General features: G+C 71.8%; 55 protein-coding genes (2 of these 55 cut by a window edge). 32 read left to right on the forward strand and 23 right to left on the reverse strand.

Annotated features, from left to right (window positions below; genetic code table 11):
* The 8 genes from AC0666_RS28270 to katG form a co-directional block, all read left to right on the forward strand.
* A protein-coding gene (locus tag AC0666_RS28270; RefSeq protein WP_478708580.1) for an ABC transporter permease crosses the window boundary here: on the forward strand, window positions 1-56 show its 3' end. Its footprint begins 1,012 nt before the window's first position; 56 of the gene's 1,068 nt are visible here — the last part of the coding sequence; the start codon falls outside the window, past its left edge; its stop codon occupies window positions 54-56.
* An 11-nt stretch (window positions 57-67) separates the two neighbouring features.
* Entirely contained in the window at window positions 68-1,222 is a 1,155-nt protein-coding gene (locus tag AC0666_RS28275) for a substrate-binding domain-containing protein (protein ID WP_478708581.1), read from the forward strand.
* Between the two features lie 215 nt (window positions 1,223-1,437).
* Window positions 1,438-1,872, forward strand: coding sequence for a hypothetical protein (locus tag AC0666_RS28280; RefSeq protein WP_468963958.1), 435 nt, complete (start codon window positions 1,438-1,440; stop codon window positions 1,870-1,872).
* Between the two features lie 232 nt (window positions 1,873-2,104).
* Entirely contained in the window at window positions 2,105-2,308 is a 204-nt protein-coding gene (locus tag AC0666_RS28285) for a hypothetical protein (RefSeq protein ID WP_478708582.1), read from the forward strand.
* A 38-nt stretch (window positions 2,309-2,346) separates the two neighbouring features.
* On the forward strand, window positions 2,347-2,544 hold the full coding sequence (locus AC0666_RS28290) for a hypothetical protein (protein WP_468963956.1): 198 nt from the start codon (window positions 2,347-2,349) through the stop codon (window positions 2,542-2,544).
* A gap of 117 nt (window positions 2,545-2,661) precedes the next feature.
* Window positions 2,662-3,048 (forward strand): hypothetical protein, encoded by a 387-nt coding sequence (locus tag AC0666_RS28295; RefSeq protein ID WP_478708583.1) that lies wholly within the window; start codon window positions 2,662-2,664, stop codon window positions 3,046-3,048.
* Window positions 3,049-3,188: 140 nt separating this feature from the next.
* Window positions 3,189-3,623, forward strand: a complete 435-nt coding sequence (locus AC0666_RS28300; RefSeq protein WP_468963954.1) for a hypothetical protein — start codon at window positions 3,189-3,191, stop codon at window positions 3,621-3,623.
* A gap of 274 nt (window positions 3,624-3,897) precedes the next feature.
* Window positions 3,898-6,087 (forward strand): catalase/peroxidase HPI, encoded by a 2,190-nt coding sequence (gene katG / locus AC0666_RS28305; RefSeq protein ID WP_468963952.1) that lies wholly within the window; start codon window positions 3,898-3,900, stop codon window positions 6,085-6,087.
* Between the two features lie 66 nt (window positions 6,088-6,153).
* Here katG and AC0666_RS28310 read toward each other — a convergent pair whose 3' ends face one another.
* A complete protein-coding gene (locus tag AC0666_RS28310; RefSeq protein ID WP_468963951.1) occupies window positions 6,154-7,707 on the reverse strand; it encodes a hypothetical protein in 1,554 nt (517 codons plus the stop codon).
* Window positions 7,708-7,911: 204 nt separating this feature from the next.
* Between AC0666_RS28310 and AC0666_RS28315 the strand changes: the two genes are divergently transcribed.
* Window positions 7,912-8,421: a DUF3887 domain-containing protein gene (locus tag AC0666_RS28315; RefSeq protein WP_468963950.1), complete on the forward strand. Its 510-nt coding sequence runs from the start codon at window positions 7,912-7,914 to the stop codon at window positions 8,419-8,421.
* A 19-nt stretch (window positions 8,422-8,440) separates the two neighbouring features.
* A complete protein-coding gene (locus tag AC0666_RS28320) occupies window positions 8,441-9,304 on the forward strand; it encodes a class I SAM-dependent methyltransferase (protein WP_478708584.1) in 864 nt (287 codons plus the stop codon).
* 22 nt (window positions 9,305-9,326) lie between these two features.
* Here AC0666_RS28320 and AC0666_RS28325 read toward each other — a convergent pair whose 3' ends face one another.
* Together AC0666_RS28325 and AC0666_RS28330 are read right to left on the reverse strand one after the other, a co-directional pair.
* Window positions 9,327-10,436, reverse strand: coding sequence for a DUF5954 family protein (locus AC0666_RS28325; RefSeq protein ID WP_468963947.1), 1,110 nt, complete (start codon window positions 10,434-10,436; stop codon window positions 9,327-9,329).
* A 76-nt stretch (window positions 10,437-10,512) separates the two neighbouring features.
* Window positions 10,513-11,463 (reverse strand): alpha/beta fold hydrolase, encoded by a 951-nt coding sequence (locus AC0666_RS28330; protein WP_468963946.1) that lies wholly within the window; start codon window positions 11,461-11,463, stop codon window positions 10,513-10,515.
* Window positions 11,464-11,588: 125 nt separating this feature from the next.
* Here AC0666_RS28330 and AC0666_RS28335 point away from each other — a divergent pair, with 125 nt between their 5' ends.
* From AC0666_RS28335 to AC0666_RS28350, 4 genes are all read left to right on the forward strand, one after another.
* The gene (locus tag AC0666_RS28335; protein ID WP_478708585.1) at window positions 11,589-12,242 is read left to right on the forward strand and encodes a TetR/AcrR family transcriptional regulator; all 654 of its coding nucleotides are present in this window, start codon (window positions 11,589-11,591) and stop codon (window positions 12,240-12,242) included.
* Window positions 12,243-12,476: 234 nt separating this feature from the next.
* Window positions 12,477-12,734 (forward strand): hypothetical protein, encoded by a 258-nt coding sequence (locus tag AC0666_RS28340; protein WP_468578873.1) that lies wholly within the window; start codon window positions 12,477-12,479, stop codon window positions 12,732-12,734.
* Between the two features lie 370 nt (window positions 12,735-13,104).
* Window positions 13,105-14,244, forward strand: a complete 1,140-nt coding sequence (locus AC0666_RS28345; RefSeq protein ID WP_478708586.1) for an amidase domain-containing protein — start codon at window positions 13,105-13,107, stop codon at window positions 14,242-14,244.
* Between the two features lie 42 nt (window positions 14,245-14,286).
* On the forward strand, window positions 14,287-14,736 hold the full coding sequence (locus AC0666_RS28350; protein WP_478708587.1) for a hypothetical protein: 450 nt from the start codon (window positions 14,287-14,289) through the stop codon (window positions 14,734-14,736).
* A 386-nt stretch (window positions 14,737-15,122) separates the two neighbouring features.
* Here AC0666_RS28350 and AC0666_RS28355 read toward each other — a convergent pair whose 3' ends face one another.
* Together AC0666_RS28355 and AC0666_RS28360 are read right to left on the reverse strand one after the other, a co-directional pair.
* Window positions 15,123-15,434, reverse strand: a complete 312-nt coding sequence (locus AC0666_RS28355) for a VOC family protein (protein WP_478708588.1) — start codon at window positions 15,432-15,434, stop codon at window positions 15,123-15,125.
* A 220-nt stretch (window positions 15,435-15,654) separates the two neighbouring features.
* Window positions 15,655-16,047, reverse strand: coding sequence for a nuclear transport factor 2 family protein (locus AC0666_RS28360; protein ID WP_468578877.1), 393 nt, complete (start codon window positions 16,045-16,047; stop codon window positions 15,655-15,657).
* 132 nt (window positions 16,048-16,179) lie between these two features.
* Here AC0666_RS28360 and AC0666_RS28365 point away from each other — a divergent pair, with 132 nt between their 5' ends.
* The 3 genes from AC0666_RS28365 (at window position 16,180) to AC0666_RS28375 (ending at window position 18,132) form a co-directional block, all read left to right on the forward strand.
* A complete protein-coding gene (locus AC0666_RS28365) occupies window positions 16,180-16,623 on the forward strand; it encodes a MarR family winged helix-turn-helix transcriptional regulator (protein WP_478708589.1) in 444 nt (147 codons plus the stop codon).
* 221 nt (window positions 16,624-16,844) lie between these two features.
* Complete coding sequence (locus AC0666_RS28370; RefSeq protein ID WP_361715395.1) at window positions 16,845-17,279, forward strand: hypothetical protein; 435 nt, start codon at window positions 16,845-16,847, stop codon at window positions 17,277-17,279.
* A gap of 511 nt (window positions 17,280-17,790) precedes the next feature.
* The gene (locus AC0666_RS28375; RefSeq protein WP_468963936.1) at window positions 17,791-18,132 is read left to right on the forward strand and encodes a hypothetical protein; all 342 of its coding nucleotides are present in this window, start codon (window positions 17,791-17,793) and stop codon (window positions 18,130-18,132) included.
* A 165-nt stretch (window positions 18,133-18,297) separates the two neighbouring features.
* On the opposite strand, the gene AC0666_RS28380 is transcribed toward AC0666_RS28375, so the two are convergent.
* Window positions 18,298-18,771 carry a MarR family winged helix-turn-helix transcriptional regulator gene (locus tag AC0666_RS28380; RefSeq protein ID WP_468963935.1) on the reverse strand — a complete coding sequence of 158 codons (474 nt, stop codon included), beginning with the start codon at window positions 18,769-18,771 and terminating at the stop codon, window positions 18,298-18,300.
* Between the two features lie 124 nt (window positions 18,772-18,895).
* Between AC0666_RS28380 and AC0666_RS28385 the strand changes: the two genes are divergently transcribed.
* The 4 genes from AC0666_RS28385 to AC0666_RS28400 all read left to right on the forward strand — a co-directional run bounded on the left by AC0666_RS28385 (window position 18,896) and on the right by AC0666_RS28400 (window position 22,104).
* Complete coding sequence (locus AC0666_RS28385) at window positions 18,896-19,495, forward strand: SgcJ/EcaC family oxidoreductase (protein ID WP_468578883.1); 600 nt, start codon at window positions 18,896-18,898, stop codon at window positions 19,493-19,495.
* A 213-nt stretch (window positions 19,496-19,708) separates the two neighbouring features.
* Window positions 19,709-20,482 carry a class II aldolase/adducin family protein gene (locus tag AC0666_RS28390; protein ID WP_468579581.1) on the forward strand — a complete coding sequence of 258 codons (774 nt, stop codon included), beginning with the start codon at window positions 19,709-19,711 and terminating at the stop codon, window positions 20,480-20,482.
* 12 nt (window positions 20,483-20,494) lie between these two features.
* Complete coding sequence (locus AC0666_RS28395; RefSeq protein WP_468963933.1) at window positions 20,495-21,232, forward strand: TetR/AcrR family transcriptional regulator; 738 nt, start codon at window positions 20,495-20,497, stop codon at window positions 21,230-21,232.
* Entirely contained in the window at window positions 21,229-22,104 is an 876-nt protein-coding gene (locus AC0666_RS28400) for an alpha/beta fold hydrolase (protein ID WP_478708590.1), read from the forward strand. Before AC0666_RS28395 ends, AC0666_RS28400 begins: the two co-directional genes overlap by 4 nt.
* A gap of 62 nt (window positions 22,105-22,166) precedes the next feature.
* Here the strand turns inward: AC0666_RS28400 and AC0666_RS28405 are convergent, their stop codons facing one another.
* Window positions 22,167-22,541 carry a helix-turn-helix transcriptional regulator gene (locus AC0666_RS28405; protein ID WP_468963931.1) on the reverse strand — a complete coding sequence of 125 codons (375 nt, stop codon included), beginning with the start codon at window positions 22,539-22,541 and terminating at the stop codon, window positions 22,167-22,169.
* 54 nt (window positions 22,542-22,595) lie between these two features.
* Entirely contained in the window at window positions 22,596-23,006 is a 411-nt protein-coding gene (locus tag AC0666_RS28410; RefSeq protein WP_478708591.1) for a VOC family protein, read from the reverse strand.
* Between the two features lie 110 nt (window positions 23,007-23,116).
* Here AC0666_RS28410 and thpR point away from each other — a divergent pair, with 110 nt between their 5' ends.
* On the forward strand, window positions 23,117-23,701 hold the full coding sequence (gene thpR / locus AC0666_RS28415) for an RNA 2',3'-cyclic phosphodiesterase (protein ID WP_478708592.1): 585 nt from the start codon (window positions 23,117-23,119) through the stop codon (window positions 23,699-23,701).
* Between the two features lie 13 nt (window positions 23,702-23,714).
* Here the strand turns inward: thpR and AC0666_RS28420 are convergent, their stop codons facing one another.
* From AC0666_RS28420 to AC0666_RS28445, 6 genes are all read right to left on the reverse strand, one after another.
* On the reverse strand, window positions 23,715-24,170 hold the full coding sequence (locus AC0666_RS28420; protein WP_468963928.1) for a YbhB/YbcL family Raf kinase inhibitor-like protein: 456 nt from the start codon (window positions 24,168-24,170) through the stop codon (window positions 23,715-23,717).
* A 78-nt stretch (window positions 24,171-24,248) separates the two neighbouring features.
* Window positions 24,249-25,187, reverse strand: a complete 939-nt coding sequence (locus tag AC0666_RS28425) for a carbohydrate ABC transporter permease (protein ID WP_468963927.1) — start codon at window positions 25,185-25,187, stop codon at window positions 24,249-24,251.
* Window positions 25,184-26,515: an ABC transporter permease gene (locus tag AC0666_RS28430; RefSeq protein ID WP_478708593.1), complete on the reverse strand. Its 1,332-nt coding sequence runs from the start codon at window positions 26,513-26,515 to the stop codon at window positions 25,184-25,186. Before AC0666_RS28430 ends, AC0666_RS28425 begins: the two co-directional genes overlap by 4 nt.
* A gap of 9 nt (window positions 26,516-26,524) precedes the next feature.
* Window positions 26,525-27,859, reverse strand: a complete 1,335-nt coding sequence (locus AC0666_RS28435; protein ID WP_468963925.1) for an ABC transporter substrate-binding protein — start codon at window positions 27,857-27,859, stop codon at window positions 26,525-26,527.
* 67 nt (window positions 27,860-27,926) lie between these two features.
* A complete protein-coding gene (locus tag AC0666_RS28440; RefSeq protein ID WP_468578897.1) occupies window positions 27,927-29,609 on the reverse strand; it encodes a glycoside hydrolase family 13 protein in 1,683 nt (560 codons plus the stop codon).
* Between the two features lie 213 nt (window positions 29,610-29,822).
* Window positions 29,823-31,097: an ABC transporter substrate-binding protein gene (locus tag AC0666_RS28445; RefSeq protein WP_478708594.1), complete on the reverse strand. Its 1,275-nt coding sequence runs from the start codon at window positions 31,095-31,097 to the stop codon at window positions 29,823-29,825.
* A gap of 168 nt (window positions 31,098-31,265) precedes the next feature.
* Here AC0666_RS28445 and AC0666_RS28450 point away from each other — a divergent pair, with 168 nt between their 5' ends.
* The 3 genes from AC0666_RS28450 to AC0666_RS28460 are packed head-to-tail and all read left to right on the forward strand — an operon-like array spanning window position 31,266 to window position 34,863.
* Window positions 31,266-31,772: a PadR family transcriptional regulator gene (locus AC0666_RS28450; RefSeq protein ID WP_356849982.1), complete on the forward strand. Its 507-nt coding sequence runs from the start codon at window positions 31,266-31,268 to the stop codon at window positions 31,770-31,772.
* A complete protein-coding gene (locus AC0666_RS28455; protein WP_468963922.1) occupies window positions 31,769-32,536 on the forward strand; it encodes an ABC transporter ATP-binding protein in 768 nt (255 codons plus the stop codon). The genes AC0666_RS28450 and AC0666_RS28455 overlap by 4 nt, the downstream gene beginning before the upstream one ends.
* Window positions 32,537-32,538: 2 nt before the next feature.
* Complete coding sequence (locus AC0666_RS28460; RefSeq protein ID WP_478708595.1) at window positions 32,539-34,863, forward strand: FtsX-like permease family protein; 2,325 nt, start codon at window positions 32,539-32,541, stop codon at window positions 34,861-34,863.
* Window positions 34,864-35,003: 140 nt separating this feature from the next.
* Here AC0666_RS28460 and AC0666_RS28465 read toward each other — a convergent pair whose 3' ends face one another.
* Window positions 35,004-36,947 carry a S41 family peptidase gene (locus tag AC0666_RS28465; RefSeq protein ID WP_468963920.1) on the reverse strand — a complete coding sequence of 648 codons (1,944 nt, stop codon included), beginning with the start codon at window positions 36,945-36,947 and terminating at the stop codon, window positions 35,004-35,006.
* Window positions 36,948-37,170: 223 nt separating this feature from the next.
* Between AC0666_RS28465 and AC0666_RS28470 the strand changes: the two genes are divergently transcribed.
* Window positions 37,171-39,486 carry an immune inhibitor A domain-containing protein gene (locus tag AC0666_RS28470; protein ID WP_478708596.1) on the forward strand — a complete coding sequence of 772 codons (2,316 nt, stop codon included), beginning with the start codon at window positions 37,171-37,173 and terminating at the stop codon, window positions 39,484-39,486.
* A gap of 133 nt (window positions 39,487-39,619) precedes the next feature.
* On the opposite strand, the gene AC0666_RS28475 is transcribed toward AC0666_RS28470, so the two are convergent.
* Window positions 39,620-40,201 carry a TetR/AcrR family transcriptional regulator gene (locus tag AC0666_RS28475; protein ID WP_478708597.1) on the reverse strand — a complete coding sequence of 194 codons (582 nt, stop codon included), beginning with the start codon at window positions 40,199-40,201 and terminating at the stop codon, window positions 39,620-39,622.
* 284 nt (window positions 40,202-40,485) lie between these two features.
* On the opposite strand from AC0666_RS28475, the gene AC0666_RS28480 reads away from it, so the two are divergent.
* From AC0666_RS28480 to AC0666_RS28490, 3 genes are read left to right on the forward strand one after another with little or no spacing between them, the layout of a single operon-like run.
* Window positions 40,486-41,085: a 2Fe-2S iron-sulfur cluster-binding protein gene (locus AC0666_RS28480; RefSeq protein WP_468963916.1), complete on the forward strand. Its 600-nt coding sequence runs from the start codon at window positions 40,486-40,488 to the stop codon at window positions 41,083-41,085.
* Window positions 41,082-42,074, forward strand: a complete 993-nt coding sequence (locus AC0666_RS28485) for an FAD binding domain-containing protein (protein WP_478708598.1) — start codon at window positions 41,082-41,084, stop codon at window positions 42,072-42,074. Before AC0666_RS28480 ends, AC0666_RS28485 begins: the two co-directional genes overlap by 4 nt.
* Entirely contained in the window at window positions 42,071-44,263 is a 2,193-nt protein-coding gene (locus AC0666_RS28490) for a xanthine dehydrogenase family protein molybdopterin-binding subunit (RefSeq protein ID WP_478708599.1), read from the forward strand. Before AC0666_RS28485 ends, AC0666_RS28490 begins: the two co-directional genes overlap by 4 nt.
* Here the strand turns inward: AC0666_RS28490 and narI are convergent.
* From narI to AC0666_RS28525, 7 genes are all read right to left on the reverse strand, one after another.
* Window positions 44,185-44,922: a respiratory nitrate reductase subunit gamma gene (gene narI, locus AC0666_RS28495; RefSeq protein WP_468963913.1), complete on the reverse strand. Its 738-nt coding sequence runs from the start codon at window positions 44,920-44,922 to the stop codon at window positions 44,185-44,187. The genes AC0666_RS28490 and narI overlap by 79 nt on opposite strands.
* Window positions 44,919-45,548: a nitrate reductase molybdenum cofactor assembly chaperone gene (gene narJ, locus AC0666_RS28500; protein WP_468963912.1), complete on the reverse strand. Its 630-nt coding sequence runs from the start codon at window positions 45,546-45,548 to the stop codon at window positions 44,919-44,921. The genes narI and narJ overlap by 4 nt, the downstream gene beginning before the upstream one ends.
* The gene (gene narH, locus AC0666_RS28505) at window positions 45,545-47,188 is read right to left on the reverse strand and encodes a nitrate reductase subunit beta (RefSeq protein ID WP_478708600.1); all 1,644 of its coding nucleotides are present in this window, start codon (window positions 47,186-47,188) and stop codon (window positions 45,545-45,547) included. The genes narJ and narH overlap by 4 nt, the downstream gene beginning before the upstream one ends.
* On the reverse strand, window positions 47,188-50,856 hold the full coding sequence (locus AC0666_RS28510) for a nitrate reductase subunit alpha (RefSeq protein ID WP_478708601.1): 3,669 nt from the start codon (window positions 50,854-50,856) through the stop codon (window positions 47,188-47,190). Before AC0666_RS28510 ends, narH begins: the two co-directional genes overlap by 1 nt.
* A 188-nt stretch (window positions 50,857-51,044) precedes the next feature.
* The gene (locus AC0666_RS28515; protein WP_478708602.1) at window positions 51,045-51,332 is read right to left on the reverse strand and encodes a hypothetical protein; all 288 of its coding nucleotides are present in this window, start codon (window positions 51,330-51,332) and stop codon (window positions 51,045-51,047) included.
* 38 nt (window positions 51,333-51,370) lie between these two features.
* Complete coding sequence (locus tag AC0666_RS28520) at window positions 51,371-52,675, reverse strand: ferredoxin reductase family protein (protein ID WP_469155337.1); 1,305 nt, start codon at window positions 52,673-52,675, stop codon at window positions 51,371-51,373.
* Window positions 52,676-53,054: 379 nt separating this feature from the next.
* Window positions 53,055-54,536, reverse strand: coding sequence for a carotenoid oxygenase family protein (locus AC0666_RS28525; RefSeq protein WP_478708603.1), 1,482 nt, complete (start codon window positions 54,534-54,536; stop codon window positions 53,055-53,057).
* A gap of 227 nt (window positions 54,537-54,763) precedes the next feature.
* Here AC0666_RS28525 and AC0666_RS28530 point away from each other — a divergent pair, with 227 nt between their 5' ends.
* From AC0666_RS28530 to AC0666_RS28540, 3 genes are all read left to right on the forward strand, one after another.
* Window positions 54,764-55,414 carry a DUF3159 domain-containing protein gene (locus AC0666_RS28530; RefSeq protein WP_478708604.1) on the forward strand — a complete coding sequence of 217 codons (651 nt, stop codon included), beginning with the start codon at window positions 54,764-54,766 and terminating at the stop codon, window positions 55,412-55,414.
* A 67-nt stretch (window positions 55,415-55,481) separates the two neighbouring features.
* Window positions 55,482-55,979, forward strand: a complete 498-nt coding sequence (locus tag AC0666_RS28535; protein ID WP_468963905.1) for a GNAT family N-acetyltransferase — start codon at window positions 55,482-55,484, stop codon at window positions 55,977-55,979.
* A gap of 129 nt (window positions 55,980-56,108) precedes the next feature.
* Window positions 56,109-56,631, forward strand: partial view of an NAD-dependent epimerase/dehydratase family protein gene (locus AC0666_RS28540; RefSeq protein WP_478708605.1) — the 5' portion only. It continues 419 nt past the right edge of the window; 523 of the gene's 942 nt are visible here — the first part of the coding sequence; it begins with the start codon at window positions 56,109-56,111; the stop codon falls past the right edge of the window.

The following is a 56,631-nucleotide window of genomic DNA, read 5'->3' on the forward strand; positions in this document are numbered from 1 at the left end:
GGCCGTCGGCGCCGGAGGCGGACGGCGGCGCCCCCCAGCCACCAGCGCACCCCTAGTCAGGAGCACCGTGTACCCGAACCGCACCAGCGTCCTCGCGGCCGCGGCCCTGTGGGCGGCCGCCACCGCTCTCCTCTCCGGCTGCGGAGGCGGCCCTTCGCAGACCTCGGCGTCTCCCCCGGCCGCGCCCTCGGGCGCCGGCTGCCCGTCCGTACTCGCCAAGGCGAAGGAGGCCCTGGGGCAGGCCGAGCGTACCGACCTCTCCTGGAACGGCCCCACGACCGGCCCGGCGGCGGTTCCCGGCAAGACCGTCGTCTACGTGGCCCAGACCATGACCAACCCCGGTGTCGCCGGAGTCGCCCAGGGCATCCTGGAAGCCGCGGCGGCCATGGGCTGGCAGGTCCGGGTGATCGACGGGGAGGGCACGCCGGCGGGCATCCAGGCCGCGCTCAGCCAAGCCGTCACCCTCAGGCCCTCGGGCATCGCCATCGGCGGCTTCGACCCCCTGCTCACGGCGCAGCAGACGGCACGGGCCGAGGCCGCGGGCATTCCGGTGGTCGGTTGGCACGCGGTCACCTCCCCCGGACCGAGCAGCCGTCCCCGGCTCTTCACCAACATCACCACGAAGGTGGCGGAGGTGGCGGAGATCAGCGCGGACTGGGTCATCGCCGGGTCCGACGGCGGCGCCGGGGTCGTCGTCTTCACCGACGACTCCATCCCCTTCGCCCGCAACAAGTCCGAGCTGATCAAGCAGGCGCTCGCCGAGTGCCCCGGGGTGAGGCTGCTGGCCACGGAGAACATCCCCATCCCGGACGCGAGCCAACGCACCCCGCAGCAGGTCTCCTCCCTGGTGTCCCGGTTCCGGAACCGGTGGACCCACTCCATCGCGATCAACGACCTCTACTTCGCCGACGCCGCCCCGGCGCTGCGTGCCGCCGGGCGCCCCGGCGAGGGGCCGCCCTTCAACATCGGCGCGGGCGACGGCGACCCCTCCGCCTTCCAGCGCATCAACAGCCGGCGCTACCAGGCGGCCACCGTCCCCGAGCCCCTGAACCAGCAGGGCTGGCAGATCATCGACGAGTTCAACCGCGCCTTCGCCGGCCGTCCCGCCAGCGGCTACGTCGCACCCGTGCACGTGGTGACGGCCGAGAACAGCGGCGGGGCCACGTCCTGGGACCCGAAGGGCTACCGAGAGGCGTACGAGCGGATCTGGCGCGGGGAGTAGTCGGCGGGGCAGGGGACCGGGGGCTTTTAGCAAGATCGATTTTCGGCGTCAAGTCACGTACTTGAGGGGCATGACGCACGTCCCGCCACAGGGTTTATTTGAAGTACGCCCTCACCGGGACAAACCACCGGAGACAACGAGGCCGAACCGATAGCCCGGCCCTTTCCCCGGGGCATTACATGAAACCCCCTTTTCATCCCGAATGGAGAATTCCCATGTTCCAGCGTTTCTCGACCCGTCGTATCGTCCTGGCCGGAGCTTCCGTGGCGCTGCTGGGCGGCGGCATCGCACTGCCGGCGACCGCGATGGCCGCGCCGGTCGCCGCCCCGCAGCACGTGGTCACCCTCGCCCCCGCGGACAGCGCCGACGGCATCGGTACCGGCGGCGACTCCAACGCCGAGAACACCACCGTCGGGGGCGAGGCCAAGGGCGGCAGCGCCAACTCCGGCGTCTCCAACTGTGAGGGCGGATGTGACATCACCACCGGCGCCGCCACGGGCGGCAACGCCAGCGCCGACGCCATCAACCAGGGCGACGCCACCTCCGTGGGCGGCGACGGCACGGGCACCGGCGGCATCGTGAGCAAGACCGAGGCCCAGGTCATCAAGGACCAGGTCAAGGAGAACCTGAAGGCCAAGCTCGGCAAGTGACGGCCGAGCCCACCACCCGCTGAGTCCCTGCACACAGCGACGACGCCGGAGAGGCCATGGCCTCTCCGGCATCCGCACGCCCCGGCATCCCCGGCCGGGCCACGACTCCCCGGCGCGTTCGCGACCGTCCGCCGCCACCGAAAGCAGCCGGCCGGCGTCATGTCGGCCGTGCAGGCCATCACCCTGGCGGGCGTGGCCCTCGCCGGCCCTCGCCGTGGGCATGGCCGTGGGCATGGCCGTGGCCACGGCATACCGGCACATCGAGACCTGCGATCCGCCGTACGGCGAGGACCCGGCGTCCGAACACGTCGTGCCGCTCATCGTCGCGGCCTGCACCCCGTTCGTTCTGCTTCTCGCCACGGGCATGGCGGCGCCGGGCGCGCTCTGCCCGGCGGCCCTCAAGGAGGCCGTGCCGGGCCGCACCACGACGTCCTGATCGCCGGCTCCCTGGTATTCGCCGTCGTGGCGGTGTGAGTGCCGCTGGTGGCCGCCTCGGGCTCACGGGAGAGCGCGGCCGCGCCGCTCGCCCTCTTGCCGGTGCTGCTGCCGGCCGCCGTAACGCCGGCCGTATGGCTCGCCACCCGGTACGGCCTGGCCCCGGACGTCGTGGCCCTGGAGGAGGCGTATCCGGCCACCGCCCTGCGCCGGCTCGGCCGCACTGGTCCAGGGTGACTGGTGGCGCATCTTCGGCATCACCGTCGTCGCCGGCAGGCTCGCCGGGGGCGATCGCGTGGGCAGCTTCCGTACAACCTCATCGGCACGTTCGCGCTGATTCCCGCGGTGGAGGGTGTGTCCGAGGACACCGGCCCCTCGGCCGGCGTGATCACCGCCGTGGCGTTCGGCTTCCTCGCCGCGTTCTTCGGCGCCGCCGCAGGCCAGGTCTTCCAGATCGGATTCACCCAGCTGGTCAGCGCCTTGCTGTCCGTCGACCCGCGCATGCGACGCCAGAACCTCGGCGAGGCCCCCCTTGCCGGGCTCGCCACCGTCCCGGCCGCTCCCGCCCCGGGCACGCCCGCGCCCGCGCCCGCGCCCGCGACACCCTCCACCGCCCAGCCGAGGGCCCGCAAGACGGCCACTGAGGTCTTCAGCCGCCCCACACCGCCGGGCGGGCTGCGAGGCCGTCCGCTTTTACCAAGATCAATTCTCGGCGTCAAGCCACGTATTCGAGTGGCGTGACGCATGTCGGCCCACAGGGTTTATTTGAAGTACGCCCTCACCGGGAGAAACCACCGGAGAAAACGAGGACGAAAAATTGCCGCCGACCCCTTCCCGGGACGGTGTCCAGACCCTCTTTTTACACCGAATGGAGAATTCCCATGTTCCAGCGTTTCTCGACCCGTCGTATCGTTCTGGCCGGAGCTTCCGTGGCGCTGCTGGGCGGCGGCATCGCCCTCCCCGCGACCGCCATGGCCGCCCCGGTCGCCGCACCGCAGCACGCGGTCGCCCTGGTCCAGGACGACAGCGCCGACGGCATCGGCACGGGCGGCGGCTCCAACGCCGAGAACACCACGGTCGGCGGCACGGCCACCGGTGGCACCGCCAACTCCGGCGTCGGCATCTGCAAGGGCAAGTGCACCATCACCACCGGCGCCGCCACCGGCGGCAGCGCCAGCGCCGACGCCATCAACCAGGGCGACGCCACCTCCGTGGGCGGCGACGGCAAGGGCACCGGCGGCACCGTGAACAAGACCAACAAGGGGCTCGTCAAGAAGCAGCTCAAGGAGGCCCTGAAGGCCCAGTTCGGCAAGTGACGGCCGCCGGCCCGGACCCTGCGCCCCCCGAGGAGTCAATTCCCGTAAACCACCCCGCACAGCGGACGCCGGAGAGGCCCACAGCCTCTCCGGCGTCGGCATGCCCGGCGCCGGATTCCCCCGCCAAACCCTGCTTACTTAAGACAATAACTTCGAGTGTCGTTGCGCGAGTCGCCCTGCGTGTTCTCTCAGTGGGGAGACATCGGTGCGCAACCATGGGGACAAGGGCAAGCAGGCCAGCAGAGGAATCAGTGAGACAGGAAGAAGGACCGACGTGTCTGGCAGCGAGAGCGAGAACCCGGTAATCCCCTCCCCGACCCCCACGGCCACCCGGCCGAGGACGAATCGGGACTGGTGGCCGAACCAGCTGGACCTTCAGGTTCTCCACCAGCACTCGCCCCGGTCCAATCCGATGGGCGAGGACTTCACTTATGCGGACGAGTTCAGGAACCTCGACGTCGACGCGCTGAAGCAGGACGTCTTCGAGGTGATGACGACGTCGCAGGACTGGTGGCCCGCCGACTACGGCCACTACGGCCCGCTGTTCATCCGGATGAGCTGGCATGCCGCGGGCACCTACCGCATTGCCGACGGCCGGGGCGGTGGCGGATCCGGTGCCCAGCGTTTTGCGCCCCTCAACAGCTGGCCGGACAACGCGAGCCTCGACAAGGCGCGCCGCCTGCTCTGGCCGGTCAAGCAGAAGTACGGCCGGAAGATCTCCTGGGCCGACCTCCTGGTCTTCGCCGGCAATTGCGCCATGGAATCGATGGGGTTCAAAACGTTCGGATTCGGCTTCGGCCGGGAGGACATCTGGGAACCGGAGGAAATCTTCTGGGGACCCGAGGACACGTGGCTCGGAGACGAGCGCTACAGCGGCGAGAGGGAACTCACCGGTCCTTTCGGCGCTGTGCAGATGGGCCTGATCTACGTGAACCCGGAGGGCCCCAACGGCAACCCGGACCCGATGGCCGCCGCCAGGGACATTCGCGAGACGTTCGGGCGCATGGCGATGAACGACGAGGAGACGGTCGCGCTCATCATCGGCGGCCACACCTTCGGCAAGTGTCATGGAGCGGTCCAGGCCGAGTACATCGGTCCGGAGCCCGAGGCCGCCCCCGTCGAGCAGCAGGGCCTCGGCTGGAAGAACACCTACGGCAGCGGCGTGGGCCCCCACGCGCTCACCAGCGGGCTGGAAGGCGCATGGACCACCGCGCCGACGACTTGGGACAACGGTTACCTGGACAACCTGTTCACGTACGACTGGGAGCTGACGACGAGCCCCGCCGGTGCGAAGCAGTGGACTCCCAAGGATCCCGCGGCCCAGGGCACCGTGCCGGACGCTCATGATCCCTCGAAGCGGCACGCCCCCATGATGCTGACGACGGACCTCGCGCTGAAGGTGGACCCCATCTACGGGCCGATCTCGAAGCGGTTCCACGAGAATCCCGCCGAGCTCGCGGACAAGTTCGCCAAGGCGTGGTACAAGCTGTTGCACCGCGACATGGGGCCCGTCTCGCGCTACCTCGGCCCCTGGATTCCCGAGCCGCAGCTGTGGCAGGACCCGGTCCCCAAGGTCGATCACGAGCTGGTCGCGGAGGAGGACATCACCGCCCTCAAGCGCCAGATCCTCGCATCGGGACTGTCCGTCTCCCAACTGGTCACCACGGCCTGGGCCTCGGCGGCCAGCTTCCGCGCCACCGACAAGCGCGGCGGGGCCAACGGGGCGCGGATCCGGCTCGCGCCGCAAAAGGACTGGGAGGTGAACGACCGGCCCGAAGTGGTCGAGGTGGTCCAGGGCCTTGAGCGGATCCAGCAGGAGTTCAACCGCTCGCAGTCGGACGGGAAGCGGGTTTCGCTCGCCGACCTGATCGTCCTGGGCGGCTGCGCGGCCGTGGAGCAAGCGGCGAAGAACGCCGGGCACGACATCACGGTCCCCTTCGCGCCGGGGCGCACGGACGCCTCGCAGGAGCAGACCGACGTGGAGTCGTTCGCCGTGCTCGAACCGACCGCAGACGGTTTCCGCAACTACCTCCGGGCCGGGGAGAAGTTGGCCGCGGAGACCCTCCTGCTCGACCGGGCCAACCTGTTGGACCTGACCGCGCCCGAGATGACGGTTCTGATCGGCGGTATGCGGGCGCTGAACACGAACTTCGGGCGGTCCGCACACGGCGTCTTCACCGACCGGCCCGAGACGTTGACCAATGACTTCTTCGTCAATCTGCTCGACTCGGGTCTGGAGTGGAAGGTGTCCGAGTCGACCGAGGGCGTATTCGAAGGCCGGGACCGCGCCAAGGGCGAGGTCAAGTGGACCGCCACCGCCGTCGACCTCGTCTTCGGTTCGCACTCCCAGCTCCGCGCCATCTCGGAGGTGTACGCGTGCCAGGATGCGAGCGAGAAGTTCGTGCGTGACTTCGTGGCGGCGTGGGACAAGGTCATGAACCTCGACCGGTTCGACCTTGCCTGAGCACGTTGTCCGGATCGGCCGCTGACCGGCCGACCCGGACCCCGGGCGGGCGCCCGCCGCCGGGCGTCAGGTCCCGCCGTTCTTCAGCCGGCGAACGACCTCCTCGGACAGGCGCCGTTGCAGTTCGGCGAGCTGCTCGGGGGTGTACCCGTGGAGGTCGACGTCCCCGGGGGGCGCGGCGCCCTCGCCCTTCGGTTTCTGTTTCTCCTGCTCCCTGCGTTTGAGTTCCGCTTCCTCCGGCGACCCGGGCGCCGCGAACGCACAGCTGATGAGTGCTCCGTCAGCCGTCTTCAGGCAGGTCGCCTCCCGGCCGGCGACCTGGCCCCGGCCCTCCACCCGGTAGCGGATGTTCTGCTCGCTGCCGATGGTGGCGGTCCACGTACTGCCACCGGTGGGAACGACCTCGAAGACCCGGTCCTCGTTGTAGCAGCAGACGTCCCGGTACTCCGCCTTGACCAGCTCGACGAGCGCCTTCGGCGACGACCAGGTCGGACTGAGCCGGTGGACGGTCATCGGGGCGAGGCCCCCGCCCTGATGACGGGTCGGTACGGTCGACACGGCCACGACGGAACTGGCCTCCCCCTGCGGGGTGAGGGGGGTGACGTACGCGCTGCCGCCGGCCTGGTCGCGGTACCGCAGCGTGAACTCCGATTCGTTGCCTTCGTTGGCACCGTCCTCCGAGGCGTCCCAGCCACTGCGCTCGAACCACCAGTCGCTGAAGCTGCCGACCGCGGCGGTTCCCTCGCGCTGCCGGGACGCGAGGCTCATCGGGTAGGAGGGGCCGGGTACCGCTGCCGTGTCGGTGGTGACCGTCAGTTTTCCGGTCCGCCCGTTGTAGAGCGCGACTCCGGCCGGGCGTTCGGTCACCACCAGGAAGCCGGTCTGGCGCTTGAGGGGGACGACCACGATCGGGGTATCGCCCGTGCAGGTCACGTAGGCGTCCGACGCCTCGAAGCGCACCCAGCGCTTCTGGGCCGAGATCTTGCGGCCGAGGTTGTGGGTGAACCAGCCGCCGATCCGTGCGTCGGCCCTCTCCACGTCGAACGCGCACCGCTCCTGGTTGCGGCTGTTGCCTCCGAGCGGGATCTCCTGCACGAGGCCGACTTCGTATCCGGACAGCCAGCCGCGCCGCTCGACCATGGTTGCGAACCGGTCGGCGTCGGGCAGGTACGTGACGTCGGCGATCTCGCCGGTCACATCGCCCAGATGCGGGGCGGCCTGTGCCTTTCCGACCAGGTACGGCGCGCGGGGCACCAGTTCGGGGACCGCCTCGGAGACGATCTGCACGTCGCGCATGTACACCCGGTCCTGGAGGTACGCGCCGTACACCAGCCACCAGACCGCGATGCCCAGCCCGAGGAGGCCGCCCAGCCAGCCGAGGGCCACCGCCGCGCCGCCCCCGACCCCGCCCCCGCCCGCACCGGCGCCGCGCCGCTTCCTGCGGAGCAGGTGCCCTGCCCTCCACAGGGCCGCGGCGGAGGCGGCGGCCAACAGCGGCGCGGCCAGCCAGGCGCAGATCTTCCGTAGCTCCCAGACCACGATCGTGGCGTAGTAGGAGCCGTACCAGACGGCCAGACCTGCCAGAAGTACTGCCGTCCCCCACCGCACTGCCCGGCCCATCAGACCCCCCTGACGTCAACTTCCCCTATTGTCCGCCTCACTTCGGGCAGCTGTCAGTAGCCCGGCGGCCGACGTCGGCGGGCACGCGTGGAGATGCCGTCGCGAGCGGGCGGCGGTCGGCCCTGTTCCCCGGCATGCGGGGGCGGAGTGAGCGGAGCAAGATGGACCTGTCCGGACCCTCCGCGGGAGAAAGTCGTGGTCCCGATGACCGACAACGACCCAACGCCCCACAGCAAGCGGGCACGCGTCCAGGCGATGGCCTCGGTCACGGCCACGCTGGCCGCCTGTGTGCTGCTCCCGGCCGGCGGTTTCGCGTCCGCCGCGGTGCAGACCCGCGCCCCCACGGCGGTCACGGCGGTCACGGGCCCCGCCGGGGCGGTGTCCCCGGCTCAGACCCCGTACGACCGGATCGCCGTTCAGACGCTCGACGCCATCGTGAGCGGCGACTTCACCGCGGCCACAGCCCACTTCGACCCGACGGTACGCAAGCTGCTGACGCCGGAGGCCCTCGCCGCGGCCTGGAAGACGTACCAGGCCACGTTCGGGCGCTACCAGTCGCACGGGGTTCCCGAGGACGTCGCACGCGGCGACTCCACCGTGGTCAGCGTGCCGCTGCGGATGGAACGCCAGGCCGGCGAGTTCCGCCTGAACTTCCACAAGAACGGAAGCATCGCCGGTCTGTGGTTCCTCAAGACCGGAGTGCCGATCCCGTAGCGGAGGCGGTGGCCGACCGATGTACCCACCCGTTCCGGCCGGCGGCGGAGCGCCCGGGAGCGCCTCCACGCCAGGGCAGTACGGCGAGACGGTGTTCCCGCCCGACCAGGCCGGCGAGGACGAGCGCATCGACCTCGGCGCCCTCGCCTACGACGACGTCACGATCGCCCGGCTGCGGGAGCTGGGCGCGGGGCCCGGATGGAGCAGCCTCGACGTGGGAGCGGGCGCCGGCAGCATCGCCCGCCGAATGCTCGGGGAGCTCGGCGTCACGCGTGTCCTGGCGGTGGACCGCGACGTCCGCTTCCTCGCAGGCCGTCCGCAGCCCGGACTCGACGTCCTGGAGGCGGACATCAGCGCCCCCGGTTTCGACCCCGGGCGGTTCCACCTGGTCCACGCTCGTTTCGTACTGATGCACCTGCCCGCCCGCCGGCAGCTGATGGCGCGCCTCGGCGAGCTGCTCGTACCCGGCGGAGTCCTGGTGCTCGGCGATGCGGTCGACCTGACCACCGACCTCGCGCCCACGAGCCCGTACACCCGCGCCATGCAGGCCATGTGGCAGGGCCTGCGCGACACCATCGGCACCGACATCTCCTGGACCCCGCGCTACCCGCAGCTGATGCACGACCTCGGTCTGGTGTCCGTGGCCGCCGAGATCCACGTGCCGCCCCTCCTCCCGGGGAGCGCCATCAGCCGTTTCGGGGTGGAGACGTGGAACCGCGCGAGAGAGGCGATGAACGCGACCGGGCTGGTGGACGACGCGGACATCGACGAGGCGATCCGATACCTCGATTCTCCCGACTGCGCAGACCTGTCACCCGGGATGATCACGGCCTGGTGCCGCCGGCCCGGGGCGGAGGACCCCGACGTTCCCAGCGGCGCATAGCGGACACCGGTCGGGTGCTCGATCAGTCTTCGGGGAGGACGCGGCCGTCTTCGTCGAGCGGAAGGTGGATGCGTGTGGGGTCCTGGCTGTTGACATCGGACGGGCGCGGGCCCTCGGGTCCGTCGGAGCCCCAGCGCAGCAGGCGCCGGGTGCGGGCGATCTGGTAGACGGCGCCTTGGAACTCCAGCCGGTTGACCCGCCCGGCCCGGAGCGTGTCGGCGGCATCGGCGTACGCGGCCAGCTCGGCGGCCCGCCGGTCCGCCGCGGCGCCGTCGCCCGCTCCACCGCCGCTTCCGCCGCCCGCGGCCCAGGTCCGGGCGTCGGCGTGCGGGTCGGCGCCCTCGGGGATGTGGCCGCGCATACGGGGCCACATCCAGGTCAGCGCGAAGTCCAGCGACTTGCGGGCGGCGTGCGCGGTCGCATGCGGTCCGCTGACCGGCGCCCAACTGCTCGCGGCCTGTTCGACGACCGTGAACGTGGGCGGGAGGAGCAAGACGTCCGGGTGGGTGTCCAGTGCCCGCCGTGCGTCGGCGCGCACGTCTTCCGGGAACCGCGCGCCGGTGTAGCACAGGCCGCGCAGCACCAGCTGTTCCAGGGCCTGGGTCGGGGTGACCGGTGCGTCCGGGTCCAGGACCAGGCCGTCATCGACCTCCGGGCCCTTGGCGGCGCGGTCCCAGTCGGGGACGGGGGGCTCCGGGTCGGTCGGCCGGGGCTCCTCCATGCCGCCTGCGCCAGCGCCCGCGTACTCCTCGGCGCGTACGACCCGGTACCGGGTCCCGGCCACGGCGAGTTCGTCGACCCGCTCGCTCTCCAGCCGGGCGACCGCCGCCAGCAGCGCGCGCCGCTCCGCCCTGTCGTGCGCGTCGTCCTTCGCGCGGAACCACAGGAGCGAGTTCAGCCCGTCGCGCGCCTGTTGTGGGCAACCCGCCGTCACGGCGACCGTCACCCGCCACCTCGGCGCGTCCCCGGCACTCTGCGCCGCCACCCCGAACAGCGGGCCGCGCACCACCACATCGCCCGCACGCGACACGGCGTCGACCGCGTCGGCTTCCACTGCGGCTTCCACCGGCTCCACCGGCACCCGTACCACCACCGGCCGCGACCTGCCCGGCCCCACATCCCCACGGTCCATGCCCCCCATCCTGCCGATCACGGCACGGCACCGCTCCGGATTCGCCGATTCCACCGACGCTTCCGGCCCGCAGGTGTTACGAGCCGACGGCGCCCTGGGCCGCGGCCGGGTCGAGGGAGTCGACGTCCTCCATGAAGCTCAGCATCCGGGCGTTGACCAGGTCGGGGTGGTCGATCTGGGGGCCGTGGCCGGTCTGGGCGATGATCTCGGCCCGGGCACCGGGGATCACGCGCGGTACGCGCTCCAGCTGCCGCTTCGGGTGCACGAGCAGGCTGCGTTTGCCCATGATCAGGTAGAACGGCGTCCGGATGGAGCCCAGTTCAGCATCCGAGAGCGGCAGCGGCGCCGGGCGGCGGATCCGGAAGGCCCGCACGCCGGCCTGGATCCATGCGCGCAGCTCGGGGACGATGATCACCGGCTGTTCCAGCCACTTGGCGAGGCGCGGGCGCCAGGCCTTGGGGGCGTAGGTGGCGAAGAGGCTGGCGAAGATCCAGACGAAGAAGCGCAGTCCCACCTTCTCCAGGCCGCCCGGGTCGAGGGCGGTGACCGAGGCGAGCCGACCGGGCCGGCGGTGGACCTGGTTGATGACCAGCCAGCCCCCGTAGGAGGAGCCGACGAGGTGGACCTTGTCGAGGCCGAGGGCGTCGAGGGCCTCGTCCATCCACTGGGCCGCGCGCTCGGGCTGCCACATCGGTTCGCGGTGGACGCTGCGGCCGGGGTCGCCCGGGGTGTCGAGCGCGTAGACGGGGCGGTCGGCGCTGAGCGCACGGGTGTTGGGGTACCACTGCGCGGAGCAGCCTCCCGAACCGTGGATCAGGACCACGGGCGTGCGCGACTCGGCTGCCGGGTCGGTGGGGCCGTAGCGGTAGACGTGCGTGGTGCCGAAGCTCGTCTCGACGTCCGTCTCGGAGCGGATCGGTGCACCTTTCGCGAAGAGCGCGTCGCAGGCTGCGAAGTAGCGGTCGCGCAGCTCGTCGCTCACGTAGTGGCCGATGTCGCGGCGCACTCGGGTCGTGTTCTCGGGCACGGGGCACCTCCGGGAAGATCCGTTCGTCGTGATACGACCGTACCATAATGTTGGTACGGCGGTACCATCAGGAGGTCCGGACCGACCGGACGCAAAGGCAGCACGGACAGGCGGAGGCACGGCACATGCCGAAGCGCGTGGACCACGAGGAACGGCGCACCCAGATCGCCGAGGCACTCATCCGGGTCGCCGGGCGGCGCGGACTGCACGCCGTCGGCATGCGCGACGTCGCAGCCGAGGCAGGCGTGTCACTCCGCCTCGTCCAGTACTACTTCCAGACCAAGGAGAAACTGCTCTTCTACGGGCTCCAGCACCTCACCGACCGCTTCACCGCACGGGTCGGCGCCCGGCTGCGAGCCGCCGGGCAGGATCCCGGTCAGCGCGCGACGGTCGAGGCGCTCCTCCTCGCTTCCCTCCCCACGGACGAGGAGAGCCGTACCTTCCACCTCCTCTACAGCTCGTACGCGATCCTCTCCGTCACCGACGAGGCACTGGCGGCGCAGCCCTTCATCGACAACCCCGAGGCCGCCGAGGACGCCCTGACCGGCCTGCTCCGGCAGGCCCAGGAAGCCGGCGCGGCCGACCCCGACGTCGACGCGCGCACCGAAGCCATCAGCCTGCTCGCCATGACGGCGACCATGGGCACCAGCATCCTCGTGGGACAACGGGAGCCGGAGTCGGCCATCAGGGTCCTGCACCACCACCTGGACCGGATCTTCACCACCACCGACCACCCAGCCCACCGCGCCCCCTCCGCCCACGCCGCACCGCCTGCGTGACCACGGCGGGACCGGGCGCCTCGCCGACCCGCACGGCGAGGCCGAGCGCAGCGAGGCAGAGATGCACGGAGCGCCACGGCTCGTGGGACGAGGGGCAGCAACGGGCACCCCTTGAGGTGCGCCACTGCCCCACGACTGCCTGGCGCCCCATCGCAGGCGGCTCGTTCTCGCTCTGGCCGAGAGCCGCCCCTGCCGTCACCGTCGAAGGGCAGACTTCGACCGAAGGGACGCCCGTTGGCAGCACCGGCAACACCCACCCCCACCTCCCGCAGCCCGTTCACCGTCTGGCAGGGCCGGTTCCTGGTCTGGTTCGCCGGCGCCGTGCAGAGCAGACTCGCCCAGCACCGCTTCCGCCCGGACGTGGCCCTGCGCAACGCGGCAATGCGGGCAGCGCACCGCTGCGGCATCGACCGCGGCGAGTTGGTCCGGGCCACCGGGCTCAGCTCGCAGACCGTCACCAAGGCCCTGGCCGGAAGGCCCACGCCCGAGTAACCGACTAGCCGACCGCCACTCCGGCGCCGCCTGCGGCGCCCGCCGCTGGCGCGAGAACGGGCTGGTCCTGCCCGTGCTCCCGCCACCTGCCACACCGCCCGTGCTGAGCGGTAGGAAACGGCCGCAGCCGTTCCCACTCGGCGTCCCTTGGATCTCCCCGCCCCATGTCCACATCAACGACCAGTACGCGATGCGGTCACATGATCGGCCGGACAAGTCCTAAGTCGCTCTCGCGCCAATCAGCGTCGACATTCGGACATCAGGGCTCGGCTACTGCCTCATGCGCCCTCTTCAAGAGCAGCCTGAAAAGGCATCAGCCATCACAACAGGGGGAAGCATGAGCAAGATCGCTCGCCGATTACCGTACGCGTTGATCACAGCGACAGTCGTGGCGCTCACCGCGGCCGTACCGGCATCCGCCGCCGGGAGCGGGGCGTCCGCGGAAGCGGCGGAGCCCCGCCCGCTCGCCGACAGCGAGGTCCGGGACCTGACCGGGGTCGCCCGCGCGTACCTGCAGCAGCGGGCCGACTCGGTCACCACGGCCGGAGCCCACCGCCTGGCCCCGGTCGTGCCCGACCGTGCCACACCAGAACTCCGGAAGGGCCTCACGACGGAGTTCGCCCAGCTCGCCGGGATGGGCCGCGTCTACGAGAAGGCCAGCGGCGGCTACTCCGGCGCCGACGTGACGGTCACCGCGGGCAAGGCGGAGCACAAGGGCGACAAGGCCACGCTCCGGCTGACAGAGAGCACGAGCCTCTTCTATCCGAACGTCCGCTCGGCGGACGAGCCCAAGGCCGAGGAGTACGTCCTCGACCACACGCTCACCTTCACGCACGACGCGGCCGGCAAGTGGGTGCTCGCCGAGGACCGCCCGGACCTCGGCGCGGGGGACGTCACCACGTACACCACCCCGCCGAAGACCGAGCAACCCGCGGAAGGCGCGAAAAACGAGGACCGACGCACGGCCTCTTCCGCCACCGGCCACGTGGCCGGACAGCGCACCGCGAACGACAAGACCGCCCTGGCCGCCGGGTACAACTACACGGCGATGGTCAACTATGCGAACCGCTACTGGAAGAACCCCAACGGCAGCTACCGCACCTACGGGAACGACTGCACCAACTTCATCTCGCAGGCCATGAAGGCCGGTGGCTGGAAGCAGAAGGGCAGCGGGTACTTCGACCGCAAGGACAAGGACAAGTGGTACTACGGCGGCCACACCTGGACCACCAGTTACACCTGGGCGGGTGCGGAGAACTGGTACTGGTTCGCCACGAAGCACTCGCAGCGCACCCGGATGCTGTCCAATGTCTGGCAGATGGGCCTGGGCGACGTGCTGCAGGCGGACTGGGACCGTGACAACACCATCGACCACACGATGATCGTGACGGGCTTCTCGGGCGCCGACGAGATCTACCTGACGTACCACACGAACAACACACACAACCGCAAGCTCACCAACCTCCTCGCCGCGCGCCCGCACACGACGTGGTACGCGCACCGCACCTGATCGTTCACCGGCGTTGACCGGCTCGCCTTCCTCTGGAGCGACATGAAGACACCACTTCGCATCGTGTGCGCGACGGCGGTCGCGGTCCTGGCCGTGGCCGCGTGCGACGGGGGCGGGGGCGGTGACCAGGGGAAGGCGAGAAACGAGCGCGACACCGCAGTCGCGTACGTGAAGGCGCTCAACGACCGGGATGCGCAGGCCCTGGTGAAACTCGGCCCGCCCGGGAACGCGGGGACGGAGGAGGAGGCGCTGAAGCTGGTCGCCGCGCAGGGCGGACGCAAGCTGCACGTGGACGACGTCCGGGTCAGTCACGAGTTCGGCCCGGACACGGCAGACGCCCAGGTCCGCGCGACGGACGACAAGGGCCGGCCCGTCAACGAGACGCTGACGCTAACCCGTAAGGGGAAGTCGTGGTACGTCGTCCTGGGCACGAACCAGGGCGGCACACCGAAGACACCGGCACAGACGTCACGGCCGTCGCCGACGGAGTAGGCGGAGCACAGACACGTACTCTTCGCGCTCGAATCGCCGCCCTTGCGGCGTCGGGCGCCCCCGCCACCGGCGGACTGACACTGACCGCTGGGCCCGCAGCCCACGCCAGCGAAGCGTCGTGCGCGGCGCATCTGAAGGCTCTCGGCTTGAAGAAGGCGGATGCCGAGGCTGCCTATGAGGCCGCCGTCGCCGGCAGCATCACCCGGTGTGTCGCCAAAGCCCAGAGCGAACTCGAAGGAGTCCCCAGGCAAGCGATACAGGCGGCCTGCCAAGAGGTACTCCTCCCCGAGCCGCGAATCGCGCAGGTTGCGGCAGCCGCAGGCGGAATCGCCTGCGGCTGCTCGACCGGCTAGGTGTATTGATCACGAGCGTTGAGATGCAGCTGCTCAGGGCATCGACCGGATCGAGCCGGCGCCCGCCTCGCTCCGCTCCGGGTCGTACAGCGCTCCTGACACGTACTTCTTTGCGCGGGTGAAGCCGGGCTCGGTCAGCCGGCGGCGTCCGCTCCCGATCCGAAGCTCGGCGTGGCCGACGGTGCCGTCCTCCAGGATGAACCGCCCCAGGTCCTCGGCGCCGAAAGCCCGCTCCAGGTAGTCGTCGATGAGCGCTGCGGTGTCGTTTCCGATGATCCGAGGCATGACGGTGGTGTAGCCGTCCGGGACGGCCTTGACCGTTTCGTGTTCGTGGTGGTCGCTCACGAGGCGAGGCCAGGCCGCCTACAGGTCTGCCGTCCACACCGTACGGCGTGCAGGGCCGGCTAGTGCTGTGGCCGGGAAGGTTTGCCGGGTCGCGTTGTCCGGTGCGGTGCATCGCAAGGCGGAGGCCCGCGGCTCGTACTGGACGTACTTGCGCGGTCCGACAACGCAGCGAGGTGCCGTGCCGGGCGGCGCGACCCGGTGGACCTTTCCGGTCACAGCACTAGCGGGCGCTGCCGATATGGCGATCGGTGTCGGAGCCCTGGAGCAGCAGGGTGGTCTCCTCGATGCGGCTGAACCGGCCGTCGGGTCCGAGCTCGGCGAACACGTAGACCTCCATGGACACCGTCGAGCCGTCCGTCTTCGTGAGGTGGACGGTGTGCCGGTCGGCGTACTTGCTGCCGTCGTACAGCTCGTCGTGGACCTCCACACGGCCGCCGGAGACGACGCCGCGCACATGGGTGATGTGTGCGACGAACCCGGCACGGTCGTCCCACCGCCCGTCGGTGCGCTGCCGGTACTCCGGCATGAAGTGGCGGTCGACGGCCTCCTCGACGGAGAGCTCGCTGCTGAAGATCAGATCGGTGAGGGCGGGCTTGATCCCGGTGCGGGTCATGTGACTTCCCTTCGAGGCTGGGACGGCGGCAGGGGCGAGGGAGAGGGCCCTCGGTGCGAGAATGCGTGCGCTGCGCACGCTTCACTGTGACCGTAACAGAGATGCGTGCGGGACGCACGCTATTCTTCGGGGATGGAGAACGAAGTCGGACACGAGATCGCCGACGCGCTGGGCGTCCTGCTACGACGCACCACTCGCGCACAGCTGCACCGGGACCTCACCGAGGGCATGGGTGAGGCGGTGGACGCGCTGACGTACCCGGTACTCAGCGCACTCGCCCGGACCGGACCGCGCAGCGCAGCCGACCTGGCCTCCGACGCCGGACTCGACCGCTCCGGCGTCACCCGCCGAGCCTCCCGGCTGGAAGCCGCCGGCCTCGTCCGTCGTGAAACGGACCCCACTGACCGGCGCGCACAGTTGCTCGTCCTCACCGAGCAGGGCGAACTCGCGGTGGCAGAACTGCGCACACGGCTTGCCGCCCACATCATGGCGAGCCTGTCCTCGTGGCCGCCGGGCGAAGCCGAGACGTTCGCCCGCCACCTGCGCCGCTTCACCAGCGAAGGCCCCTTCGCCTGACAGGGCAACGGCTCGCTCAGCCCGTCCCGCGGCTTTTATCAAGGCCGGCCCCCGACGTCAAGCCACGTATTCGAGGGGCGTGACGCACATCCGCCCACAGGGTTTATTTGAAGTACGCCCTCACCGGGAGAAAGCACCGGAGAAACGAGGACGAAGAATTGCCGCCGACCCATTCCGGGACGGCATCCCCAACCTCTTCTTACACCGAATGGAGAATTCCCATGTTCCAGCGTTTCTCGACCCGTCGTATCGTCCTGGCCGGAGCTTCCGTGGCGCTGCTGGGCGGCGGTATCGCACTGCCGGCGACGGCGATGGCCGCCCCGGTCGCCGCCCCGCAGCAGGCCGTTTCCCTGCTCCCCGCGGACAGCGCCGACGGCATCGGTACCGGCGGCGACTCCAACGCCGAGAACACCACGGTCGGCGGCGAGGCCACGGGCGGCAATGCCAACTCCGGTGTCACCGAATGTAAGGGCGCATGCGACATCAAGACCGGTGCCGCCACGGGCGGCAACGCCAGCGCCGACGCCATCAACCAGGGCGACGCCACCTCCGTGGGCGGCGACGGCACGGGCACCGGCGGCATCGTGAGCAAGACCGAGGCCCAGGTCATCAAGGACCAGGTCAAGCAGAACCTGAAGGCCAAGCTCGGCAAGTGACGGGCGACAGCACTCCTGCTACGGAAAGGCGGATTCTCACACACCCACCATTCACACATGTACAGCAGACGCCGGAGAGGCCCAGCCTCTCCGGCGTCTGTGTGTGACGACATGCCGGGCATTCTTCATGAATGTCCGAGCTGAAATAAGCGATGCCGTGTCTAAGTCTTGCCCGGTCGAGCGCGGCAACCCCGTGGTGCCGCTCGCCGGGGCTTCCACGTAGCCCGGGTGACCCGCCGCCAGTCCGAGCCGCCGGTCGGGCGCCGACGGCCGTACCGCGCTGCGCGTGCCGTCCCGAGGAGCACCGATTCGCGCCCGACGCGCCGCCCGGGCAGCCGTGAGCGGCCCCGCTCCGCTCGCTACTCGGTCGGGTGCTCCGCGTCAAGTCCCGACTTCCAGGGACATGACCAGCCACCGGCCTCTGGGGCCCAATGGAAGCACGGGCCCGGCAGGGCCCCCCGGACAGGGCCGGTCCTCGGCCCCCGGCCATCTCGACCACAAGGAGTCCACCATGATCCGCACGTCCTTCACCCAGCGTCTCGCCCTCCTCGGCGTCTCCGGGGTGCTCGCCGCAGGCGGCGCGCTGCTGCCCTCCAGCGCCTTCGCCGCACCGGCGGCGGCGCCGACCGCAGCCGTCCAGACGGCGCCCGGCCACCAGGCCCACACCGGCACCACAACCACGGTCAAGATCGAGACGTCGACCGTCAAACGCACCCTGTTTGACGGCCGGGTCAAGGTCACCAAGACCACGACGGTCACCAAGACGACCAAGAACCGCCACGGCAAGGTGATCAAGAAGACGGTCGAGAGGACGATCACCGTGCGGTTCCTCCCGGCGCCCGACGACGACTGAGTCGCTCGGCCCCCGAGCGGACCAGTAGCCCGGCACCCGTTCCGCGCCTCGTCCCACCCCGGTCGCCCACCGCCCGACGCACCTCGCGTCGGGCGGTGCCTGCGTGTACCCGCCGACCGCCGCCGGTGCCGGTGCGCGTCACCGGCGGAACCGGGAGTCAGGGCCTCAGCTGTCCTTCCGCTGCTGCCTGACCGCCCGGATCTCCTCCGTCGCGGCCCGGAACGCCGGAGCCGCCCGGGTGAAGTAGTCAAAGAGCACCTCCTGCTGCTCCGGCGTGTAGCCGGCGAGGACCTCGGCGATCCGCCGCCGCGCGGGCGCCACCACCGCCTCGACCTGCGCCAGTGCATCGGGGACGGCTTCGACGACGACCTTTCGCCGATCGGCGGGGTCTGCCGTGCGGCGGACATGGCCCGCGCGCTCCAGCCGGTCGATCAACCTTGTCGTCGCACCCGTGGTGAGTCCCGTGGCGGATGCCAGCTCCCCCGAGGTGAGCCCGCCCGCCAGGGTGATGCGGCTGAGTGCGTACCACTCGGACGCATGGAGGCCCGCCGCCTCTGCACCCGCCATGCCGTGCAGCCCCACGGCATCGACGTAGTCCCTAAAGACCGCCCGCCGGTCATCCCGCTCCTCGGTCGCCACATCATCCCCTTGCCTCTTATCTGCATCCGTGCAGATAATGCATCTGTGCAGTTACTGCACCAGTGTAGCCACATGGGGCCTCCCTTGCCCTGCCGCCCCCCGGACCGATCGAGAGGCATCAGCCGTGAACGTCAAGGCCGTCAAACGCACCGCCCTCATCACCGTCGCCGTCCTCGCCCTCGGCGCCGGCAGTGCATACCTCTACCTCGACGCCACCTCCGACGTCCGGCGCACCGGTGCCCGCGCCTGCACCGACGTCATCCCCGCGGGGGCCGGCCGCCCGGACGGCGAGGCTGTCTGCGGCGTCCTCGATGCCCTCACCGCCGCCTGGGGACGGGGTGATGCGGACGCGTACGGTCGCCTGTTCACCGAGAACGCCACGTACACCACCTACATCGGCAGCCACTACGAGGGCCGCGACGACATCACCGAAGGCCACCGGGCGCTGTTCAAGGACTTCGTGAAGGGCAGCAAGCTCGCGGCCACCTACCTCGACATGCGCTTCCTCGGCAAGGACGTCGTCCTGCTCACGGGCCGCGGCGACGACTACACCGGTGGCAAGCCCGCAGCCGAGGAGCTTTCGAAGGTTCAGACGTACACCCTGGTCCGCGACGCCGACGGGGCGTGGCGGATCGCCGCCTTCCACAACACCCAGCGCCGGAACGTGATGGAGCGCTTCTCTTTCCTCTACTCCCCCGGCACGGCCCCCAAAGCCGAGAAGTGACCCTTGCCGTCGGCCGCGGGTCTTGTGTGATGCGTCCGATGGACCCATGATGTGCGTCCATCGGACGCATAGGAAACGAGGCGGGGCGTGGAGCAGACGACGAGCACTCAAGGACACCAGGAGCCGGACCCCGGGACCGGCCCGGCGGCAGGAGCCGGTCCGGAGGCCGTTCCAGGGGGCGGCGGCGGGGACGGGCTGCGCGGCAGTGCGTTCGTGCCGCGGCAGGAGGACCTCGAACTGCCCCTGCCGCCCGTCTTCACCGATCCCGCGCAGGAGCGGGAGCACCGCAAGCAGCGGCTCGCCGGCGCCTGCCGCATCTTCGGCCGGCTCGGCTTCTCCGAAGGGGTCGCGGGACACATCACCGTGCGGGACCCCGAGCACCCCGACATGTTCTGGGTCAACCCGTTCGGCATGTCGTTCCGCCACATCCGGGTCTCCGACCTGATCCTCGTGGACCACGAGGGACAGGTCCGCCACGGCAGGCGCCCGGTCAACCGGGCCGGATTCGTGATCCATTCCGCGATCCACGCCGCCCGCCCCGACGTGGTGGCCGCCTGTCACGCCCACGCCGTGCACGGCAAGGCCTTCTCCAGTCTGGGACGCCTGCTGGCCCCGATCACCCAGGACGCCTGCGCCCTGTACGAGCAGCACACCGTCCACCGGGACGGCGCCGGCGCGGTGGTGGTCGACGAGGAGGCCGGACGGCAGCTCGCCGCGGGGCTGGGGCCGCACAAGGCCGTCATCCACCAGAACCACGGCATCTTCACCGTCGGCGAATCCGTCGACGAGGCGGCCTGGTGGTTCATCTCCATGGAGCGCAGCGCCCAGGCCCAGCTGCTGGCGGAGGCTGCGGGAACGCCGCACCTGATCGAACCCGAGGCCGCCCGGCACACCCGGGACCAGACCGGGTTCCCGCTCGCGGGCTGGTTCTCCTTCCAGCCCCTCTGGGACGAGATCGTCCGTACCGAACCCGACCTCTTCGAGTAGGCGCAGCCGTCCATGACACTCCCCCTCGAAGCCGGGCCCGGCCCCCACGAGCCCGGATCGCCCGCCTGGTGGCAGGCCCGGTACGCGGAGCGCGGCCGGCGCAGGCCCCGCCAGGGCGGGCTGACGCTCGACCGGATCACCGCGGGCGCGCTGGAACTGACCGACCGCGAAGGCCTGGAGGCGCTCACGATGCGCCGGCTCGGCGACCACCTCCAGGTCCGCCACACCTCTCTCTACCGGCACGTTGCGAGCCGGGAGGAGCTGCTGATCGAGACGGTCGACCACATGCTCGGCGAGATCCGGCTGCCCTCGCTCGACGGGGACTGGCGGGCCGGCCTGGAGCGGGGGGCCAGGGAGTTCCGCCGGGTCCTCGCGGCACACCCGGCGGTCGTCCCGCTGCTGACGACCGGTCAGCTGTTGGGTCCCAACGCCCTGCGGGCCCGTGAGCACGCCCTCGCGCAGCTCCTCGCCCACGGATGGGCCCCGCCGGCGGCCGTCCACGTCTACCTCACGGTCACCCACTTCGTCATCGGTGCCGCCGTACTCGATTCCGGCGGCGCGGCCCGTACCGCCGCCCAGCGCGCCGCGATGGCCGAACTGTTCGCGGCCCTCTCCCCCCTCACCCACCCGGTGGTCCACCGCCACGCCGAACTGCTCAACTCGCTCGACTCCGAAGCCGAGTTCGAGTTCGGCCTGCGGACGCTGCTGTACGGGCTGGGCCACCTGCACGCCGAGGAGGCTTCGGCATGACCGGCGGACGCGTCCTGCCGCCCCTGCGCCGGTGGACCGAGGGCGGCACTACCCTGCGGATCGGCGGTCACTCGGTCTTCGTACGCCAGGACGGGCCCGCGCACGGCGCGCCCGTCACCCTCCTCCACGGCTTCCCGACCTCCTCCCACGACTGGGCCGCCGTCGTCCCGGCGCTCGTCGTGGCCGGGCTCCGCGTCACCACGCTGGACCTGCTCGGCTTCGGCGAGAGCGACAAGCCCCGGCGCCACCGCTACTCGGTGCTCGACCAGGCCGGGCTGGTCGAGGAGGTCTGGCGCCGGCACGGGACCGGCAGCACCGCCCTGGTCGCCCACGACTACGGGGTGAGCGTCGGCCAGGAGCTGCTGGCCCGCGACCCGGCCCGGATCACGCGCATGGCCTGGCTCAACGGCGGCCTCTACCCCGATCTGCACCGCCCCGTGCCGATCCAGCGCCTGCTGCACGGCCCGCTGGGCCCACTGCTCGCGCCGCTCACCACGGAGCGGCGGTTCGCCGCGACCCTGCGCGCCGTACTGGGGCGGCCGGTCCACGACGAGGACATCCGCGACCTGTGGGCGGCCGCGTCCCGCGCCGGCGGGCACCGCCTCGCGCCGCGCCTGCTGCGGTACATCGACGAGCGCCGCCGGCACGCCGTGCGCTGGAGCTCGGCCCTGGAGGGCTTCCCCGGGCCCGTGCTGTTCGTGTGGGGGCCGGCCGACCCGATCAGCGGGGCCCATGTGCTGCCCCGGATCCGGGCGCGCATGCCGCAGGCCCGGGTCGTCGAGCTCGCGGGACCGCCGGCCGTCGGGCACTGTCCGCAGCTGGAGGACCCGGAGGAGGTCGCGGCGGCACTCACGGCGTTCCTGGCGCCGTGAGGGGGACCGGCGAAGCCCCGGGGCAGGCCGAGTGCCCGCGCACCCGGCTCAGCCCACGGCGTTCATGACGAGCGCGCCGATACGCCCCTCGTCGGCGGCGTACCGACCAGCTCCGTGAAGCGGGTGGCGAAGATGGCCGGCGACGGGCAGCCGACCGCGAGGCAGACCTCGGTGACGCCGAGGTCGCCGCGTCGCAGCAGCGCCGTGGCGTGCTGCATGCGGCGTGCCGTCAGGTAGGCGTACGGCGACATGCCGTAGGCGAGCCGGAACCGGCGGCTGAGGTGCCCGGCGGCCATGTCCGCGCCGCGGGCCAGCGCCTCGACGTCGAGCGGCCGTGCGTACTCCCGGTCGATCCGGTCGCGCACGCGGCGCAGCCGCGAGAATTCGCTCAGGCGCTGCGCAGCGGTGAGTGCACGCGCCCACGCGGGACGGCACATGGGAGAGCCCCTTTCAGCGAGGTGCCGCATTCATCGAGGTGTCGAACGGCCGGCTCAGCGGAGCTCTTGGATGCGGATCAGGTTGCCCGCGGGATCGCGGAAGGCGCAGTCGCGCACGCCGTACGGCTGCTCGGTGGGTTCCTGGACGACCTCGGCGTCGCCGGCCTGCACCTTCGCGAAGGTGGCGTCGAGGTCCCGGGTGGCCAGCAGGATCCAGCCGTAGGTGCCCTTGGCCATCATCTCGACGACGGTGCGGCGCTCGTCTTCCGTGATCCCGGGGTCGGCGGCCGGCGGTGCCAGGAGGATGGACGTGCCGGGCTGGTCGGCGGGGCCGACCGTGATCCATCGCATCCTGCCCTGACCGACGTCGCTGCGGACCTCGAAGCCGAGGACGTCGCGGTAGAAGGCCAGGGAGGCGTCCGGGTCGTCGTGCGGGAGCGAGGTCGTGTGAATGGTGAGGTCCATGGCACTCACGGTAGTTCCCGCGCGGTGGCCGGCGCTTCTCCGATCCTGATCCATCTGTGCGGGGAGGGTCCGCCAACCGTCCGGGCAGCCGATGGTGTACGAAGTCTTTCGTGAACGAACAGATCCAGCCCTCGACCGTCCGGGTGTTCATAGCGCTCGCCCCGCCCGACGAGGCGAAGGAAGAACTGGAGCGCCGGCTGCGGCCCTCCTACGAGGCATACCCGCGGATGCGGTGGAACCGCATAGAGGACTGGCACATCACTCTGGCGTTCCTCGGCGAGCTCCCGGTGGCCGCCGTTCCCCTCCTGCAGCCGCCGCTCGCGGAGCTCGCGGCACGGCGTCGGCCCCTACTACTGGCACTGCGCGGCGGCGGGCACTTCGACGAGCGGGTGCTGTGGAGCGGGATCGAGGGAGACCTCGACGGGCTGCACGAGCTCACCGCCGAGGTCCGCCGCGTGGTCAAGGAGTGCGGTGTCCCCTTCGAGGACCGGCCCCTGCGCCCCCATCTGACGCTGGCCAGGTCCCGGCGCGACGACCCCTCCAGCGTCGTGAAGGCCGCCGGTGAACTCGCGGCGTTCAGCGGCGTCGGGTGGCATGCCGAACGCCTGCACCTGTGTGCCAGCAACATCGGCCGCGGCCCGGGACCGATCCACTACCGCGACATCGAGGCGTGGGACTTCGGCGGCGGCCGCTGAGGCCGGGACGGATTCAGAGCCGCTGGTACGTGCCGACGAGGGTGCTGCTCGCGAGTTCAGTGCCCTGTACGGCGCTGTGCACCGCCTCCACGCCGGGCCGGTCGTGCAGCCGGACCGGCTGCCCCAGCGCGAACAGCCGGAAGAAGTAGCGGTGCGGTCCGTGTCCGGGCGGCGGCATCGGGCCGCCCCATCCCACCGCCCCGAACCCGTTGGGCCAGGACCGCCCGCCGTGCGGTTCCCGGCCCTCCTCCACTCCGCCCGTCCACGGATCGATGCCCGTGACCAGCCAGTGCAGGAAGGTGCCTCTCGGCGCGTCCGGGTCCTCGCACAGGAGGAGCAGCTCCGCGGTGCCCTCGGGCGCGGCCGTCCAGGTCAGCGGCGGTGAGATGTCCTCCCCCTCGCCGGTGTACCGGCGGGGGATCTCCGCGTGGTCGGCGAAGGCGGGGCTGGTCAGCTTGAATGCAGTCACGGCCGCCGCCCTACCCGCCCCGCCGGCCCCCCTACCGCCCCCGCCCTCCGATCCACCCACCCGGCCGAGCCGGATCCGCTATTTCACCGAGCCGGCCATGACGCCTTGGACGAAGTGCCGTTGGAAGGCGAAGAACACGACCAGCGGGACCACCAGGGACAGGAAGGCACCCGGCGCGAGGACGCCTATGTTGCTTCCGAACTGCCGCATCTGGGACTGCAGCGCGACCGTGAGGGGCTGGGACCCGCTGTCCGCGAAGAGCAGGGCCACGAGCATGTCGTTCCAGACCCAGAGGAACTGGAAGATGGCCAGGCTGGCGATGGCCGGGCGGCCGAGCGGCAGCACGAGCCTGGAGAAGATCCGCCACTCGCTGCCGCCGTCCATCCGGGCGGCTTCCAGCATTTCGCGTGGTATCTCGGCGAAGTAGTTGCGCAACAGGAAGATCGCGAACGGCAGCCCGTAGGCGACGTGGAAGAGCACGACGCCGGCGATCGTGCCGAACAGGCCCACTGCGCCGAAGAGTTTGGCCACGGGCAACAGCCCGATCTGCACGGGGACGACCAGCAGACCCACAACCACCAGGAAGATGGCGTCCCGCCCGGGGAAGTCCAGCCAGGCGAAGGCGTATCCGGCGAGTGCCGCGATGGCGACTACCAGGACGGTGGTGGGCACCGAGATGAGGACGGTGTTGCCGAAGGCCGCCGCGAGGCCGGAGTCCTTCAGCAGGGCGCCGTAGTTGTCCAGGGACAACTGGGACGGGTCGGTGAGCGCGGTCCACCAGCCGTCGGAGGCGTTGTCCCGCTCGGAGCGCATCGAGGACAGGAGCAGGCCCGCCAGGGGGGTGATCCATACCAGGGCGACCAGGATCAGCAGGACCTGGACGACCGAACTGCCCAGCAGGCCGGACAGCCGGCTCCTGCGGTGCGGTCCGGGCGCAGTACGTGCGGGGGCGGGCGCGGGCCGGGCGGCCGTCGTCTTCCGGGGCGTTCGGCGCTCGATGGTGCCGTGGCTGCTCATGCTCCGCTCCTTCGGTAACGCCGGATGTTGAAGACCATCGCCGGGACGACCAGCAGCAGGAGCACCACGCTGAGCGCGCTGCCGAGCCCCTGGTCGTTGCCGCCGCCGAAGGAGACCAGCCACATGCGGGTGGCCAGTACGTTCGCCTCTTCCTGGACCGGTCCCGGTGCGATGATGTAGACGAGGTCGAAGACCTTCATCACGTTGATCACCAGCGTGACGAAGACGACGGTGAGCACCGGTGCGAGCAGCGGGACGGTGATCTTGCGGAAGATCTGGCCTTCGGTGGCTCCGTCCATCCGCGCGGCCTCCAGCGCGTCGCGCGGAATGGCCGCCAGTCCGGCGCCGATCAGGACCATGGCGAAGCCGGTCCAGACCCAGAGGTAGGCGCCGATGATGGCCGGTGTGACCAGCGCGGGGCCGAGCCAGTTCACGCCCTGGTAGGGGGCGGCGAAGTTGGCCGCGGGCAGCCGGACGGTGTACTCGCCGTCGGCCAGCCCGGTGAAGCGGAACGAGCCGTCGTCGGCGGCGGTGGTGGTCGCGGCCACCAGGCCGTCCCGTACGGCTTCGACGGTCATACCGGGCAGGCCCTTCTCGCCCGGGTCGACCCGGCCCGGCGTGCCGGCGCCGCCGGGGGCGAAGTCGAGGTAGACCACGCCCCCGATCTCGTGGGGGCCCGGTGCCGCGGCGGCCGCGGGCTGCGCGCCGGCGGGCATCGCGTCGGGTGCCACTCCGACCAGGCCGAGGCTGACCGACCGGCCTGGGCGTACCCCCTCCCCGGTGCTGTACGGGCCGCCCGCCGCGCCCGTCAGCCCCTGGCCCTCGCGGGCCCGGGCCGTCGGGTAGGCGGCGGTGTCCTCGAAGGTGTCGTGGACGCCGACGACGACGGCGTTGAGTACGCCCCGGCCCGGGTCCTGTTCGTAGGCGAGCCGGAAGACGATGCCCGCGGCGAGGAAGGACACGGCCATTGGCAGGAAGAGCACCAGCTTGAACGCGGTTGCCCAGCGCACCTTCTCGGTGAGCACGGCGAGCATCAGCCCGAGGCCGGTCAGCAGCACCGGGGCGACGACGACCCATATCGTGCTGTTGCGGATGGCCTTGAGGGTGGCCGGGTCGTGGAGGATCGCCGCGTAGTTCCCGACTCCGACGAAGCGGTCGCCGCTGGCGTCGAAGAGGCTGCGGCCGAAGGAGAAGACGACGGGGTAGACGACCAGTGCGCCGAGCAGGAGCAAGGCCGGCAGGACGAAGACGACCGCGAGGCGGCGCTTCCTGCGTTGGGCCCGGCGCCGCGGGTTCGCCGCGGCGCCGGTGGTCAGGGTGGCAGCCATGGCGGCGCCTCAGTTCCCGTAGGCCTTGGCGGCCTCGGCTTCGAGCTTCGCGGCCGTGCCCTGCGGGTCCGAGGGGTCGCGCAGGAAGTCCTGGAGGAGCTTCCACTCGCCCGCGCCCTTGGTGCCGCCGAACGCGGCCGGGGCCTGGTCCGACATGTCGAAGCGGACCGAGTCGCCCGCGGCGATCAGCGACTCGGCGGTGCTGCGGGTGGTCTCGTCGCCGTACGCGAGCGGGTCGACCTTGGAGTTCGGGGACAGGAAGCCGCCCGCGCCGGCCCAGATCTCGGCCGCCTCGGAGCCGGCCAGGAATTCGAGCAGCTTCATGCCGGCCTTGCCGTTCTTGCCGTCCTTGAGGACGACGGCCGCGTCACCGCCGCTGACGACCGGCGCCTTGCCGCCGTCGACCGCGGGGAACGGGAAGAACTTGGCGTCCACGCCGGGCTTCCTCCCGAACTGGTCCTTGGCGACGCCCCCGACGAAGTCCCCCTCGTAGACCATGCCCGCTTTGGCCTCGGGGCCGAAGACCTGCTCGACCGAGGAGGGGAAGTCGGTGCCGAGCGCCGCCTGCGCGCCGCCGGCGACGAGCTGCTTGTCCTTGAAGAGTTCACCGAGGGTGGTCAGCGCCTTGACGACGCTGTCGTCCGTCCACTTCAGCTTGTGCTGGGCGAGCTGGTCGTACTTCTCCGGCCCGGCCTGGGAGAGGTAGATGTTCTCGAACCAGTCGGTGAGGGTCCAGCCGTCCTCGCCGGCCACGGCGAAGGCGGGGCGGCCGGAGTCGGCGAGGGTGCGGCCGGCCTTGAGCAGGTCGGCGTAGGTCTTGGGCTCGCTGACGCCGGCCTGGGTGAAGGCCTGGGGGGCGTACCAGACGGTGGACTTGTGGGCGGCCTTGAAGTAGAGGCCGTAGTAGGTGCCGTCGACGGTGCCGTAGTTCTTCCAGACCGGGGCGAGGGTGGAGTCGGCCGTCTTGGCGGCCTGGTCGGACAGCGGCTGGAGCCAGCCCGCCTTGGCGAACTGCTGGAGCACGCCCACCTGGGGGATCATCACCACGTCCGGCGCGTTCCCGCCCTCGATCTTGCTCCCGACGAAGGTGGAGACGTTGTCGCCGGAGGGGACGAAGACCGTCTTGGCGCCGGTCTTCTCGGTGAAGGCGTCCAGGACCTTCTTGAAGTTCTTCTGCTCGCTGCCGGTCCAGACGCCGGCCACCGTCACGGTCTGGCCGCTGAGTTCGCCGCTGCTCGCGGGTCCGGTGGTGCCGCCGCAGGCGGTGGCGCAGGCGGCGAGGGTGAGGGCGGCGGCCGATGCGGTGAGCGCGGTCCGTCGGGTGGTCTTGCCGGGTCGTCGCATGGTGGGGTCCTTTTCGAGGGGGTACGGGGACTGCGGGGCGGGGCGCGGCGTCACTCGGGCCGCTGGTTCACGGGGTCGGGCACTCTGCCGTCCACCAGGCGGCGGTGGCCGCGGGGAGCACGCCGTCGGGGCAGGGTCCGCTGGCGAGCAGGGGCGTGCCGGCGACCGGGGCGGGCACCGGTTCCGTTCCGAAGTTGACGGCGCAGACCAGGCCGTCGCCGCGGACCATGGCCAGCACCTGCGGGGGCGACTCCAGCCAGCGCAGGGTGCCGTCGCCGAGCTGGGGCAGGCTGTGCCGCAGCTGGAGGCCCTCGCGGTAGAGGTGCCAGAAGGAACGGGTGTCGGCCAGGGCGCGGTCGGTGGCGTGCTCGGCGAACCACTCGGGCTGCGGCAGCCAGGGCTTGGCGCCGGCCGCGCCCTGGCTGAAGCCGAACGGGGAGGCGTGTCCCGACCAGGGCAGCGGCACGCGGCAGCCGTCCCGGATGCGCTTGCGGCTACCGGTGCGGTGGAAGATCGGGTCGGTGAGGACCTCGTCGGGCAGGTCGAGCACCTCGGGGAGGCCGAGCTCTTCGCCCTGGTAGACGTAGGCCGCGCCGGGCAGCGCCAGCATCAGCAGTGCGGCGGCCCGGGCGCGGGCGGCGCCCAGTCCGCTGCCCTCCACCCCGGGCTCGCCCGCGTAGCGGGTGACGGTGCGGACCTGGTCGTGGTTGTTGAGCACCCAGGTGACGGTCGATCCGGTGCCGGCGATGTCGCGTATCGCCTCGGTGATCGTCGCGCGGAAGGCGCCGGCGTCCCAGGGGGCGCTGAGCAGGTCGAAGAAGAAGGCCTGGTGCAGTTCGTCGGGGCGGACGTATGCGGCGTGTTCGCGTGCGGTCGGCACGGACACCTCGCCGACGAGCAGCCGCTCGTGGCCGTCCCGGGCGGCGTACTCGTCGCACACCGAGCGCCAGCGGCGCCACACCCCGTGGACCTCGGGCTGGTTCCAGGCCAGCTGGTTGACGGAGTCGCGGGCGCGCTCGTCGGCTCCGGGGTCGTCCGAGTCGGGCAGCTCGGGGTGCTTGAACAGTCCGGCGGCCACGTCGATGCGGAAGCCGTCGACGCCGCGGTCCAGCCAGAAGCGCAGGACCCGCTCGAACTCGTCGCCGACGGCGGGGTTGCGCCAGTTCAGGTCGGGCTGCTCGGGCGTGAAGAGGTGCAGGTACCACTCTCCGGGGGTGCCGTCGGCCCCGGTGGTCCGGCTCCAGGCGGGTCCGCCGAACATGGCGCGCCAGTTGTTGGGCGGCTCGCTCCCGCCGGGGCCGCGGCCGGGTGCGAAGTGGAATCGGGAGCGGGGTGCGCTGCCCGGCTCCGCTGCGAGCGCCTCGCGGAACCAGGGGTGCTCGCTCGAACAGTGGTTGGGGACGATGTCGAGCAGCAGCTTGAGCCCGAGGCGGTGGGCGTCGGCCACCAGGCGGTCGAACTCGGCCAGGTCGCCGTAGACGGGGTCGACGCCGCAGTAGTCGGCCACGTCGTAGCCGTGGTCGTGCTGCGGGGAGGGGTAGAAGGGGCTGAGCCAGATGCCGTCGACGCCGAGTTTCCTGAGGTAGGGAAGCCCGGCCCGGACGCCGGCCAGGTCGCCGATGCCGTCCCCCGTGCTGTCGAGGAAGCTGCGGACGTAGACCTGGTAGATCACCGCGTCGCGCCACCAGGAGTCCGGTGCGGTGGCGCTGCGGGAGGGGCGGCCGGTGTCGGCCGGAAGGGTGCTGAGCATCTCGCGTCGACCTGTTTCTACTGAATGCGAGAGCGCCCTGGATCAGGTGCGCTGTTATGCATGCATGTTAAGTAGCAGCGACGGGAAGGTGTCAACGATGCGTCTGGAAACAACCGAAAGCTGGGATGGTTTGTACCGAAGTGAACCGGTGCACACATCAGGGCCCCTACTTAACATGTAAGTAGAGGCCCTGGAGGAGGCGACGGAGTGGGCTCAGCCCCTGCGGGAGATGGTCCCGAGCTCGCGCGCAAGCCGCGCCACCGCCTGCTCGGGCGTCTGGCGCAGCGCCATCACGTCCTGCGCCACGGCTTGTACGGCGAGGCTCACCTGGTCGTAGCGCGGGCTCTTGGGGCGCGGCACCGCCGACAGCACGCTCTGGCGGAGCGTGGGCAGGTACGGATAGGCACGGATCAGCTCGGGGTCCTCGTACAGGGCGGCGCGCACGGGCGGCAGCGAGCCCTCGGTGAGCACCTGGCGCTGGACCCGTTCGCTGGTGAGGTAGGAGATCAGATCGGCCGCGGACGCCGGGTGGCGCGAGCGGCTGCTGACCGCGAGGTTGGAGCCGCCCAGCACGCTGGTGCCGGGCCCGTCGGATCCGGGAAGCGGTACCGCACCGAACCTGCCGGCGACCTTCGAACCCTGCGCGCTCGCATCCGCGTACACGTAGGGCCAGTTCCGCAGGAAGAGCAGCCGGCCGTTTTGGAACGCCCGCCGGGACTCCTCCTCCTTGTATCCGAGCGCCTCCCTGGAGATCCAACCGTCCCGCACGCCGTCCGCGAGGAAGCGCAGCCCGGCGCGGGCCGCGTCGGAGTCCACCGCCACCCGGGAGCCGTCGTCGCGCAGGATGGAACCGCCCGCCGAGTGGACGGCCTCCGTGACGTTGACGGTGAGCCCTTCGTAGGGCAGGAACTGCCCGGCATAGCCGTCCAGGCCGTGCTTCGGGGCGATCGTGCGGGCCTGGCGGACCAGTTCGGCCCAGGTGCGCGGCGGCTTCTCGCCCTCCGCGTCCAGGACGTCCTTGCGGTAGTAGAGCAGTCCTGCGTTGGTGACGTACGGGACCGCGTACAGCCGGCCGTCGAAGGTCGCCGTGTCGACCACGGGCCGCAGAAAGGCGTCCAGGGGGAAGCGGTCGCGCTCCAGCGGGGAGATCCACCCGGCCGCGGCGAACTCGGAGGTCCAGGCGACGTCGATGTTCAGTACGTCGAAGCGGTTGCTGCCCGATCGCAGCTCGCTGATCATCTGGGCGCGGGACTCGTCGGCCGAGTCGGGCAGCTCGACGAGCGTGACGCGCTCGTCGGGATGGCCGTCGTTCCATTCGTCGAGCAGCGGGGAGAGGTAGTCGGTCAGGTCCCCCGCCGTCACGAGCGTCAGGGGACCGCGCGCCCCGGAGGCCACGCCCCCGTCGGAGCGGACGCCGAAGCCCGCGTATCCCGCCACCACCACCGCCGCGACCAGGAGAGCTCTACCCGCGGCACGCATCCACCGCATAGGTTCCTCCCAGTGCACGATCCGGCTGCGCCGCCGACCATCGCCGCCTATATATACCCGTTAGGCATGGGCGATACTAGACGCCCAGGCAGACAAGACGGATGGCGGCGCCACCCGGTCCGCTGCCGAGTGAACGGTTGACTACGGATCGGGAAGGAGGGGGAGCGAGTGCGGCTGCCGCTCCTGGCACTCCTCACCCGTGGCCCTGCCCATGGTTACGAGCTGAAACAGGACCTTGAGAAGCTCCTGGGCGCCGCGTACCCTCAGCCCAACGTCGGCCAGATCTACGTCACCCTCGGGCGGCTGGAGAAGAGCGGTCTGATCGAAGGCGAGGACGTCGAACAGTCGGGCCGGCCCAACAAGCGCACGTACAGGCTGACGGACGCCGGGCGCGAGGCCGTACTGGCCTGGTTCGACGACACCGCCGAGGAGCCCCGGGTACGGGACGAGTTCTTCATGAAACTCGCGCTCGCGCCGCAGTCGGGTCTCGCCGACCCCGTCGCGCTGATCAACAAGCAGCGGCGGCAGTACCTCAATACGATGCGGGACCTGTCGAAGCTGGCCGCAGCCGAGGACCGCGACAACAAGATCTCCCAACTGCTGATCGAGGGCGCCATGCTGCACCTGCAGGCCGACCTCGACTGGCTGGAACGCTGTCAGGAGGAGCTGGAATGAGCGACGACGCCACCGCCGCTCCTGCCGTACCCATCGTCCGCGCCGAGGGTCTGACCAAGACGCACCACGGCGAGGGCACGCCGGTGCACGCCGTACGCGGTGTGGACCTGACCGTCCGGCCGGGCGAGTTCGTGGCGGTCACCGGGCCCTCGGGAGCCGGCAAGTCCACCCTGCTCCATCTGATCGGCGGCCTCCAGCGGCCCGACAGCGGCAAGCTGTGGATCGGCGGAGAGCGGGTCGACGCATACCGCGAGGCCCGCTGGGCCGTTCTCCGGCGCCGCAGCATCGGGGTCGTGTTCCAGTTCTTCAACCTGGTCTCCAACCTCACCGTCGCCGACAACGTCGAACTGCCCGCCCTGCTCGCCGGCGCCTCCCCCAAGGCCGCCCGCGCATCCCGGGCCGAACTGCTCGGCGAACTCGGCCTCGAAGGCCGTGAGCGCTCGATGCCCGGGGAGCTGTCGGGCGGGGAGCAGCAGCGGGTCGCGCTCGCCCGGGCCCTGGTCAACCACCCCGCGCTGCTGCTGGCCGACGAGCCGGCCGGGAGCCTCGACAGCAAGGGCACCCGGGAGGTGCTGCGGCTGCTCTCCCGGTTCCACCAGCGCGGCCAGACGATCATGATGGTCACCCATGACGCCCGGATGGCCAGCGCCGCCGACCGCGTCATCAGCTTCTTCGACGGGCGGATCGCCGACGACGCGCAGCTCGGTGACGGGCGCGGCGGGCGGGCCGGCGGCGTGTCCCGCGTACTCGAACTGAAGGAGTGACCGTGCGGGCCACGCTGCGCTGGGCGCACGCCGACTTCCGCGCACACCGCGGCGAAGCCCTCTTCGTCGTACTGGCCAGCGCCGGGATCATCGCCTCGCTCCTGCTCGCCGGAGCGCTGTTCAGCTACGCGGCGAACCCCTGGCAGCGGATCTTCAACCAGTCCCAGGGCGCGCACATCTGGCTGCACACCCGCGCCGGGGCCGACCTGGACGCCCTGTCCCGCCTGGACGGGGTCACCGCCCTCTCCGGGCCGTACCACACGGCGGCGACGACCGTCGAGTCACGCGGCGCGCGGGCCGGGGTGGCGCTGCGCGCGACCGCGGCCGTGCCCCCGGAGACAGGGCGGCCGCTCCTCACCGCGGGCAGCTGGCTGTCCCCGCCGGACGGCGGCGCCCGCGCCGCAACCGTCGTACTGGAAAGCTCGGTCGCACGGGCGCTGTGGGCGGAGCCGGGTGACACGGTCCGGGTCACCGGACCGGACGGCGCCGCGCACGCACTGCGGGTGGAGGGCATCGCCGAGGCGGCCGAGCCCCGCTACCAGCCGGGCGGCGCACCCGGCATCGGCTGGGTGCTCCCGGCCACGCTCGACGAGATCGCCCACGCGGACACCGGGCAGAGCGTGGGGCTGCGCCTGAAGGATCCGGACGACAGCGATTTCGTGGTCCAGCGGGCCGTGACCGTCCTCGGCGCCGACCGGGTGGCCCAGGTCACCAAGTGGCAGCAGGCGCGGGCCGAGGCAGGCGGCGACGACCGTCTCCTCGGGCAGATGTTCGCCGTCTTCGGGCTCGGCGCGCTGCTCGCGGCGGCGCTCGCCGCATCGGGGGCGATCGGCGCCCGCGTCCGCGGCCAGCTGCGCGACATCGCCGTCCTCAAGGCCGTCGGCTTCACCCCCGGCCAGGTGACCCGCGGCTTCCTCGTGCAGCACCTGGCCTTCGCCCTCCTCGGCGTGGCCCTCGGCACGGCGGCGATCGCCCTGCTGGGCGCCCGGATTCCCGGGCGGATCGGCGAAGCGGCGGAGGTGTGGCAGGACCTGCCGGGCCACACCGCGCTCATGGCCGGTGTTCCCTGCGGCGCGGTGCTGCTGATCGCGGCCGCCACCGGGCTCTCGGCCTGGCGGGCCGGGCGGGTGCCGCCGGTGCCGGTGGCCCGGGCGGCGCTGCCGTCCGCCGCTCCGATGACCGCACTCGGCAGGCGGGCGCTGGGGCTCCGGGTGCCCCCCGCGCTGGTCCTGGGGTGGCGGGCCGCGTTCCCCCGGCGCGGCCGGACGCTGGTGCCCGTGGTGCGGCTCGCCCTGCCGCTGGTGCTCATCACGGTCGCGCTCGTCGCCTGGTCGACGCTGGACCAGTTCCGCAGCCGGCCCGCGCAGATGGGTCTGCCGGCGGCGCTGACCGTACGGGCCGAGCAGCCCGCCGGGCCCTCGGACGCGGAGCTGGAGAAGACCCTCCGGGCGGTCCCGGACATCGCTGCGGTCCATCCGGGGGCGGAGATGGCGGCGCTCGTGCCGGGCCAGACCGGCACCATCACGCTCCGTGGACTGGGTACGGCCCGCAACCCGTATCCCTCCGCGGTGGTGGAAGGGCGCGGGGTCGGCGGCCCGGACGAGGCCGTGGCCGGTCAGGGGCTGCTGGATCTCCTCGGGGTCCGCGTGGGCGACTGGGTGCGGACGACCGTCGAGGGACGGCCGCAGATCCTGCATCTCGTCGGCCGCACCGTCGAACCCGACTCCGGCGGCCGCGTGATCACCACGACCATGGACGCGCTGCGGGAGCGCGATCCGCGGCTGCGGCCGGAATTCCACGCCCTGGTGCTGCGCGAGGGCGCGGACCCGCGGACGGTGGGCGCCGCGCTCGCGGGGGTTGCGGGTGGAACGCTGGAGATCCGGGAGACGCCCAATCCTGCCGACCGGCTGGAACCGGCTCGGGCGGTGATCGCCGCCCTGATCGCGGTACTCGCACTGATCGGGCTGACCGAACTGCTGACGCTGATCGGCACGGGCGTACGCGACCGGGGCCGGGACCTGCTCGCGCTGAAGGCGATCGGGCTGACGCCCCGGCAGATCGGCGCCATGATCGTGACGGCCGCGGGACTGACCACGCTGGCCTCAGCGGTGGTGGGGACGGCGGTGGGTGCGCTGTCCGGCAGCCGGCTGGTGGACGCCCAAGGCGCTTCGAGCGGGATAGGCGCGGGGATCGCCCACCTGCCGTCGCTGCCCGTGCTGTTGACGGTGATCGTCGCGGCGGTGCTGGGTGCGGTGGCGGCGGCGGTACTGCCGGCGACACGGGCCGCGCGGCGGCGCTTGGCGGACTCGCTGAGCGAGACCCTCTGACCTGGTGACCTGGCACGTGTCGCAGAAGCGCCCGTCGGCCTGCGCGCGGGCGCGGCAGGACGGCCGGGAGCGCCGACCCGCCCGCCAGGGGGCTGCCCGCGGCCACCGTTCGTCGCGGTGGCCGCGGGCGGGTCGCAGTCCTAGCGGAGCTGCTCGGTCCGGCTGGCGACGAGGCGGCCGCTCGCGAAGCCTTCCACCCGGGCGAAATGCGCGGTGGCCGCGTCGGGCACGGTGACGTCGGCCTGGCCGTCGGCGAGGTCGACCGAGGCGCGGGGCCGCTGGTCGACGTAGACGTCCAGCCGGTCGATGTTGGTGGCCTTCACCTTCAGGCGCAGGGCGCCGTCGGTGGTGTCGGTGCCCGTGATGGACACGGCGTGCGGCGTCAGGCTCTGCAGGATCCGGCCTGCCCGCTCCAGCAGGTCGACGTTGTCCTCGCGCAGGTCCGCGCGCGTCATGTGGTGGAGCTCGTCGGGCGTGACGCCGAGGTCTTCGACGGGGGTGCCGGAGTTGTCGCGTACGCGCAGTGTCCGGCGGATCGCGACGCGCATGCCGGCGTTCTTCGGCAGCGGTACGTACGGCGAATCCGGATCGCCGTCCAGGAGGTCGGCGAGGAGCTCGTGGGTCCACACGTTGGCGCCGCCGGCGCCCGTGCACTGGTCGGTGCCCAGGACCGGGCCGATCGCGTGGTCCTGGAATCCGGCGGAGAAGATGTCGGTGGCGGAGTAGCAACGGGCGTTGGTGACGAGCACGACCGGACCGAAGTACTGCTGGCCGATCGAGTTGGCTTCGTCCTCGGGACTGAGCGGGAAGGCACCGGAGTACACGGCCCCGACCTCGACGGCCTGCTCCATGGACGGCACCCACGCACCGAGGTTGATCCGCGGGTCGTCCTGGTGCTTCCTGCAGATGCGCAGGTTCAGCGGCGTGTTGATGAACTGCACCGGCTCGGGGGTGATGTGGGCCGGTGTGAAGAACTGCAGGGCCAGCTCGGCCGCCAGGACCAGGCCGCCGCCGTTGTCCCGGACGTCGAGGATCAGGCCGCTGTCCGGCAGCTTGCGGATCAGCCGCAGGAGTTCCTCCAGATAGGCCTGGAGGTCGTCCACGCTGAAGGTGAAGATCCGCAAGTGGCCGAAGGTCCGGCCGGAGATCTCGACCGTCCGGGCGCGGAAGACCTTGGGCATGTTGGTGGCGATCTCCCCGGCGCGCAGTTCCGGGGCGGGCTCGCCGGCCTCGACCGCCCTCGTCTGGGCGACGACCCGGGGGGCGAACAGCAGCACCTTGGCGCGGCTGATCTCGTCGGCTTCGAGGTCCAGCCCCTGGGCCGCCGCCACGGTGCTCACCGAGCCGGTGTCGACGAAGGCGGGCAGGTTGTCGACGATCCTCCAGCTCTCGCGGAACTCGCGCTTGGTCCCGGCCGAGTCGAGGTAGCTCACCGTCACCCACTCCTCGAACGGGGGGAGGTGGATGCGCAGCGGTCGCAGGGTCAGCGACTGCACGCCGCGGCTGCGGCGGGCCTCGGGGTTGCTGCCGGCGAACCGGGCGGCGTTCAGGTCGACGGCGTCGGCGATGGGGATGCCGCTCCAGTGGGTGATCTCGGTGCCCGGCCCGAATCCCGGGGCTGAGAAGCCCTCGGCCACGTGCGTGACCATGAAGTGGGCGCCCTGTTGGTCGGTGTACCGCTCGACGAGGAACGGCAGGAAGGCGATCTTGCCGGCGAAGGGCAGCGGGAGCAGGTAGTTGGTGTGCAGGTCCCTGACGGAGTGGAAGACCTCCGACATCTCGGAGTGGAACATCCACTCCGGCGGCATGGTCTGGGGTGTCTGCCGCTCCAGCCGGTGGATCAGCAGCCTCAGCCGCTGGATCGGGTTGACGGCGTGCATCGCGGACTTGAGCGGCAGGTGGACGTAGTTCTGCTCCAGCAGGACCAGCGCCTGGGCGGCGATGAGCCGGCGCTCGTCCAGTGTCAGCGCGCCGGCTCCGCGCAGGAAGGTGGCCAGGTCGGTGGAGGCCGCCAGATGCTCGCGCACCGGTTCGGCCGCCTTCGGTACGAAGTCCGGGATGCTCCTGTCGGCTGGGTCGTTCATCGCGACTCCTGAAGGTGGGGCGGATCTCGGGGCTGTCGCCGTCAGTTATCGGGCGGCTCACTGGCCGCAATGAGTCGCGCACGGGTTCTTCCCCCGAACGGGCGCGCCCCGCATGCACCCGGGCCCTCCCCTGCGAAGGCCCTATCCATCACCTGTGACATGTGAAATATTACCTGCGCTCCACTCCACTCCCCCGTCCCAACTCACCGGAAGGTACGCCACGTTGCGCAGACTCGCTGTGGTGGGAGCGGCGATATCCCTCGCCCTCCTCACCACCCCCGCGCTCGCCGCCACCGCGCCCCCACCCCCTCCCCCGGGTGCGCAGCAGCCGTCCGAGCAGGCCGCCGCACCGCCGCCCGCGCCCCTGGAGCTCCAGCGCCAGGCCCTGCGCCGCCAGGCTCTCGAAAGCGTGGCCGCCGGCGGCCCGGCCGCCGCCCTCAAGGCGGAGGCCGACGGCACGCTCCCGCGCCGGGCCAAGGTCGGCAAGCGGTACGTCGAACTCGCGCAGGAGCGCAAGGACAAGGTCTTCGTGATCCTCGCCGAGTTCGGCGACCAGGTGGACAACACCACGGAGTTCGAGGGCAAGCCCCGCTTCGGCGGTACTCCCGGCCCCCGCCACAACACCATCGGCAAGCCGGCCGCGAACGACAACCACACGCTGTGGCGCAAGGACTTCGACCGGTCCTTCTACGAGCGGCAGTTCTTCTCCACCGACCCCGAGTCGGCGTCCATGCGGGCCTACTACCGGCTCCAGTCCTCCGGCCGCTACGACATGGACGGCACGGTGTCCGACTGGGTCAAGCTCCCCTGGAACGAGGCCCGTTACGGCACCGACAACTGCTCCGAGCCCGGCCAGTGCCGCACCAACTGGGACCTGATCCGGGACGCCACCGCCTCCTGGTACGGGGCCGAGCGCGCGAAGGGCCGTACGCCCGAGCAGATCAAGGCCCAGCTCGCCGAGTACGACGTGTGGGACCGCTACGACGCGGACCACGACGGGAACTTCGACGAGCCGGACGGCTACCTCGACCACCTCGTCGTCGTGCACGCCGGCAAGGACCAGACCTGGGGCGGCGGCGCCCAGGGCAAGGACGCCGTCTGGGCGCACCGCTGGTTCGCGTACTGGAACCAGGCCGGCAGTGCGGGCCCCGAGGGAAACAAGGCGGGCGGCACCCCGATCGGCGACTCCGGCATCTGGGCCGGCGACTACCTGACCGGCGGCGAGAACAGCGGGGCAGGCCTGTTCGCCCACGAGTTCGGCCATGACCTGGGGCTCCCGGACCTGTACAGCTCGGACGGGGACAACAGCGTCAATTTCTGGTCGCTGATGTCCTCGGGCTCGTACCTCGGCAAGGGCCGCAACACCACCGGCGCATGGCCCGGCGACCTCGACCCCTGGAGCAAGCTCCAGCTCGGCTGGCTGGAGTACACGGAGGCCGACGCGGGCCGCAAGACCCGCGCGGTACTGGGGGTCTCGGGCTACAACACCGAGGATCCGCAGGCGCTGCTGGTGCACCTGCCACCCTCGCAGACCCGGACCGAGCTGACCGACCCGTACGAGGGCGCCAGCCAGTGGTGGAGCGGTACCGGGGACTTCATGGACAACACCCTCGGGCGGGCCGTCGACCTCACCGGATCGACCGGGCCCGCCCGACTGGACGCCAGGGTCTGGTACGACATCGAGCAGGACTTCGACTTCCTGACGGTGGAGGCCTCCACGGACGGCGGCACCACGTGGACGGCGCTCCCCGGTACCGTCGGCGGCAGCGCCATTCCGGCGAAGGGCGTGTCCGGGACCTCGGCCGGCTGGACGGAACTCGGCGTCCCTCTCGACGCGTTCGCCGGGCGGAGCTTCCAGCTGCGGCTGCGCGTCACCTCCGACGGCAACACGCACGGCAAGGGCGTCACCTTCGACGACATCCGGATCACTGCGGACGGGCGCGAGCTGCTGCGCGACGGGGCGGAGCAGGGGGCGAACGGCTGGAGCGCGGTCAAGTGGTCGCGTACGGAGGGCCGCACGGGCAGCGAGCAGCACCCCCGCGCCTACCTGGTCGAGAACCGGCGCTACACCGGCTACGGCGCCCAGCTCAAGACGGGCCCGTACAACTTCGGCTTCACCGGCGACCAGGTGGAGTTCTACCCGTACCAGCAAGGCGTGCTGATCTGGCTGTGGGACACGGCGTACAGCGACAACACCACCAAGGCCCACCCGGGCGGCGGCCTGCTGCTGCCGATCGACGCCCGGCCGGATCCGCTGCGGAATGCGGACGGCTCCCTGCTCAATGCCCGGGCGCAGACCTTCGACGCGCCGTTCTCGCTGCGGGCGAGCGACCGGATCGTGCTGCACAAGGCGGGCACGCCGACGGTGATCCCGTCGCGCCCGGGGGTCTCCGTCTTCGACGACCACCGGGGCTCGTACTGGAACGCGGATCTCCCGCAGGTCGGGGTCAAGGTGCCGGACACCGGGACCCGTATCGCGGTGGTCAAGGAGGCGGCGGGCGGCGCACTGACCACGGTTCAGCTGAGCCCGTCCCCGTGATCCCTGCGCTCCGGCTCCGCTGAGCGGACCGCCCTCCCCGTTCGCGGGGAGGGCGGTCCGAGGCGGTTCCACGGGGTGTGTCGGACGTATGCGGCGGTGCGGGTCGCGCCGGTCGATCCGCGCGCCGTGACCCTCAGGGGGTCCCGGGGGCTCCCGCGGTCAGCCCGGCCATGACAAGGTCCAGCAGCCGTTCGGCGCGCGGCTGCCAGTCCGAGCGGGGGTCGATCTGCCAGAGGCCGGCGATGGCGAGGAGGAAGTCGTCCGGGCTCACCCCGGGGCGGATGGTGCCGGCCTGCTCGTTGGCGCGGAGCAGGAGGTCGGCCGCGGAGGACACCGGGGCGTGTCCCGGTTTCGAGGGGCCGCCGGGCCCTGCGGTGGCCAGGCGGATCGCGTCCGCGAGCCCGGCCTTGGTCATCGCGAACCCGGCGAGGCGGTCCATCCACTCGCGCAGGGCCCGCGCCGGTTCCCGCGTCGCGAGCAGCTTGGCCGCGGTGTCGGCGACCTGCTGCATCTCGTGGCGGTAGACCTCCAGGACGAGTGCCTCGCGGTTGGGGAAGTTGCGGTAGAACGTGCCCTGACCGACGCCGGCCTTCTTGGCGATCGCGCTCAGCGGGGCATCCGGACAACGTGTCAGTTCGGCCACCGCCACGGCCAGGATGCGCTCGCGGTTGCGCTGCGCGTCCGACCGCAGTGCCGCGTCCCTCTTCTGCTGCACTCGTCCTCCTGGCGGTGCGTGCCCCGATCCCGCCCTTGTTGACCGGACAGCTGTCCACTACGCTTCCCCGTGAACGGACAGTTGTCCGCTTGTGCTCACGATAGCGGCGGATGCGGCCGACCAGTGCCCCTCGGCACCGGTCTTGTGCCCTCCGCTCTGCGCGGTCCCTCCGAACCTACAGCCGCACGCACAGCGCCATCCCCTCATCCCGTTACGTCTTCTCGTTCGGCTGCCTGCCGGTCCGTCCACCCGACGTCCTCCGGATACGCGAAAGAAGGCTGCTCATGCCCCCAGCTCCCTCGTCGACGTACAGCGCCGTCACCTTGCACGTCAACGGCGACCCGCACACGCTCTCCGTCGACCACCGCACCACCCTGCTCGACGCCCTGCGCGAGCGCCTCGATCTGACCGGCACCAAGAAGGGCTGCGACCAGGGGCAGTGCGGGGCCTGCACCGTCCTGCTCGACGGCCGACGCGCCGTGGCCTGCCTGCAGCTCGCGGTCGCCGCGGAGGGGCGTGAGATCACCACGATCGAAGGCCTCGCCGAGGGCGACCAACTGCACCCGGTCCAAGAGGCGTTCCTCGACCTCGACGGCTACCAGTGCGGCTACTGCACGCCGGGGCAGATCTGTTCGGCGGTCGCGGTGATCGAGGAGCACGCGGCGGGGTGGCCGAGCGCCGTCACCGACGACTTACGGCCCGAAGCCGGGCCGCCCCCGCTGACGGCCGACGAGATCCGGGAGCGGATGAGCGGGAACCTGTGCCGCTGCGGCGCCTACGTGTCGATCGTGCAGGCGGTCGCCCGCGCGGCCGGGATCCGGGCGGACACGGCGCGCACCGCGCAGCCCACGGAGGCGGCGGAAGCCGAGGGGGCGACTGCATGAAGGAGTTCGGCTACCAGCGCGCGACCGACGTCTCCAGCGCCCTCGCGCTACTCGACGGGGATCGCGAAGCCCGCTTCCTCGCGGGCGGCACCAACCTCGTCGACCTGATGAAGACCGGCGCCGAACGCCCCGCCCACCTCGTCGACGTACGCGCCCTGCCCCTGGACCGGATCGAGTCGACACCGGCCGGGGGTCTGCTCATCGGCGCGACCGTCACCAACAGCGAGCTCGCCGCACACCCCGAAGTCCGCCGCCGCTACCCGGCGTTGGCCCAGGCGGTGCTGGCCGGGGCCTCCGGGCAGCTGCGCAACATGGCCACGGTGGGCGGGAACCTGCTCCAGCGCACCCGCTGCGGCTACTTCGCGGACGTGAGCGCACCGTGCAACAAGCGTGTCCCCGGCAGCGGTTGCCCCGCCGTCGAGGGCGAACACCGCCATCACGCGATCCTCGGCGCCACCGCCCACTGCGTGGCGGTCCACCCCTCGGACATGGCCGTGGCGCTGGCCGCCTTCGACGCGGTCGTGTCGTACGCAACGACGGACGGGCCCGGCGCGTTGCCGCTCACCGAGGTCTACCGGCCCGTGGGAAACACACCGCACCTGGAGACCGCCCTGCCGCCGGGAGCGCTGATCACCGGCGTCACCCTGCCGCCCGCCCCCCTCGCCGCGCGCTCCCGCTACCGGAAGGTGCGCGAGCGCGCCTCGTACGCCTTCGCGATCGGCTCGGTCGCCGCCGCGCTCGACGTCCGGGACGGCGCGGTGCAGGAGGTGCGCCTGGCCTTCGGGGCGGTCGCGTCCCGGCCGTGGCGGGCCCGGGCGGCAGAACGGGCGCTACGCGGGGCGCAGGCCGACGGCAAGGCGTTCGCCGCCGCGGCGGACGCGGAGCTGGCGGCCGCCGAGCCGCTGCCGCGCAACGGGTACAAGGTGACCCTGATGCGCAACCTGGTGGTGGCGGTGCTCACCGAACTCGCCGAGGAGGCCGCCCGATGACCAGCGCCGCGACCACGAAGACGGAGAACGCCGTCGGTACTGCGCACACCAGGGTGGAGGGCCGCGAGAAGGTCACCGGAGCGGCCCGCTTCGCGGCAGAGGTGCCCTTCGCCGAACTCGCCCACGGCTGGCTCGTGTTGTCCACCGTCACACGTGGCCGCATCCGCTCGGTGGAGACCGCCGGGGTCCTTGCCATGCCGGGAGTGCTCACCGTTCTCCACCACGGAAACGCCCCGCGGGTCGACACGGACTACGTCGGCCTCATGGGCAGTGCACCGGACCCGACCTGCGCCGTCTTCCAGCACGACCGGGTGCCGCACCGGGGATGGCCGGTGGCGCTGGTGGTCGCCGAGACCTCGGAGCAGGCCAGGGAGGCCGCCGAGGCGCTCGTCGTGCACTACGAGGAGGAACCGCACCACGTCGCGTTCACCGGCGGGGACCCGGATGCGTATCCCGTGGACTCCCACATGCCGGCCGTGACCGCGAAGGGGGACCTGGATTCCGCACTCGCGGCGTCGGCCTTCGTCGTGGACGCGGAGTACTCCACCCCGGAAGAGCACCACCACCCGATGGAGCCGCACGCGGCCACCGCCCGCTGGGAGGGCGGCCGGCTCGAAGTCGTCGACTCCAACCAGGGCGCCACCTGGGTCGCGGCCGAGCTCGCGCAGCTCTTCTCGCTCGACCCGTCCTCGGTCCGGGTCCGGTCCGAACACGTCGGCGGCGGGTTCGGGAGCAAGGGGGTCCGCGCCCACCAGGTGGCGGCCGTGATGGCCGCGACCGTCCTCCAGCGCCCGGTGCGCGTGGTGATGACACGACGCCAGATGTTCTCCCTGGCCGGCTACCGCAGCCCCACGAGGCAGCGGCTCAGGCTGGGCGCCGACGCCGACGGGCGCCTGCGCGCGCTGGAGCACCGTTCCCTGAGCCTCACCTCCACGGTGCACGAGTTCATCGAGCCGAGCGCCGGGCCGTCGCGGGTGATGTACGACGCCGACGCCCACCACACGGCCAACCGGGTCGTACGCCTCGACGTGCCGACACCGACGTGGATGCGCGCACCCGGCGAGGCACCCGGGTCGTTCGCGCTGGAGTCCGCGCTCGACGAACTCGCCGAGAAGTGCGGGCTCGATCCGATCGAGCTGCGCGTGCGCAACGAGCCCGAGCGCGGTCCCGTGTCCGGCCTGCCGTTCAGCGGCCGCAACCTGCTCGCCTGCTTCCGGGAGGGCGCCCGCAGGTTCGGCTGGACGGACCGGGACCCGCGGCCCGGCCTGCGCCGGGAAGGCAGCCGGCTGCTCGGGACCGGCATGGCGGCGGCCTCCTTCCCGGTGGGGGCCGCGCCGTCCACGGCAGCCGTGACGGCGGAGGCGAACGGCACCTTCAGCGTGCGGATCGCCGCGTCGGACATCGGGACCGGGGCACGGACCGCGCTCGCACTGGTGGCCGCCGACGCACTGGAGGTCGGGCCGGACCGCATCCGGGTGCGGATCGGGGACAGCGACTTCGGGCCGGCGATGATCGCCGGAGGCTCGATGGGCACCCGCTCCTGGGCGTGGGCGGTCACCGCCGCTGCCCGGGAACTGCGCGAGCGGCTCGTCCCCGGCGCCGGCATCCCCGCGGAGGGGATCACGGTGCGGTCGGACACCACGGAGGCGGTCGGCGCCCTCGCCCGCAAGGAGCGGCACTCCTTCGGAGCGCAGTTCGCCGAGGTCGCCGTGGACACCGCCACCGGCGAGGTGCGTGTACGGCGCATGCTCGGCATCTTCGCGGCAGGCCGGATCGTCAACCCGCTCACCGCCCGCAACCAGTTCCTCGGCGGGATGACCTGGGGCATCTCCATGGCCCTGCACGAAGAGGCCGTCCGGGACCGGACCTCGGGCGGCCACTACGGCGCCGACCTCGCGGGCTACCACGTCGCCACGCACGCCGACGTACCGCACATCGAGGCGGACTGGATCAACGACGCGGATCCGGACGACCCGGTCGGGATCAAGGGCATCGGCGAGATCGGCATCGTGGGCGCCGCGGCGGCCGTCGCCAATGCGGTCTGGCACGCGACGGGCGTACGCCACCGGAGCCTGCCCATCCGCCCGGACCGCGTCATCCTCGCCGGCCCTCACGCACCGGAGCCGTGGGACGGGCGGCCGTCGCCCCGCTCCGCGGCGCTGCCGGAGTGGACCGAGCGGGAGCGGTAGACGATGTACGGGCGGGCGGCGTAGCCGAGCGGCGCGGTGAAGGCATGGACGAGCCGGCTGAAGGGCCACAGGGCGAACAGGGACATGGCGAGGAACGCGTGGACCTGGTACGGCAGGGGGGCCTGGGCCATCGCGGGGACGTCGGGATCCAGGGCGAGCACCGAGCGGAACCAGACGGAGACGCCGAGGCGGTAGTCGTACGGATGCGGGACGAGGGTGGTGGCGGTGGCCGTGAGGCCGGCCAGCAGGACGGCGACCAGGAGGGGGTAGAGGGCACGGTCGCTCCTGCTGGTCCCGACCCGTACGGCGGGCACCCGCAGGCGCCGGTACACCAGGACCGCCAGACCGGTGAGGGTGGCCAGGCCGGCCGCTCCGCCGACGAAGAGGGCGTTGAGGTGGTAGACCGGTTCGCGGATGTGCAGGCGCTCCGTCAGCGATTCGGGCACCAGCAGTCCCACGACGTGCCCTGCCGCCACGAACAGCAGTCCGTAGTGGAAGAGCGGGCCGCCGATGCTCAGCAGCCGGTGCTCGTGCAGCTGGCTGGAGCGGGAGGTGAAACCGAAGCGGTCGTAGTGGTAGCGCCAGGCGCTGCCCGCGACGAGTACGACGGCCACGAGATAGGGCAGCACGCCCCACAGGGCGATGTGTACGTGGTTCATCGTCGGGTCTCCTCGACCGTGACTGCGTCCGGGCGCAGGGTGGGGAAGGGCAGCAGGCCCACGGTTTCCGTGGGCGGGCCGCTGCGCGCCAGACGCAGGGCGGCCGCGCGGTCGGCCGGTGAAGCGCCGGGCAGGGTGCGGCACACCGCTTCCAGGACATCGGCGTACGGGCTCTCGTGGTCGACGAGTGCCATGCGCAGCAGTTCCAGGGCGGCGCGGTGGTCCTGGAGCGCCGTACGGCCCGCTCCGGGGCGCCGGGCGGCGAACTCCAGGGCGAGCGGCAGGAAGTCGGGCAGTTCGTCCGCGGGTGGCTGCCAGCCGTGGCGCCGGTAGAGCTGCTTCCAGCGCAGCAGGGCTTCGCCGCGGCGGCGGGTGTCGCCGTCCGTCCAGTAGGTGAGGTGCAGGGTGCGGCGCCGGCTGCGGTCGAAGGTGGTCACGTAGCGCGCGGACAGCTCCAGTTGTGGCACGTCGGCGACCGCGGCACAGAAGCGCAGGAGCAGCGCGGCCTCCGCACCGCCGAGCTCGCCCAGGCCGCTGCGCACGAGGTCGAGGCGCTGCGGCCAGTCCCCGTCGGGATGGGAGAGCAGCAGTGATGCGGCCTGGTGGAGGGCGGCGGTGTGGCTCATGGCTCCTCCCGGCGGGGGAAGAGCCCGGTGGGGCTGCCCTGGCCGTTCCAGTTGAGGAGGTTGACGCGGCCACCGGGCGATCCGGTCGGTCCGCCGGCCCCGGGCCCCGGAGCGGCTTCGGGGCCGGCGAGCGCGGCGTGGAAGGTGTCGGCCGTGTACATCCCCGGGCCGCCCTCGCCGTCGAGGCTGCACCCGGCGCCGGCGTGCGCGTGCTCGGAGTCGCGGACGGTGTACCCGGTGGGGATGACGTAGCGGTCCTCGTACTTGGCCACGGCCAGCAGCCGGTACATGGCCTCGATGCCCTCGGCGTCCATGCCGACCGATCCGGCGATGGCGGGGTCCTGCTCCTCGCCGAGGTTGATCCGCCGCATGTGCGCCCGCATGGCGGCCAGCCGGCACAGCGCCGCCTCCACCGGGGCGGTGTCACCCGCGGTGAACAGCTCGGCCAGGTAGCCGACGGGGATCCGCATCGAGTCGATGGCGGCGAACAGCGTCGCCGGGTCCTCACCGTTGTGCCCGGTGGCCGTCAGGGAGTCCACGACGGGGGACAGCGGAGGGATGTACCAGACCATCGGCAGGGTGCGGTACTCCGGGTGCAGCGGCAGCGCCACCCGGTACTCGCTGATGAGCGCGCGTACGGGTGAACGGCGGGCGGCGGTGATCCAGTCGTGCGGAATGCCGGCCTGTTCGGCGGCGCGCTGCACGCCGGCGTCGTGGGGGTCGAGGAAGCAGTCGAGCTGCGCCTCGTACAGGTCCTTCTCATCCGGCGTGGCAGCGGCCTCACCGACCTTGTCGGCGTCGTAGAGGAGGACCCCGAGGTAGCGCAGGCGGCCGACGCAGGTCTCCGAGCACACGGTGGGCTGTCCGGCCTCGATGCGCGGGTAGCACAGGGTGCACTTCTCGGCCTTGCCCGTGCGGTGGTTGAAGTAGACCTTCTTGTACGGGCATCCGGACACGCACATGCGCCAGCCCCGGCAGCGGTCCTGGTCGACGAGGACGATGCCGTCCTCGATCCGCTTGTACAGCGCCCCGGACGGGCACACGGCCACGCAGGAGGGGTTGAGGCAGTGCTCGCAGATCCGCGGCAGGTGGAACATGAACGCCTGCTCGTACTCCAGGCGGACCCGCTCGTTCATCTTCTGCAGCACGGGGTCGCCGGCCAGGTGCTCGGGACCGCCGCCCAGGTCGTCGTCCCAGTTGGGACCCCAGGTCACCGCGGTGGGACGCCCGTCGATCAGGGAGCGGGGAGCGGCCGTGGGCACGTCGTCGCCGAGCGGCGCGTTGACCAGGTTCTCGTAGTCGTACGTCCACGGCTCGTAGTAGTCGGCCAGGGAGGGCAGGTGGGGGTTGGCGAAGAGGGTGGCGAGGCGGCGGGCCCGGCCGCCGCTGCGCGGCACCAGGCGGCCCCGCTTGAGCTGCCAGCCGCCCTGCCACTTCTCCTGGTCCTCGTAGGAGCGGGGGTACCCCTGCCCGGGGCGGGTCTCGACGTTGTTGAACCACATGTATTCGCTGCCCGACCGGTTGGTCCAGGTCTGCTTGCAGGTGACGGAGCAGGTGTGGCAGCCGATGCACTTGTCGAGGTTCATGACCATCGCCACCTGTGCCATCACCCGTCCGATGGGCGCTTCGCTTCGGGGCATCAGTACGTGACCTCCTGGGAGCGGCGCCGGATGACGGTGACGGCGTCGCGCTGGTTGCCGGTGGGGCCGTAGTAGTTGGGGGCGAAGCAGAGCTGGGCGTGGCCGCCGATCAGGTGGGTGGGCTTGATCAGCAGGCGGGTCAGGGCGTTGTGCACGCCGCCGCGCCGTCCCGTGGTCTCGGAAAGGGGCACGTTCACCAGGCGTTCCTGCACGTGGTACATGAAGACCGTGCCGGGCGGCATGCGGTGGGAGACGACGGCGCGGGCGACGACCACTCCGTTGGCGTTGACCGCCTCGATCCAGTCGTTGTCGGCGGCGCCGACGGCCGCAGCGTCCTCGACGCTGAGCCAGATGACCGGGCCGCCCCGGGCCAGGGTCTGCATCAGCAGGTTCTCCTGGTACTCGGAGTGGATGGACCACTTCGAGTGGGGGGTCAGGTACCTCACGGTGACCGACCGCCGGCCGTTCCCCGCGTCCTGTCGCGGCTCCTCCCCCAAGGCCGCGAGATCCAGCGGCGGCCGGTAGACGGGCAGTTGCTCGCCGTACTCGGCGATCCACTCGTGGTCGAGGTAGAAGTGCTGGCGGCCCGTCAGGGTGTGCCAGGGTTTGCGGTGCTCGGTGTTGACGGTGAAGGGCGCGTAGCGGCGGTCCGCCCCCTCCTTCCCGGACCATTCGAAGCTGGCGCCGACCTGCACCGGGCGGGCCTGGGTGTCGGAGAACACGATGCGCCGCTCGGCCACGGCGGCGGCCAGGTCGGCCAGGCCGCTCGCCGCTCCGCAGCGTACGGCCAGGTGTCGGAAGCCTTCGGCGGCGATCCGGCCGTTCGTCGTGCCCGACAGGGCCAGGATCGCCTCGCACAGCTTGACGTCGGTGTCGAGCAGCGGACGCCCCCGGGCCGTTCCCTCCCGGGCCGTGCCGCAGCGTTCGGCGAGCCAGTGGGACTCCGCGGTGATGTGCACGGTGATGCCGCGTACCTGCATGCCGTGTTCGTCGGGCAGCGGCCCGAACGCCGCCAACTGGTCGGCGAGCGCGGTGTAGTTCCGCTTGACGAGCGTGTACCGGGGTCGGGTGGGGCCCTCGGGCGGCGCCTCGTCCGGGGTGTCGTGCTGGAGGGCGGTGGCGACCAGGTCCCAGGACTCCTCCAGGCGGCCCCGGGCGAGTTCGCCGACCTTCGCGGCGAGGCCGTGGAAGATCTCGAAGTCGGTGCGTGCCTGCCACGGCGGGTTGATCGCGGGCGAGAAGGCGTGCACGTACGGGTGCATGTCCGTGCTGGAGAGGTCGTGCTTCTCGTACCACGTCGCCGCCGGCAGGACGAGGTCGGCGAACAGGGTGGTCGAGGTCATGCGGAAGTCGAGGGTGAGCAGCAGGTCCAGCTTCCCCCGCGGCGCCTCCTGCCGCCAGGCCACGTCCCGCGGCCGGTGCTCCGCGGGGGCCTCGGGGGCCGAGGCGTTGTCGTCCGCACCCAGCAGGTGCCGCAGGAAGTACTCGTTGCCCTTGGCCGAGGAGCCGATGAGGTTGGCCCGCCACACGGTCAGCACCCGGGGCCAGTTCGCGGGGGCGTCGGGGTCCTCGCAGGCGAACGGGAGGGCTCCGGCGTCGCGCTGCAGCTCCACCCACTGCGCCGGTTCCGCGCCCGACTCGCGTACCAGGCGGCCGAGTTCCAGCGGATTGGCGGAGAAGGTGGGGTAGGACGGCATCCAGCCCTGCCGTACCGACCGCGCCACCAGGTCCGCGGTGTGCGCGCCGGCGAACGTGCCGCGTGCCGTCGGGGCGGTCAGCGTGTCGGCGGTGAACCCCTCGTAGCGCCACTGGTCGGTGTGCAGGTACCAGTAGGGGGTGCCGGCCATCTGCCGGGAGGGCCGCACCCAGTCGGATGCGGTGGCCAGTTGCTGCCAGCCCGCGAACGGCCGGACCTTCTCCTGGCCGACGTAGTGGGCCCAGCCTCCCCCGTTGACCCCCTGGCAGCCGGTGAGCAGCAGCAGGGTCAGGAACGAGCGGTAGATCGTGTCCGAATGGAACCAGTGGTTCGTGCCCGCACCCATCACGATCATGCAGCGGCCGCGGGTCTGCTCGGCGGTCCGCGCGAACTCGCGTGCCGCGCGGACCGCCGCGGTGGCGGGCACGGACGTGATCTGCTCCTGCCAGGCCGGGGTGCACGGGACGGAGGCGTCCTCGTACGCTGCCGGCCACGGTCCGTCGAGGCCGCTGCGGCCCACCCCGTACTGGGCGAGCATCAGGTCGAAGACGGTCGTCACCAGGCGGTCGCCGAGGCTCTGCACGGGGACGCTGCGCGCGAGCGTCGCCCCCGCCTCGTCGAAGCGGGGCAGGAGGACCGTCGCGCTGGGTCCGTCCTCCCCCTCGTACAGGCTCAGGCGCGGATCGATGTCACCCAGGTCCAGGTTCCAGCGGCCCTCGCTGTACTTCGACCAGCGGTCCCCCAGCGTCCCGTTGGGCACCACCGGTGCACCGGTGACGGCGTCCATCAGGACCGGCATCCAGCGGCGCGTCGCCTCGTCCTGCGCGTCCAGCGGGAGGCGCAGGTCCGCGGCGGTCACGAAGCGCCCGGGAACGTACCGACCGGGCTCCCGCTCCTCCAGCTCGACGAGGAACGGCAGGTCCGTGAACCTCTGTACGTAGTCGGTGAAGTAGGGCACCTGCCGTTCGACGAAGTACTCCTTGAGGATCACGTGTCCCATGGCCATGGCCAGGGCTCCGTCGGTGCCCGGATGCGGGTGGAGCCATTCGTCCGCGAACTTGGTGGCGTCCGCGTAGTCCGGGGAGACGACCACGACCTTCTGGCCGCGGTAGCGCGCTTCGGTCATCCAGTGGGCGTCGGGGGTCCGGGTGACGGGGACGTTGGACCCCCACAGCATCAGGTAGGCGGCGTCCCACCAGTCCCCGGATTCCGGTACGTCGGTCTGGTCGCCGAAGACCTGCGGCGAGGCGACGGGCAGGTCCGCGTACCAGTCGTAGAACGAGAGCATGGGCGCGCCGATCAGCGCGTGGAAGCGGGCCCCGACGGCCTGCGAGGCCATCGACATCGCAGGGATCGGGGAGAACCCGGCGATCCGGTCGGGGCCGTGCTCGCGCAGGGTGTGCACGTGCGCGGCGGCCGCGATCTCCAGGGCCTCCTCCCAGTCGATCCGGACCAGGCCGCCCTTGCCGCGGGCCGCCTGGTACCGCCGCCGCCGGTCCGGGTCGGAGGTGATCTCCGCCCAGGCGGCGACGGGGTCCCCGCCCAGGCGCTGCTTCGCCTCGCGGAACATCTCCACCAGCACCCCTCGGGCGTGCGGGTAGCGCACGCGCGTGGGCGAGTACGTGTACCAGGAGAACGAGGCTCCGCGGGGACAGCCGCGCGGCTCGTACTCGGGGCGGTCCGGGCCGGTGGAAGGGTAGTCGGTGGCCTGCGTCTCCCAGGTGATGAGGCCGTCCTTGACGTACACCTGCCACGAGCAGGAGCCGGTGCAGTTCACCCCGTGCGTGGAGCGCACCACCTTGTCGTGGGCCCAGCGCTCGCGGTACGGCGTGTCGTTGACCTCCTGGTCGGCCCGGAACACCGTCCGGCCGTCCGCCGTCCCGGGCGCTCGGCTGAGCAGGCGCCCGGCCTGCAGCAGCCGGTCCGCGATGGCGTCCGCCGCGCGTCCTGTCGTGGCCCTGCCGCGCTTCACCTGGTGACCCCTTTCGGGAGACGGGCGCAGCCGTCCCGATGCGGGAGCCGGCTGACCGTGGATGGTCGTGCCCAGGCTGCACCGGCGGGGGTTTGTGGCGTGGATCACCTTTCCGCGGGTTGAATGTATCGAGAACGGATCTTGGTGAGCTCTTGGGGCGGCTCGGGGTCGCGCAGTGCGGCCGGGCCTCAGCGCTGGGACTGCAGGTGCGACCTTCCGCCCGGGTCCGGCGCGGCCGGGTCGACGGTCACCGTGATGGCCGTTGCGCCCAGCACGCTGACCAGGGCGAGCCCGGCGAGGAGCCCTCGGGACGGCGAGGACTTGCGGTGCCGGGCGGGGGCACGGCGGGCCCGCGGGTGCGGCCCGGCGGTCGGCGCGGCTGGGGCGGGCGGGGTGGGCGTGCGCTGCTGGGTCCCGGAGCGCGGGGCCGTGTCACCCTGGGGGGCGGGCTCCCCGTGTGCGGAGTACTGGTTCATCGGAAGATCGCGGTCCTCGGTAGGTCCTCAGCAGGTCGTCAGTAGGTGAAGCACTCGGTGTGGATGCGGCCGGAGGGGACGCCCGCCCGGATCAGTGCCGCAGTCGTCGCATCGGCCATTCCGGGCGGCCCGCAGAGGTAGACGTCATGGTCGGACAGGTCGGGGACGAGCGCCCGCAGGGCCTGCGGAGCGAGCGGGTCGTACGCAGCGTCGGAGCGCCCCACCAGGTAGTGCAGGGCGGCCTGGCGGTCCGCCGCGATCGCCTCCAGCTCATCGCGCAGGACCAGCTGACCCGCGTCGCCCGCGCGGTAGAGCAGGGTGAGCTCTCCGGGGCCTGCGGGCAGGGACTCGAAGAGGGCGCGCATCGGAGTGATCCCGATGCCGCCGGCGATCAGCAGCACCTTCGGGCGGGTGCGCCGCCGTCCGGTGAGTGCGCCGAACGGACCGGTCGCCAGGACCCTGGTGCCGGGGCGCAGTCCGCGGACCCGCCGGGAGTGCCCGCCGAGCGCCTTCACGGTGATGCGGAGGCGGTCGTCGCGGACGGGCGCGGAGAGGGAGAACGGCAGGGCCGTGTGCCACAGACCGCCCCTCAGGAACCGCCAGCGGAAGAACTGGCCCGGCTCGGCGTGGAGTTCGCGCAGCCTGCCGCCTTGGATGGTGACGGAGACGACGTCGGGCCCCTCCCGCTCGACGGTGGCGACGCGCAGCCCGTGCCGCAGCGCCTGGCGGACCGGGACGATCCCGCGGTACCAGGCGAGCAGTACGCCGACGACGGTGTGCAGCAGGGCCCAGAACCAGGTGGTGAGGCCGGTGACGGAGACGTCGGGACCGGCGAGCTGGTGGACGAAGCCCAGCGCGGCGGCCAGGTACGTGAGCAGGTGGATGCCGCGCCACGCCTCGTGCGAGACCCGGCGGCGTACGGCCCGTGCGGAGATCAGCCCCACGCCTGCCAGCAGGGCGGCTCCGGCGTAGGCGGCGGTGACGGCCGGGTAGCGGATCAGGGCCCCGGTGGCGGTCAGCAGGTCGGTCCCGGTGCGCAGGGCGTACACGAGGAGGGCGAACAGCCCGTGCGCGGCGCACAGGACCAGGACCCACCGGCCGCCGAAGGCGTGCCAGCGGGCGAGGCGGTCGGCGCCTACGCCGTGCTCGACCGCCGGTACCCGGGCCATCAGGAAGAGCATGACGAGGATCCCGTAACCCGCGAGGAGCCCGGTGAGGTGCGCGGCCGCCCCGATGAGCTCGTCGGGCCGGGCGGACGGGTGCACCTGGGCGGCCCACAGCGCGATGACGGCGGCCGCCCCGGCGGCCAGACCGGCGCGCAGCCGCTCGGGCGCGGTCTTCATCGTCAGCACGCCGTGCCGGGAGTGCGCGGGAGCGTCATGCCAAGTCCCTTTCACTCATGATCGTCGTATCCCCTGCCGCTGGTCCGGCGCGCGCCGAAGTGCGCCGGCAGGGGGCATAGCAGTGGCAACTATGTGCAAATTCGCGCGGGCCAGGCAATGACGAGGAACGCAGAATGACTTCTGTCACGCATACCGTTCTGCCCGATATGCCCGTCGGTGGGATATATGGGCGGTCCGTCGCGGCTCGCCGACGGCACCACGCCCGCGCCGTGTCGACTTTGCATTCCTGCAGGACAGACGGGCAGGACCGGGCCGCCTAGCACACCCGGGCGCTCGCTTGGAGAACTCTTTACGCTTCCGCCGCACGCTCCGGTCGCGGTCATTCCTCGGTCGGCAGCCAGGTCCCGTGCAGGCCGAGGGGGACGCGTACGGGGATGCGGAGACGGGCGACGGGGCCGGCGGCCGGATCCTCGGCCGGGATCACCAGCAGCCGGCTGGTGTCGTCCGTACGGTCGGTGGCGAAGGTCAACCAGTAGCCGTGCCCGTCCGAGTCGTCGCCCGGGACCGGCGCGAAGACGGGCTCGCCGACCGAGAGGTCCCCCGCCGGCCACAAGACGGACCCGCCGCGATCGGTGTCGTACCAGCGCAGGGCGTCGTACTCGCCCGGCAGCAGCTCGACCCCGCCGGTCTCCGAGGCCACGGCGAGCCGGCGGTGGCGGCGGGAGACCAGGCGGTCGTCCACGCGCGGGAACTCCACCCGGGAGTCGTCCAGCACGGTGCGCCGCATGGTGCCCCGGGCCGGATCGAGGACGGCGCGCACCAGCCCGCGCCCGGCCCCGTCCGGGCCCGGTCCGGCGGCGGCCCCGGTGGACGCGTCACCGGTGGGCGGGTCGTCGTCGGCGGGTGCGTCGCCCACCGTCAGGCGCGGCCACTGCACGTACTCCAGCACGACCCGGTCGTCGTCCTGCGGGCCGGTGTCGAAGGCGTTCACCGTGTGCCACATCCAGAAGGCCTCGTCCGAGGCCCAGCGGACCGGGCCGCCGTCCCTCGGGATCAGCGCCACCCGGGTGCCGCTCTCCGGGCGCCAGGCCAACAGCGACCCGTCGCTCATCGCAGCCGCCAGGTCGAAGAAGGCCGGTGCGAGGACCAGCACGACGTAGCGCCCGGTCAATGCCATGTCGTGGATCATCATGGGCCGGTCGACGCCGGCCACCTCCGTCGGCCGCCGGCGGACCGTACCGTCCGCGCCGATCACCGACCAGGTGACGTACGGCGGCTCCAGGCCGTAGCAGAAGACCACCATCTCGCCCGTGCGCGGGTCGATCTTGGGGTGGGCGGTGATGCCGGCGGGCAGTGCACCGTCGAAGGTCTCCCGGCCCAGCGTCTCCAGTCCGGGCCCCACACGGTACGGGCATGCGGACTCGGCCAGGGCGAGCAGCCGACCGCCGTGTCGGACCACGTTGATGTCGGGCAGGTCCCTGAAGGTCCCGGCCAGTTCCGAGCCGACCTCGTCTTCACCCGGCATGACCATCGACTCGATGCCGCCCCACAGTGCGCGGCCGGCCTTCTCCTCGGCCAGCACGTGCGGCGTGCGCACGAAGCGGTTGCGGTACCGGGCGCGCCCCTCGGAGATCCACACGCCGTGCAGCATCCCGTCGCCGTCGATCGGGAAGAGGTAAGAGCCGATCGGCGTGAACCGGGGGTTGGGGCCGTTGCGCAGGTAGACGCCGTCCAGGTCGCGGGGCAGCTCACCCTCGACGGCGAGGTCGGCGGCGTCGACCTCCTCGGATACCGGTGCGAAGCGTCCTTGCAGGTGGGCGACGCGCAGAGGGTCGAAGCGGGGCGTCGTGTCCGTGCTCACGGGGTCCCTCCCGGCACACGCGCGGCCCGGGTCGCCCTCGGGCGGCGCGCAGCGGGCGCGGGGCTCGGGAGGCCCGGGATGGCCATCTCAGTCCAGTCAAACGGGCGGGCGGCACCCGGGCAACACCGGCGGAGACAGCAGCAGGGGCACGGGGTGACGGCGGTGGCGGTGACGGTGACGCCTGGGATGCGGCGGCCCACCGCTGATCGCAGCATGGAGGAGTGGCCGTGCGGCCGGCGCCGCTGCCGCCGCCGAGCACCTTCCCGGCGGAGGCGATGATGGCCGAGCCCGAAACCACCCAGCCCGCGCACCGCGGCACCGGCGTCTTCTTCGGCTTCGTGCCGTGGATCGTCTTCGACGTGGTGGCCGGCCCCAGCACCTGGAAGCTCGCCGCCTTCACCGCGCTCATCGCCGCGATCCTGCTCAGCGTGCCGGAGTTCCGGCGGGGCCATGCCCGCGTACTGGAGGTCACCGGGCTCGTCTTCTTCGCGGTGGTCAGCATCCTCTCCCTGGTCCTCGGCCGGAAGGACCTCCTCTGGCTGGAGACATACGCGCAGCCGCTGTCGAACGGCATCATCGCCGTGGTGGCGCTCGGCTCGCTGGCCTTCACGCCGTTCACGGAGAGCTATGCGCGGGAGTCCGTGGCGCCGGAATTCTGGAACTCCCACACGTTCAAACACACCAATCGCGTGCTGACCGCGGTGTGGGGCGGCGTGTTCGTCGTCAACACGCTCCTGGGACTGCTCGCCGTCCACACCCGCCTCGACGGGGACTGGCTCAACTGGGTCCTCCCGGTGCTCCTGATCGTGTTCGCGGTGAAGTTCACCTCCTGGTACCCCAGCCGGGTCCGCGAACGGACCGCCCACGGCGTCAGATGAGGGGAGCCGGCCCGACGCTGCTCGGTGAACTCGCGGGTTTCCACGACATCTTGGCTAGGCTGACCGGATGATCGAGATTCGTCGCGCCGGCCCGGGAGACGGGGAGGCGCTGGGTGAGATCCACGCCGCGGCCTGGGAAGCGGCCTACGCCCCCTTCTTCGAGCCGGCGTTCGCCGCACAGGCCGTCCTGAGCCGGCGCACACGGTGGCACGAGCGGATCACGGCGGGGCCGGAGACGGTCCTGCTCGCCGTACTCGACGGCCGCCCCGGGGCACTGTCCTTCTTCGGCCCGTCCGGGACCCGGCCGGGACTCGCGGAGATCCACAGCTTCTACGCCCACCCGGAGAGCTGGGGCAGCGGGGTCGCCTCCGCATTGATGGCCGAGGCGCTGCGCACCATGGGCGACGGGGGATTCGCCCGGGCGCACCTCTGGACGCTGCGCGACACCCCCCGGTCCCGCCGCTTCTACGCCAAGTGCGGCTTCGCCGAGTGCGGCACCACCCGCGCCTTCGACTTCGGCGACGGCAAACCCCTCGAACAGGTGGAATACGAGCGGGCGCTGTGACGCGGGCCCTGATCGACCGGCCCTGGTCGTGCCCGCTCCACCGATTGGTTCGCGGTGGTCGGCCGGGGCTGCCCCGAAAGGCCTCGTGCCTGGCATGAGCGCAACACGTACGCGCGCTAGTGTTCGCGCGTGAGTCTTTACGTCGTGATGGGATTCGGGCCCGCCGGAGCGGCCACCGCCCGGCTGCTGGCCGAGCAGGGGCATTCCGTACGGGTCGTCACCACCTCGGGCCGGAGCCCGGAGCCCGGCATCGAGCACGTCGCGTTGGACGCGACGGACAGCAGGCGGCTGATCGAGGCGTCGCAGGGTGCGGCCGCCATCTTCAACTGTGCCGCGCCGCCTTACCCCCGCTGGACGAGGGACTGGCCGCCGCTGGCCTCGTCGGCGTGTGCGGCGGCCGAGGCGACCGGGGCCGTCCTGGTCATGCTGGGCAACCTCTACGGCTACGGACCGGTGGACGGCCCCATGACCGAAAAGCTGCCGCTCGGCGCGACGGGCCCCAAGGGGAGGGTGCGCGCGCAGGTGTGGCAGCAGGCGCAGGACCTGCACGAGCAGGGGCGCATCAAGGCGGTCGAGGTACGGGCCTCGGACTTCTTCGGGCCCGGGGTGACCGACGGCGGTCACCTGGCCGCGCGGGTCATGCCCCGGCTGC

The sequence above is a fragment of the Streptomyces sp. NPDC043680 genome (assembly GCF_056436685.1).

Coding starts and splice junctions, on each gene's coding strand:
- AC0666_RS28280 (WP_468963958.1), top strand. CDS start 1,438: ATGTTCCAGCGTTTCTCGACCCGTCGTATCGTCCTGGCCGGAGCTTCC.
- AC0666_RS28285 (WP_478708582.1), top strand. CDS start 2,105: ATGGCCGTGGCCACGGCATACCGGCACATCGAGACCTGCGATCCGCCG.
- AC0666_RS28300 (WP_468963954.1), top strand. CDS start 3,189: ATGTTCCAGCGTTTCTCGACCCGTCGTATCGTTCTGGCCGGAGCTTCC.
- AC0666_RS28310 (WP_468963951.1), bottom strand. CDS start 7,707: ATGGGCCGGGCAGTGCGGTGGGGGACGGCAGTACTTCTGGCAGGTCTG.
- AC0666_RS28315 (WP_468963950.1), top strand. CDS start 7,912: ATGACCGACAACGACCCAACGCCCCACAGCAAGCGGGCACGCGTCCAG.
- AC0666_RS28320 (WP_478708584.1), top strand. CDS start 8,441: ATGTACCCACCCGTTCCGGCCGGCGGCGGAGCGCCCGGGAGCGCCTCC.
- AC0666_RS28325 (WP_468963947.1), bottom strand. CDS start 10,436: ATGGACCGTGGGGATGTGGGGCCGGGCAGGTCGCGGCCGGTGGTGGTA.
- AC0666_RS28335 (WP_478708585.1), top strand. CDS start 11,589: ATGCCGAAGCGCGTGGACCACGAGGAACGGCGCACCCAGATCGCCGAG.
- AC0666_RS28350 (WP_478708587.1), top strand. CDS start 14,287: ATGAAGACACCACTTCGCATCGTGTGCGCGACGGCGGTCGCGGTCCTG.
- AC0666_RS28360 (WP_468578877.1), bottom strand. CDS start 16,047: ATGACCCGCACCGGGATCAAGCCCGCCCTCACCGATCTGATCTTCAGC.
- AC0666_RS28365 (WP_478708589.1), top strand. CDS start 16,180: ATGGAGAACGAAGTCGGACACGAGATCGCCGACGCGCTGGGCGTCCTG.
- AC0666_RS28370 (WP_361715395.1), top strand. CDS start 16,845: ATGTTCCAGCGTTTCTCGACCCGTCGTATCGTCCTGGCCGGAGCTTCC.
- AC0666_RS28375 (WP_468963936.1), top strand. CDS start 17,791: ATGATCCGCACGTCCTTCACCCAGCGTCTCGCCCTCCTCGGCGTCTCC.
- AC0666_RS28395 (WP_468963933.1), top strand. CDS start 20,495: ATGACACTCCCCCTCGAAGCCGGGCCCGGCCCCCACGAGCCCGGATCG.
- AC0666_RS28400 (WP_478708590.1), top strand. CDS start 21,229: ATGACCGGCGGACGCGTCCTGCCGCCCCTGCGCCGGTGGACCGAGGGC.
- AC0666_RS28405 (WP_468963931.1), bottom strand. CDS start 22,541: ATGTGCCGTCCCGCGTGGGCGCGTGCACTCACCGCTGCGCAGCGCCTG.
- AC0666_RS28410 (WP_478708591.1), bottom strand. CDS start 23,006: ATGGACCTCACCATTCACACGACCTCGCTCCCGCACGACGACCCGGAC.
- AC0666_RS28425 (WP_468963927.1), bottom strand. CDS start 25,187: ATGAGCAGCCACGGCACCATCGAGCGCCGAACGCCCCGGAAGACGACG.
- AC0666_RS28430 (WP_478708593.1), bottom strand. CDS start 26,515: ATGGCTGCCACCCTGACCACCGGCGCCGCGGCGAACCCGCGGCGCCGG.
- AC0666_RS28435 (WP_468963925.1), bottom strand. CDS start 27,859: ATGCGACGACCCGGCAAGACCACCCGACGGACCGCGCTCACCGCATCG.
- AC0666_RS28440 (WP_468578897.1), bottom strand. CDS start 29,609: ATGCTCAGCACCCTTCCGGCCGACACCGGCCGCCCCTCCCGCAGCGCC.
- AC0666_RS28445 (WP_478708594.1), bottom strand. CDS start 31,097: ATGCGGTGGATGCGTGCCGCGGGTAGAGCTCTCCTGGTCGCGGCGGTG.
- AC0666_RS28455 (WP_468963922.1), top strand. CDS start 31,769: ATGAGCGACGACGCCACCGCCGCTCCTGCCGTACCCATCGTCCGCGCC.
- AC0666_RS28465 (WP_468963920.1), bottom strand. CDS start 36,947: ATGAACGACCCAGCCGACAGGAGCATCCCGGACTTCGTACCGAAGGCG.
- AC0666_RS28480 (WP_468963916.1), top strand. CDS start 40,486: ATGCCCCCAGCTCCCTCGTCGACGTACAGCGCCGTCACCTTGCACGTC.
- AC0666_RS28485 (WP_478708598.1), top strand. CDS start 41,082: ATGAAGGAGTTCGGCTACCAGCGCGCGACCGACGTCTCCAGCGCCCTC.
- AC0666_RS28490 (WP_478708599.1), top strand. CDS start 42,071: ATGACCAGCGCCGCGACCACGAAGACGGAGAACGCCGTCGGTACTGCG.
- narI (WP_468963913.1), bottom strand. CDS start 44,922: ATGAACCACGTACACATCGCCCTGTGGGGCGTGCTGCCCTATCTCGTG.
- narJ (WP_468963912.1), bottom strand. CDS start 45,548: ATGAGCCACACCGCCGCCCTCCACCAGGCCGCATCACTGCTGCTCTCC.
- narH (WP_478708600.1), bottom strand. CDS start 47,188: ATGCCCCGAAGCGAAGCGCCCATCGGACGGGTGATGGCACAGGTGGCG.
- AC0666_RS28515 (WP_478708602.1), bottom strand. CDS start 51,332: ATGAACCAGTACTCCGCACACGGGGAGCCCGCCCCCCAGGGTGACACG.
- AC0666_RS28520 (WP_469155337.1), bottom strand. CDS start 52,675: ATGAAGACCGCGCCCGAGCGGCTGCGCGCCGGTCTGGCCGCCGGGGCG.
- AC0666_RS28535 (WP_468963905.1), top strand. CDS start 55,482: ATGATCGAGATTCGTCGCGCCGGCCCGGGAGACGGGGAGGCGCTGGGT.